The following is a 57,671-nucleotide window of genomic DNA, read 5'->3' as shown; positions in this document are numbered from 1 at the left end:
GAGCGATGCATCCCACGTCAAACTAGTCGCATTAAACAGCTGCGTCGTAGTCGCGTTGGTGTATTCACTGTGCTTTTCACCGGTGAGGAAATAACGCAACAGGTCTGGGATCATCAGAAACGTTGCTGCGCGGTCAAGCAATTCAGGGTTGTTTTCTTTTAATGCATACAGTTGGAAAATGGAATTGAATTGCAAAAACTGCAGCCCCGTTGAGGCATACAGCTTCTCCCGACCAACAATATCCATGACATGCCCCATGATGCCATCTGTGTGGTGGTCCCGATAGTGATACGGATTCCCCAACAGCTCACCATTCGCAGCTAGAAGTCCGAAATCTACGGCCCACGAATCAATCGCTAAGCTTTCGATATGCGTATAGCCGAGATGCTTTGTTTGTAAAATGCCTTGCTTCAACTCATGAAGCAACCGCAAAATGTCCCAATGAAGGTGGTTGCCCACCCTCACTGGATCATTCGAAAAGCGGTGAATTTCCTCGATCGTAATCCGGCCCGCTTCAGAATCAAGACGTCCGACGATCGCTCTGCCGCTGCTTGCTCCCAAATCAAAGGCTAGAACAGTCGAAGAGGTACTCACCAGCTTGCACCGCCTTTGCCGCGCGCGTTAATTTTCTCGTCGTAGCCGCTTTCCAAATAAGCTTTCATCGGATCTACTGGCACACCGATTTCTTCACGAACCACTTGAAGCAAAGGAGTTACATCAAATTCAAATGCTTTACGAACTGCATCCTCAGCACCAAGAACATCTTGATTCGCTTGCGCAGCTCTAACTTCTTCAAGATTAATCAGAAGGGCTTTTGCGTATTGCGTTTGTACATTCAGAACAGAACGAAGCATCGCAGGGATTTTACGCTCAATGTTATGACTTTGGTCGATCATATAAGAAATGTTGTCTGCAGCTTGACGAATTTGTGGATTCTTATCGTTCGCCGCATCAATGATTTGGTAGAAAATCAAGAACAATTCATAGGGATTCACAGAACCGACGATAAGATCATCATCCCCATATTTACGGGAGTTGAAATGGAACCCGCCTAGTTTATTCTCATCCAACAAGTACGTTACGATATGCTCGATGTTCGTTCCTTGCGGGTGATGCCCAGTGTCCACGAGCACTTCCGCTTGCGGACCCAATTTGTTCGCCAAATTGAATGCCATTCCCCAGTCTGCTAGATCTGTGTGATAGAACGCTGGCTCGTAGAACTTGTATTCAATCAACATACGCATACTTGGTGTCATCGCGTTATACATTTCTTTAAGTGACTCGTACATCCACGCTTTACGCGCTCTGATATCCACTTGACCTGGATAGTTGGAACCGTCAGCAAACCACAGGCTCAGCACATCGGAACCTACCGTTTTGGCGATATCCACGCACTCCAGCAAGTGATCCGTCGCTTTGCGACGAATTGCAGCGTTCGAGTTCGTTACACTTCCAAAGATATAATCATCTTCTTGGAAAAGGTTTGGGTTCACCGCCCCGATGGAAACGCCAAGATCAGACGCATGCTGCTTCAGCTTCGCGTAATCGTCTACCTTGTCCCACGGAATGTGGATGGCAACCGACGGGCAAACACCCGTCAGTTTATGAACTTGCGCAGCATCTTCGAATTTCTCGAATGGATTACGCGGTACGCCCGTTTGTTTGTATACTTTGAAGCGCGTTCCTGAATCCCCGTAGCCCCATGAAGGAGTTTCAACTTTAAGGGCCTTTAGTTTTGCTTTTACAGTTGCTAAATCAATGCCTCTCAGGGCTTGTTGCTCTTCGAACAGCGCATAGGCTTTATCGCTCATTGGTTTATTACCTCCTAGTGGGTGAATTAGCGCGTGAAGGCAGCTGGTACGCCACCATCAACTGTGATCATGCAACCTGTTGTTTTTGCTGACTTGGATGAAGCAAAGTACACGATCGCTTCTGCAACATCTTTCGGGAAAATGTTAACAAGCAGCGTCGTTCTTTTGCGGTAGTGCTCTTCGAGCTGATCCGGTTCAATTCCGTAAGCAGCAGCCCGCTCATTACGCCAGCCGGAGTTCCAAATCGCGGATCCTTGTAGAATCGCATCTGGCAATACGGAGTTCACGCGAATACCGAATTCGCCGCCTTCCGCTGCGATACAACGAGCCAAGTGAATCTCTGCCGCTTTTGCCGTGGAGTAAGCGGATGCATTTTTCCCTGCAAATACGGAGTTTTTGGAGCCAACGAATACCATGCTGCCGCCAATCGTTTGCTTTTTCATAATTTTAAACGCTTCTCTCGCTACAAGGAAATAACCTGTGCTGAGGACGTTCATGTTCAGGTTCCACTCTTTAAGGGATGTTTCGTCAAACGGACTGGAAGTTGCAAGACCTGCGTTATTCACGATAATATCGATTCCGCCGTAGCTTAGGATCGCATCGCGGAAAGCCGCTTCTACTTCTTCTTCTTTCGTTACGTCCATACGAACAGCAATCGCTCTGTTTTCGCCATATTGTTCGTTCAGTTCTGCTGCTAGCTTCTGAGCACCTTCAAGGTTCAGGTCAGCGAGCACAACATGTGCGCCATCTTTCAGGAATTGACGAGCTGTAACGCTTCCGATTCCGCCCGCGCCGCCAGTGATGAACGCAACTTGACGGGAGAATTCAGCTTCAGCAGGAGCCAGTGTTAATTTATAAAGCTCAAGTGGCCAGTACTCCACGTTGTAAGATTCGTTTTCGCTAAGGGATACGAACGTTCCAAGAGAAGTAGCACCTCTCATTACGGAGATTGCACGGTGGTACAGAGCGCCGCTTACTTGCGCCATGGCCCAGCTTTTACCTGTGTTGATCATCCCAATTCCAGGAATCAAGATAACACGCGGAGCTGCTTCATTGATCACGTCGCCTTCATTTTTGTTACGGTCAAAATAGGCTTTGTACTCTTCTTTATACGCTTCGATACCGGCTGTCAGTGCTTCGCTAAGGGATGCTGCGTCACCTGTTGTCGGGTTCCAATCGATATATAAAGGTTTCATTTTCGTATGAACAAGGTGATCTGGGCAAGCCGCTCCCACTTGGGATAAGACTGCTGCATCACGGCTATTTACAAATTGAATCACGTCATCTGCGCTGTCTGTTGTAAGGATCATTTTCTTCTCGTTGCTTACAGCACCGCGTACGATTGGTAGAACTTGCGCTAGAATCTCGTTACGAGCTTCTACGCTAAGTGTTTCATATTTGGATCCGCCATACAAATTAGCTTCGTTCACACGAGCTTCGATGAAGCTTTCCGCTTCATTAATGATGGCAAGTGTTTTGAGGTAGCTTTCTTCGGACGTTTCGCCCCAAGTAACTAGACCATGCTTCTCCATAAGAACAAGCTCAGCCTTCGGATTATTTCTAACACCATCAGCAATCATTTTGGAGAGTGTAAAACCAGGTCTTACATAAGGTACCCAAACGAAACGATCGCCATAAATTTCTTTCGCAAGCTCACGTCCATTGTGTGCGCAGCAGAGTGCGATAATCGCATCTGGATGCGTATGGTCAACGTTTTTATAAGGTAAAAAGGCATGTAAAAGTGTCTCAATGGAAGCACGCGGATGTTTACTGTCGATCATACAGTTCACAAGGTAAGCAACCATTTCTTCATCGGACATTTCGTCACGCTCGATCAATGGACGAATATCTTCCATGCGCAAACCTGTGAAATTCTTTGCTTTCATCGTTGCAAGGTCAGAACCGCTGCCTTTTACGTACATCACTTCGACATCGCGACCACGGAAATCCTTCTCAATCGTTTTGTATGAGGTGTTACCGCCGCCCCAGTTGGCAACTGCACGATCGGTTCCTAATAAATTGGAACGGTAAACAAGCTCCTCTACGCCTTTTGATACCGCATTCGCTTTCGATGAATCCCACAAATTCGCAACCATAAGTACCCTCCTAATTTTACATCGCATGAATTTTTGTTTGTTTTTGATGGTTTCATCTTACCACATCTTTGTTTGTTTTTGAATAGTTATTTTTATGTTTGTTTATCTGTGTAAGAGAAACAGTTTCCTCCATGTGCCGTATATAGAAGAAAGGTGATGATTGGGATGATTTTTATCAGCATTCTGTTTCGATTCGATTCAAAAAGGGACGCACATCAGATCAATTGACCTGACGAACGTCCCTTTTCCGTTATATATCATCATCGAAATGCCACTTATCTCCACCGCTGCTTGAATCCCCAGTCATATCATCCTGCATGTCCCCTGGATAATCACCTACATCATCCTCGGCAACATTTTGCAAGTCAAAGGCATTGATCGTCATGATCGGATACGCATGATGCGCCGCGATTTGTGCAGCCTGCAGTTTCATAAACTTCGGCGAGCCCTCTGTCTCTTCATCATAGACAAGCAGAATGCCATCAGAGTTTCGTAATAGGAACTTGTCCCTCTCTTTGAATTGCCACGGCCCCTCATACTTGGTCTTCGTTATACTATTCACGTAATTGGCGCGCTGCATAACGCTAGCGTAGCACCCTTTTTTATCGTCGCTCCACTTCTCTTCTTGCTCTAGAAATGGTGTGATCACCGCAAGCTTCAGATCGGGATGGGTTCGTTCTCTCAGATCAAGCACAGCTTCTGCCGCCCATAGCTCTACACCCCATTGACCACTAACTACAACCCATTCAAGTCCGTCATCCAACAAAGCGATGAGCCGCTTTTGAATCGCTTTTTTAATAATCGGTATACCAGGATGTTTCAATGAGAAAATGCCCAACTCATTCGCTTTATACCCTGTAATAAGCACACGTTTCAAACGAACTCACCTCCTTGTTGATCATCCTAACAGGTTAGCATAGTTGCATCTACTTAGGAAGAAGCACTTCCCCGCAATGGATGATATTGATTTGTTTTGATACCTAGCAATCTTGCAAATGGACGCTCATTTCGATGATCAACTAGCCTCTCGACCAAGCCAGTCCACTATGATTTGCATAACTTATATCATCTCTTCTCGAAAGGATGATAGAACATGGCAAAAATCAAACAAGGATCCGGCGGACCTGTACAATTCAGACATCGCATGGAGGGCTTGACGTCACTAGTGCTAAATCATAGACATTCCTTCGGTAATTTATCGGATATAGTCATTCCAGTGAACGGTAGACACCGTCATACGTTTCAGGGAATTACTACAACAGCCGATGGTCATCGTCATTCCTACACCGGACAAACAGGTCTCAACATCGGTGTCGGTTCGAACCATTTTCATCGCTTCCAAATTCTAACAAATGTCACCAATGGGCATCGCCATGTCATTTCCGGCAGAACTACGGGTGTCATTCGTATCGGTGTTGTGCTTGGGCACAAATTGATCATTGAGAGTATTGTTCGTCAGAAAGTATAGCAAGTTAGTACAATGCACAAGCCTTTGGTCGCGTAAAACCCAAAAAGACTACTATACATTCAGTAGTCTTTTTTGTACTTAAATAAACTTCAAGATTCCCTAATCACTTACCCATTAAAACCTCAACCAACCACGGATACGCCTGGCTCCCATTCACTTCATGAACACCATCATAGAGATGAACGCCCAAGCGATCTGGAACGCCCGAAATCGCATACACTTGTTCCAAATAGGAGACAGCCGTTTCCACGCCGTCAACTGGAAAAATCGGATCCTGTCTTCCGGATGCGACGAACAATGGTCGTGGAGCAAGTAATCCGATCAATTCAGGAAGCTCCGCAAAATCGAGCACACCAGGTACATAGTTATCGATACAATGTCGAATTCCCATGATGCTGCGCTTAAATGTATTGGTGAACGCACACAGGACCGTAGCCTGAATACGTTCATCTAATACAGCCGTATAAGCAGCAAGCAGTCCGCCTCCAGAGAATCCAAAACAACCGATACGGTTAATGTCTACATCCTTGCGTGACACAATGTAATCCAATGCTCGCATCGCTTCTTGTACACGTACAGCAGCTAACGAGACACCATATAACAAAAGATGTGAAGCGAGCGTCTGGCAAGACGAATTGCCGACTTGCCCATCCCGTTGATCTACTTCCAACCGCCGATCACCGAAGCCAAGGATTTCGGGAACGACGACCACGAAGCCGCGCCTAACCATTTCCAAGGCATAGTTTCCATGTAGATCCGGCTCTCCGCTATGCTCAGTCCCATCTGCGTTCAGACCTACGATCTGCCTGCTCCCATAACCATGCCCATGCAGGGCAAGGACTGCGGCAGACTTACCAGTAGCGCCTTTTGGCAGCAGCACATAGACGGGAACTCGAAAGCCCCAAAACGTGCCGATTTCGATTCGTTCGCGGAAATGATCCTGGAGCTCCACACGTTCAAGAAGAACAGGACGAAGTTCGTCCTGTCCCTCCATTGGCACAGCTAATGAGCTCACCAAACGCTTCTTCATTTGATCCTTCGTCAGTTCAGCCCATTCAGCATGCTGCTGCTCGCGTTTCAACTCGAAAGAACGATAGAGCTGTTCCATACTGTCGTCCGGACTCCACATTCGACATCCCTCCGTAGTAAGTTAAAATTTCACAAGCTTATTAACAGCAACGGGTTGACCCGTCCGTAGTGAGATATTTCCAGCAATGCCTGTCAGGATGGACATCGCTCCGTCCACGTGTGAAGCCGCGCGATTAAAACGGTCATCGGATGGCTTATCGAAGATATCTTGCAACAGCACAGGATCTCCGCCGCCGTGGCCGCCGACGCCTTCTTCGATTTCCACTTGATACGGCGCCGCGAACATTGGGAATACTTTGATCGATTTCTCCTTCAATGCGCCCTCATCCGCTTTTTCGCCGCCCGAATTTACGTAGGATTTCTCAACAACGCGCATTTCAATACGACCCTTGCTGCCATTGATATTCACATTGAAACCTTCCCAAGGCAAATACGCATTCAAGGAATAAGTAAGAATCGCTTTGTTTTTATATCGAACCATAACGCCCATCGTATCTTCAATGGAGATCCCGTCACCAAAAACGCTTTGATCACGTTGGTAGCCATCTTCATGCTCTGCATCCAAATACAGCCCTTTGAGATGCTCATTGCTATCCAAATGCAGGGCAAATGGATCTTCTTTGGCATACGCATTCCCTGTTGCACGTTGGTAGAACTTCGTTTCTCCGCGCTTCTCTGCATTCGCTTTTCCATAAAACATTAGATCTCCCATAGCGAAAACCGTCTCTGGCTGCGTTCCTAACCAGAAGTTGACGAGATCGAAATGGTGCGTTGACTTATGAACAAGCAAGCCGCCGCCATTACGTTTATCGCGGTGCCATCTACGGAAATAGTCCGCTCCATGCTCCGTATTTAACAACCATTCAAAATGTACCGAATGAACATCGCCAATCGTCCCATCCATAATTAACTCACGAATTTTCGTATTGTGCGGTGCATAACGGTAGTTAAACGTCACGCGAAGCTGACGCCCCGTCCGTTTAATGGCATCAAGGATTTCTTGGCATTTCTCTTCGTCAACCGTCATCGGCTTCTCTGAAATGACATCACAACCAAGCTCCATCGCTTTGATAATGTACGTATGATGTGTACGGTCTACCGTTGTAACAATGATCGCATCTGGCTTCTCTCGGCGGATCATTTCCTCGAATTGATCAGCTTTATAAGTAGGAACAGCATGATATTCATACTTCGAGGCAAGTAAATCATTCGTAAAATTCATGCGCGTTTGATTAATATCACAAATCGCAACTAACTCCGATGTATCTTGAAAGTCCTTCACCATGGAACCATAGAAGAATTCAGCTCGTCCTCCAGTACCTACAATCGCATAACGTGTTTTCATCTTGTACCATGCCCCTCTCGTTTTAGAACCATTTCATGTCTTATAGCAAGATTAATACAATATTTGTTGCGTTTCTAATCAAATATTACTTAATCACTTTATTTCCTTGCATATATTGCTGTAAAATGGAGGGAAGACTGCGAATCAGAGAGGTGTCCGCCTTGTTTCATTACGAGATTGAAAGACTGCGCAGGGAGCAATCCTACACCATGCCAGTGAATCATATTCATGCCCATTATGAAATTTATTATTTGATCAGCGGCAAGCGTTACTATTTCATCCAGGATCGCTCTTATTTGATGCAAGTGGGTGATCTCGTTTTTATCGATAAAAATAAACTTCATAAAACGCTAGACGCGAACGATCTTCCTCACGAACGCATCTTATTAAGTTTCAACGACAACTGGATAAGTACGATGGGCCAAGAAATTCACACGATCGCATTGGCTCCTTTTCGGCAAAAGCAGATTATCTTTTCGCTATCAGGTGCGAATCGGACACTCGTCGAAAACCTTCTTTTTAGCTTACTTCGCGAACAGCAGCAAGAGCAGAACGGCTGGGAGCTCAACAGTAAAGCGCTGCTAACCCAATTGCTTATCTGTTGCACGCGACTTATTGATCAGCTAAGCCCCTCTGAAGAGCACCCGCAGGCTCATAATCCCAAAATTTTCGAGATTGCTTCCTATATCAATGAACATTTCCACGAACGACTCAGCTTGGCGTCTATTTCGGAGAAATTCCATATAAGTCCCAGTTATTTCTGCCGTTCCTTCAAGGATACGACTGGTTTCTCCTTCATTGAATACTTGAACAACATCCGCATTCGTGAAGCACAGCGACTACTGAGAGAAACGAAGCTAAAGGTCATTCACATCGCTGAACAATCCGGGTTCGATAGTGTCGCCCATTTCGGGCGGGTTTTCAAACAGGTCACTTCTCAAACACCGTTGGAATGCCGGAAGATGATGCATCTGGGCTTGTAACCATTTTCCGATACTCTGTCGGCGTCATATGTTTGAGCGCTTTGAACGTCTTGATAAAATAACTCGGACTTTCAAAACCAACCTCACTGGCAACATCAATAATTAGGATCCTTGGATCTTCCAGACACTTCATCACTTTCTCGACTCTATAGAAGTTGAGGTATTCGACGGGTGTCTTTTTGACGATCGCTTTGAAAAATCGACAGAAATGACCTTCACTCATCCCAATCAAGGATGCGAGTTCTTGAATCAGAATTCGCTCTTTATAATGCTCATGCATAAAGTGGAGCACTGGCTTGATTCTCTCGATTTTGCTAGCCTGCGTGGAGTTTCGCGGCAGATCAGAGGAGTGCTCGCTATGCGGCAGCAGTTCGGCGAATATCGCCAGCAAATCCGCTTTTATTTTCAGCTCATAGCCCAGCGTTTTCCCCTCATATTGCTTGATAATGTCCATGAGCATCAAGAGAACTTGCTGTCCCCAGTCCGTCGAACGGAAAATACCCGGCAAGATCAGTCGTTGTTCGAGCCATGGCTGGATATATTTACTTTGGATGACATCGTAAGCGCTGCTGCTGAGCAGATGAGAGTCAAAGACGATTGCATGAAAATAGGCGGAATGTTCACTCGCTGGGTAGCAGGCATGCAGTTGCCCGCTCGGAATGAGCAATGCTTCACCTTGCGCAAGCTCTGTCATAGACGAGCCTATATAGAAGCTTGCGCTCCCTTCAGTCATATATATAAATTCAATTTCCTCATGCCAATGGTAGTTGAAGAAGACGTCATTTTCTTTCTCAACACGGTACACACTTAGCGGAAACATGAGATCACCATGAATTCGACCTTCATGTAAGGTTACCAGATTCATAGTTGCGACACTCCTTACATATCAAAATTGTTATATAACGATATCAGCATCCTGCAAGACAAATATACCATAAAGCGAATACAATTTTACTTAGTGATACAGGATTATATCAATATAGTTATACAAATAACTCATAAGGAGCTGACTGCATTGAAATTTAGTGATGGTCAATGGATGACCCGCAAGGAATACCAAATTATTAGTCCTGTTGAAGTACATGATACGTATACAACTGATCATTCTCTTACCCTATTCGGCCCACCCAAACCGATTATTGACCGTGCTGGCGAGTTAGACACTCCCCTTATTGAAGTGAAGTTGTCCTCCCCCATCAAGGATGTCATTCGCGTTCAAATTTTTCATCATAAAGGAAAAAAACAAGTTGGACCGTACTTTGCGATCAACTCAGACGAGGGGCTTGCCGTTCACATAGACGCAAATAAGTTAGAAGCAAGCTTGACCAGCGGCAACCTGCGGGCAAGCATTCGAAGAGACCAACCATGGCAGCTGCAATTTGATTATGAGGGGCGCAAGCTCACTTCCAGCGGTTTCAAAAGCATCGGCTACGTGATCTCAGATAGCGCAACCACTTACGTAAGAGACCAACTTGATCTAGGTGTAGGCGAGAACGTTTACGGACTTGGTGAGCGATTTACGTCATTTGTCAAAAATGGTCAAAGCGTTGATATCTGGAATCGTGATGGAGGAACCAACTCCGAACAATCTTATAAAAACATCCCTTTCTATGTAACAAATAAAGGGTATGGCGTATTCGTAAATCATCCTGAGAACGTTTCCTTTGAGGTTGCCTCCGAGAAAGTATCGAAGGTGCAATTTAGTGTGGAAGGTGAATACCTCGAGTATTTCCTGATTGGCGGAGCCAATTTGAAAGAAGTACTTGGCAATTACACAACTTTAACAGGAAAACCTGCACTGCCTCCAGCTTGGACATTCGGTCTCTGGCTGACGACTTCGTTCACAACGAATTACGACGAATCAACAGTCACCAGCTTCATTGATGGTATGGCGGAGCGTGAACTACCGCTGCACGTTTTCCACTTCGACTGCTTCTGGATGCGAGAATTCCATTGGTGCGATTTCGAATGGGATACAAGAATCTTCCCAGAGCCAGAGCAGATGCTGCAGCGGCTAAAGAGCAAAGGCTTGAAAATTTGTCTATGGATTAATCCGTATATCGCACAGCGTTCTCCGATGTTTGAAGAAGGAATGCAAGGCGGCTACCTACTGAAACGACCAAACGGCGATGTGTGGCAGTGGGATATGTGGCAGCCAGGGATGGGTATCGTTGACTTTACGAATCCTGCCGCGTGTGAGTGGTATGCTGGAAAGCTGAGGAAGCTAGTCGATATGGGAGTTGACTCCTTCAAGACAGACTTCGGCGAACGCATTCCGACCGACGTTATTTATCATGACGGTTCCGATCCCGTTAAAATGCATAATTACTATACGCAGTTGTATAACAAAGTCGTCTTTGACGTACTGGAAGAGAAGCTTGGCAAGGGAGAAGCTGCCTTGTTTGCCCGTTCCGCAACTGCTGGCGGACAGCAATTCCCCGTACACTGGGGTGGCGATTGTACGGCAACTTACGAATCCATGGCCGAAAGCTTGCGAGGCGGGCTGTCATTGGGGCTTTCTGGTTTCGGCTTCTGGAGCCATGATATCGGCGGCTTCGAAAGCACTTCTAGCGCAGACCTTTACAAGCGATGGGCCGCATTCGGTTTGTTATCCAGTCACAGTCGTCTGCATGGCAGCCGCTCGTACCGAGTTCCGTGGATGTACGACGACGAAGCCGTTGATGTATTGCGCTTTTTCACAAAACTCAAAAGCAGGTTGATGCCGTACATTTTCCAAACAGCCGTTGATGCCTCTCAGCTTGGATTGCCGCTTATGCGTGCTATGGTACTCGAATTCGGCAACGATCCGACTTGCGATAACCTAGATCGCCAATATATGATTGGAGAATCACTTCTCGTCGCCCCTATCTTTGACGAAACGGGCATTGTGTCTTATTACCTGCCTGCTGGAACTTGGACACATTTCTTAACGGGGGAGAAAGTCGAAGGCAATCGATGGTTCAAAGAGCATCATGATTACATGAGCATCCCGCTCCTCGTGCGTCCGAACACGCTATTAGCGGTCGGGACCGTAGACGAGAAGCCGGACTATGACTACACAGCAAATAGCGAATTTCATCTTTTTGAACTGGAAGACGGTCGTGTTGCCGTTTCACGCGTGTATCATCCAACAACGAAGGATGAGCTTACACTCACTGTTACGCGCAGCGGAAATGTCATTCAAGCAGCAGCATCTGGTGATGCAGCAGCGGGTGGCCATTCATGGAGCATCGTACTTAGAGGCGCATCCTCGACACCACTGGTGGAAAATGGCACGGTAGGATCGCATGAATTCGGTGTGCGAATCACCGCGGACAACGCAAGTTCAGCAGTCAGCATAACCCTCAAAAAATGACGTATACAGACTTCCCTCTCACTTCTTTTATCGTTGTGAGGGGGAAGTTTTATCCTTTTGAAACGACCCAAACAAGGAGAATGCCATCGCAATGGAACGTTTATTTCGCATGTTTAACGAGCGGCTTCGCAGCAAGCTGATCGTTGTTTTTTCGCTGATTGTCGTCTTGATTGTGATCCTGCTCTCCTATTTATCGTATCGGCAATCCTCCTTGATGAATGAGGAAAATTTCATTGACAGCAACCAGAAGATCATGGGGCTAGTCAATCAAAATCTAGATAATTACATCAGCAAAATTGATGAATTCTCCCTGTCTCCGCGGAAAGATGCTGTATTCATGGATGCTATTATTTCAAGCGAGTATTTGTCTCAATTTAATATCCAGAATGTGATGAAAAACATGTTTTACTCTCGCGAAGATATTGAAGAAATGACGATCTACACACCCATTAACCATACCCAGTACCGACTCTCTCGTTCAACCGTCAATTTGACGCAGGTAAGCGATTTCCAAACCGAGCAAGAAGCTTGGTATAAAGAGGCCGCGGAAACACCGAAATTCAGCAGTATGGAGCCTGCATCTCAGGCGCAGCATTTTCTCGTGTTTCACCGTATTTTGATCAATATTGCGGATAAAAGGCCGTTAGCAGTTATTTCCATTACACTGAATTATCGTGAATTGAATCGCATATTCGGTGATCTGTCGGACAAATCAGGCGAGGTGATCGGGCTATTTAACAACGTGAACCAGCCGTTTTTTATAAATAAAGAGGGAATCTCGAACTTTCAATGGAGAGATTTATTAACCTATGTGGATAAGCAGACGAACGAGTCAGGTTATACGGAGCAGCGCTTCGGACACGAGTCTTATCTGACCAATTACAATATTTCTTCACAAAATAAGTGGAAGCTTGTTAAATTAACCCCTATTGCCGAGTTGAATAAAGCCGCTGCGAATGCAAGATCGATCAATCTCGTTGTGGGCAGTGCGTTTGTTGTGTTCTTCATTATCGTTGTTATCTTCGTTTCCAATGCCATAACTCGCAGATTAAAAGATTTCTCTCGCAGAATTGAGCAGCTGGGAGAGGGGAATTTTGAACTCGATTATGAATTCAAAGGAAAGGACGAAATCGCCCACTTATCGCGGAAATTTAACCAAATGGTGGTCAGAATCAATGGTTTGATCGCCGAGCGCTATGAAATAAAGCTAAATGAACGCAATGCCCGGTTGAAAGCGCTCGAAGCGCAAATCAATCCCCATTTTCTCTATAACTCACTGCAAGCGATTTCGACAGAAGCCATTATTCATGAGGTTGATTCCATTCAACGGATGGTCGATGCCCTCGCATCCACCATGCGATATTGTATCAAGGATGGCGAAACCGTTAGCTTACAGCATGAGCTGGAACATATTCAGAACTATTTGATTTTACAAAAAGCTAGATTTGGGGACCGCCTGCAAGTAGCTATCGATATCCCTGAAGATACCCTGAATTTACTTATCCCAAAAATGACACTCCAGATTCTATTGGAAAATGCCATCGAGCATGCGCTTGAGCAAATGTCTGAAGCCATTTATATCGAAATCAGGGCTGATCTTCATGGTTCGTGGCTCCTCCTGAATGTCGCCGATGACGGACCTGGCATGACTGCTCAGCGGCTTGAACAAGTGACCAAAAGTATGAATGAAAATTATATGGAGCTTCAGGAGGAAATCGGATTGAAGAACTTGTATTCCCGCATTAAGCTCATGTTCGGCATGGATGCTTATATGCGCTTACGAAGCCAACCGAATCAAGGAACGGAGATTGAAATCGGGCTCCCTATCCATAAACGCCAGGAGGAATCGCATGTATACAGTGCTAATCATTGATGACGAAGAACCGGCAAGACGTGCGATTCACGCACTTGGATCATGGGAAGAGCACAGAATTACTTCCGTTGTGGAAGCGAAAGACGGCTTGGAAGGATTAAACCTCCTTACCTCCATCCAACCCGATTTGATTTTCGTAGACATGCGTATGCCCTTCATTGGCGGGGTTGAGTTTCTTCAAAAAGCGAAGTCGTTGTCCTCTGGCAAATGCATTGTGGTGAGCGGATATGAAGACTTTGCCTTTGCCCGTGGCGCGATTACGTCTGGTGCTTTGGATTATTTGTTAAAGCCAATTAAGAAACTAGATTTGAATACGGCGATTGCTGGTGCGATTGCACAAATTGATCAAGAACGTGCAGAGCGAAATAACCAGCTCTCCGAGGCCATTTTACAAAATATATCAATGCCCCTGGTGAAAGAGAAAATTTTCGCATCCATTATTGACCAAAATGGCAAATTCCACAAAATCAAGGAGCTCGAGCAGTTGATCGAAGCCAAGCCGAATGACCACTTTCAGGTGATGATCATGACGATTCTGAATTTGGATAGGGTTAGTCAAATGAAGTTTCGAGGGGACTCCCATGCTTGTAATTACGCGATTACGAATGCGCTTAGCGAGCTTTTATCGGCAGTAGGCCAGACTTTCAGCTTTAAAAGCAGCAAAGAAGAACAGGAGTTCATCATCGTGCTTTCTCCGGATGAGTCCATGTCCACGATTACGCTTAGCACGGCCCAGGAGGCCGTTCTTCGTTTGAAGGAAACCTTTGGAACAGAATGCATGGTCGCTATTGGCGAACGGGCAGATCGATTGGATCAGCTGGATACCTCCTACCAGACGGCTAAGCTTTACTTGCAGCAAGCGAATCTCCTTGCCCCTCAGACGGTCCATAGGAGTCCAATGACCAATTCCTCCAATCGCATCTCCATTGTAACGAAGAAGGATTTATTACATCATGCGCTGGATACAGGCAGCGTGGTGTATGTGAGCAATATCCTCAAGGAATACTTCGAAGAGATTAGACGAGTAGGCTATTTCAGCATCGAGATGATGCTCCAGTGCAATAAGGAATTCCACGTTATTGCCGAGCAGCTAGTTCCGGCTGGAAACGTATTGTCACCTGAACAAGCGTCTCATCTCGAGCGGTTTGGGCTTCTTTTTGACAACCAAATTATGAACTTCGATCGGTATATGGATGCGATTACGACGTATCTAGAGGAATGGTTCGTCCTCCTGCTGCAAAGCCATAAATCCACCGATAAGCTAGGGATTGAACACATTAAAGCCTATATTGATCATCATTATTTCGAAGACATTTCAATCGCCTTATTTACGGAAAAATACTTCATTTCCAAAGAGCATCTGCTCCGTTTGTTTAAACAAAAATATGGCTGCGGTATTTATGAATACACACTGCAAGTTCGTATGGACAAGGCTAAAAAGCTGCTTCAGGATCCGGAATTGAAAATCCAAACGGTAAGCGAAAAGATCGGATACAATGACACGAACTACTTTAGTAAAGCGTTTAAAAAGCATTTCGGTGTATCACCATTGGCATTCAGAAGGCAATCCACCTTTCGAGTTTAAGACGTTTATGACATTTTTTTACCCTTAGGAAGGCACCATTTTACGTATATCCTACCTTTGGAATTTAGTTTAATAGAGATAGGCAAGATGCTCACAAACAAAGGGAGGCAGCATTACATGTCAAAAAGATCCTTAACAATACTCGGAACGTCGGTACTTACCATGTCGTTGTTGGCTGGTTGTGCAAGCGACTCCAAGCCAGAAGCAACGAATGCAAGTTCGAAAGAAACGGCAAAGGGAACCGCAGCACCTGCAAGCACCAAGCCTGTGACGCTAAGCATCCTGCAATATGCGCCAGAAATGACAGATGCCATGCATCACTTAGCAGATGAGTACCATAAGCAAAATCCGAACGTAACCATTGATATCACAATCCATCAAGACGATTACCCGACCCTTCTGAAAACACGAATCAACTCCGGCGACATCCCAGATATCTTTATGTCCGGTGCTTATAACGACAATAAAACCTATAAAGACTACGCTTATGATTTATCCAAAGAAGATTTCATGAAAAATATCGCTGATTCAGCGAAAACTGGGGTTACTTTGGACGGCAAAGTCATCGGATATCCCTTGATTCTGCAATCTCACTCCTTTATTTATAACAAAAAGCTGTTTGCCGATGCAGGCATTACCGAGCTGCCGAAAACATACAGTCAATTGGAAGAAGCCGCGAAAAAGCTGCAAGCCAAAGGGATTATCCCCTTCTCCAACGGTTACAAGGAATGGTGGGTGCTAGAGCAAACCTTCACACAAGTCATGGCTTCTATGGGCGGTGACTATGCGGCAAGCTTCGCTGAAGTTTCGGCAGGTAAGAAGAAATTAAGCGACATTCCTTCTGTGAAAAACATTTTTGGTTTGCTGGATATTACCTTGAAATATGGTAATCCGAAGCCGCTTGAAACGGACTTCAATGCACAAGTAAACCTGTTCGCGCAAGGCAAAGCGGCTATGATGCACCAAGGAACTTGGGCGGAAGAATCCATTCGCAAAATCAACAAAGATCTGGACATCGGCTTCCTTGCTGGTCCTGTAGGCGACGATGGTTCCAAAGCTGGGCTTATGGTTGATTCCAATATTGTGTACCGTGTTAACAAAGACTCCAAAAATCTGAAAGAAGTGTTGAAGTTCTTCAATTGGCTGACCACTTCAGATTACGGTAAGAAATTCGTACCAGGTGAGACGAAACAAATTTCCACCATCAAAGATGCGCCATTCCCTGAAGCACAGTTGGCGAAATCCACATCTGAATTTGTAAAAAGCGGTGTTACCTACCCGTGGGTGAAAGGTTACTGGCCAGACGGTTATGAGCAAAAAGCCGGCGAAATTTTACAAAAGTATGTTGGCGGCGCAGCAACGAGCGATCAAGTGAAAGATGAATTAGATAAAATGTGGGCTAAATTAGCCAAAGCTGCTGAGTAAAGTATAATCAACTGTCGAGCCAGAAGGGAGTTCTCTTCTGGCTCGAGATTTAAGAATTCCTAAGTACCGGAGTGAAAATAATGAAAGCTATTCATAAAAGAGCCAGAAGCTACACGGAGTTTTTCGTATTTGTTTCCCCGGCAATGATTTTTATTATGCTTGCAGCCATCATCCCCTTCTGTATGTCACTTTATTACTCGTTGACCAAATGGAACGGCGTAGGTAAAAACATCAAATTTATCGGCTTTGATAATTTTGTTGAGCTTTTTACAACAGATACTGGCACCTTGCAATCCCTGTTGTTCACGCTGTTGTACGGAATCATGAATGTGATTTTGACGAATGTGATTGCGATAACACTTGCGGTTATCTTAACAAAAGGATTGAAATCGAAAGCTGTGCTTCGCGCCGCCTTTTTCATCCCGAACATTATCAGCTTGGTGATTATCGGTTTTATTTGGAAATTCATGTTCACACGGGTTTTCGACGCTTTGTATGTACTGACTCACTGGTCGATGTTTCAGTGGAGTTGGTTAGGTAATCAACATTTAGCTTTTATCTCCATTTTACTTGTTAGTGTCTGGCAGTCCGTTGGATTCTATATGATGATTTATATTACAGGCCTTCAATCTATTCCTTCGGAGTTGAATGAAGCAGCCTCCATTGATGGCGTGGTCGGTTTAAAGCGCTTTTTCACCATTACACTGCCCTTATTAATGCCTTCTTTAACTGTTGCGTTCTTTTTGACAATTGCGAACTCTCTCAAGGTGTTCGATATCATTTATACGTTAACCTTCGGCGGCCCTGGCGGCTCGACGACAAGTATCACCATGGACATTTACAACGAAGCCTTCGTCAATAATCGCTTCGGTTATGCAACTGCGAAATCACTGCTGTTCGTCGTTCTGATCCTGCTTATTACCATTCTGCAGGTCAAATTTTTCAAAAGTAAGGAAGTGGAAGCATGACCAAGCGCAGCCGTAGAAATTTGATACTATTGGAGATTGTCACCATTGCGCTAACGTGTGCGTTTCTCTACCCCCTCTTCCTGGTCGTCATCAATACCTTCAAGGACTATAAAGAAGTCGTCACCAATGTGGTCAGCTTGCCGCGCGCATTAAGCTTTGAGAATTACGTGCAAGTCTGGGATTTGATGAAATATCCAAAGCTGTTCTGGAACACCTTGTTTATAACAGGCATCAGCGTTATTGGGATTCTCCTCTTCGGTTCAATGGCAGGCTATAAATTATCCCGTACCAAGTCGAGACTTAGCGCATTCCTATTCTTCCTGGCCATATCACCTATGATGCTGCCGTTTCAATCGTTCATGATTACATTGACGAAGCTATCCAAGGAATTGCATCTCATTAACAGCTTGAGCGGCCTGAATGTGATTTACTGGGGACTCGGCTGTCCGCTCGCCATATTTATGTTCCACGGTTTCGTGAAACAAATCCCGATGGAGCTCGAAGAGTGCGCGGCGATAGATGGGTGCTCGTCGTACCGCATTTTTTATGGGATCGTATTTCCGATTATGGTACCCGTGATCAGCACGGTTGCCATCCTGAATGTGATGTGGATTTGGAACGACTTCTTGCTGCCGCTCATCATGCTAAACGGCAAAGAAGCCACGCTCCAGCTAGCGTCCTACAAATTCTTTGGCCAGTATAAAAGTGAGTGGAACTACGCGCTAACTGCGGTTGTGTTCACAACAACACCGCCGATTCTGTTCTTCTTGTTCATGCAGCGCTTTATCATCAAGGGTATGGTTGCTGGAGCTGTCAAAGGATAATTGCACACGATCGAACTCATCGTATCGTCAAAAGCTAAAAAGTCTGCCCAGCGGTATACATACCAGCTAAGGCAGACTTTTCTTCTAAGCATCGTTAGAACGCTAGCTTTCCATTGCCCTGAACGATCAATCAGCGGGTTGAGTACTGCACAGAAGAGGCGATTGAAGGGAGAGCGTTTTTTCTTTTTCAAGTATTGTCCCTTCATATCTTGCAATTTTATCATCCATGCGTTCTAACACTTTCTTCATCTCTTCCATTCTGGTTACGAGCTGCTTACGCTGCTCGATTAGGAGTTCTTTTCTGGCATCTATGGTTTCATCGCCCTGCTGAAATAACCCAACATACTCAATCAGAATCTCAATTGGAAGACCTACACCACGCATACATTTGATAAATTCAACCCACCTGCAGTCTTCTTCCGTATAATCCCTGATTCCGCTTTTATTGCGGTTCACTCGTGGAATAAGTCCGATCCGTTCATAATAGCGGAGTGTATCCTGTGATAAATCAAATTTCTCACTTGCTTCTGCTATCAACATGCCGTTTTCACCGCCTTATCTCCCAATAAGAAAGCCCATGATAATGAATAGGGCGTTCTTGTTGTTTCTTTTTATCAAACTGCACCAACTACCCGATGGGGAACATACATCTCTTCCAGCGATGCAATTTCTTCAGGAGTTAACGTAACTGAAAGAGCAGCTACCGCATCATCAAGATGAGATATTTTCGTAACACCGATAATCGGAGCTGTTACGGGTTCTTTCTGCAACAACCAGGCAAGTGCGATTTGCCCCCGGGGAACGCCACGTTTTTCTGCGATTGCTGAAAGTCGCTCTACAATCACTCTATCCTTGCTTGCAAATGCATCATATTTAGATTTCTGAGCTTGATCGGTTTCAGAACGATGCGTTGTTTCCGACCAATCACGCGCTAATCTTCCTGATGCCAGCGGGCTGTATGGGATCACGCCGATTTTTTGATCCTTACAAAGTGGCATCATCTCTCTCTCCTCTTCACGGTATATGAGGTTTAGATGATTTTGCATCGACACAAACCGGGTCCACCCATTTTTTTCAGCAACATGTAATGCCTTTAAGAATTGCCATGCGTACATCGCAGAAGCACCAATGTATCTTGCCTTCCCAGCCTTCACAACATCATGCAAGGCTTCCATCGTTTCTTCGATAGGCGTATTGTAATCCCAGCGATGGATTTGATATAGGTCTACATAATCAGTTCCCAATCTCTTAAGACTCTTATCCATTTCACTCATGATAGCCTTTCGGGAAAGACCAGCACCATTGGGACCTTGATGCATACGGAAATGAACTTTTGTCGCGAGGACAATCTCATCACGATTCGCATAATCCTTAAGCGCTCGTCCAACAATCTCCTCGCTGGTTCCGTCTGAATAGATATTCGCCGTATCAAAAAAATTGATACCAAGCTCCAGCGCTTTTTTTATAATAGGACGACTGTGCTCTTCATTAAGTACCCATGGATGAGTCCACCGCTCTGCTACACCAAAGCTCATACAGCCTAGACTAAGCCGCGATACGTCCAGGCCCGTATTTCCAAGTTTCACATATTCCATTTGATTGTTCCTCACTTCCAATAGATATTGTTTCCTTCCTATGTAGTCTACTCCTTGGAGTGAACTCCAAGTCAAGTGATCATGCTACGCAGTGAGTGGTTAACTTGTCAATCCACTTAATGACGCATCATTCACCAATTAGAAAGCCGCTTCCAGTAACTGAACACATATACTTTCTTATATGGTCAAAAAAACCTCCATGCAAGCTAACGCTCGCACGAAGGTTTCAACATTAAAATCCAAAATATTGCTTTGCATTGTTGTACGAAATGCCTTGAACTAACTGCTTCAATAGCTGCTCGTCGTTCGGGAACTCGCCCGCTTCGACCCATTCACCGAACAGATTACATAGAATCCGGCGGAAGTAATCATGACGCGTGTAGGATAAGAAGCTGCGCGAATCTGTCAGCATGCCCACAAAACTTCCTAGCAAACCGAAGTTACCTAGTGATTTCATTTGGGATACCATGCCATCCCGTGTATCATTGAACCACCATGCGGCGCCTAGTTGGATTTTGCCAGCGATGCCATCGCCTTGGAAGCTGCCCATTAAGGAAGCTAGAATTTCGTTATCCCGCGCATTCAACGAGTAGAGAATCGTGCGCGGCAATGAATTCGCTACAGCCAAGGAGGACAACAACCCTGTTAACGCACTTGCCACTGGACTGTCACCGATGGAGTCAAAACCTGTATCTGGTCCTAACGTTGCGAAAGCCTGTCCATTGTTATTTCTAGACGCGTTAATGTGGTATTGCATCGCCCAATCCAGCTTCTTATAGATACCGCCTAAGAATAATAGCGTGAACGCTTTGTATTTCTTTTCATCTTCTAAGCTAACTGACTGACCAGCAAGTCCTGCAGCGAAGATAGCGTCAACTTCTTCTTTCGTAGCTACTGCGAAAGGCACATAGTCCAGGGCGTGGTCAGATACCTTACATCCTACGGAGTCGAAGAATACTGCGCGGCTTTCTAGACCCGCTAGCAAGTCATCATATGTGCGGATAGGCGTGCCTACAGCTTTTTCGAGTTGATTAATCCATGGAAGGAACGTCGCACGATTGATTTCCAACGCCTTATCCGGACGGTACGATGGCAGCACCTGTGTTTCAAAACCTTCAATATCTTTAATTTTGATATGATATTCCAAGGAATCCACGGGATCGTCTGTCGTACAAATAACCGTTACTTTGGAGTTTGTGATGAGGTCTCTAGCACGCGATCCTCCTTCAGCTAGCTTCGCGTTCACTTTTTCCCAAATCGCTGGTGCATTCTGCTCATTAATAAGTTCGTATACGCCGAAATACGTTTGAAGCTCCATGTGGGACCAGTGATACAACGGATTCCCAATCGCCATCGGAAGCGTCGCTGCCCAAGCTACAAAGCGATCATAATCACTAGCTTCGCCAGTAACCTTGGACTCGTCTACGCCATTGGCACGCATCATCCGCCATTTGTAGTGGTCCCCATATAACCAAGCTTCGGTTAGGTTATTGAACTGTTTATTTTCATAGATTTCCTTAGGACTTAAATGGCAGTGATAGTCAATAATCGGCAGATCTTTGGCATATTCATGAAAAAGATGTACTGCGGTTTCATTCGTAAGTAAGAAATTCTCATCTAAAAACGTTTTCATAAAGCGATTTCCACCCTTCTCAAGCTGAATGATCTGCCTTCTATATTAGCAAAAGATCAGCTCGAAAATCTTGCGATTTCGTACTTTAATTTCATAAAATATGCATATATTGACCTCCTGATAGGCTCCTAGGGTTAAGGGAGCATTTTTCCTACATTTGAATTCGTTTCAATTTCTTCTGGGATTGCTTCTGCTGCACCAGGCACATGGCGTGCTTTGAAATTGATAAGGTCAGAAGATGAAATACTGATTTGGACCCGTCCAGGCAACGTGTGCGCTCGAATTAAGATAGGCTGATTATAATCGTTTCTAAAGCTAAAATCAGGCCCGCCCCAATTGACTGTTGCATCTCTTCCCTGCGGCACATAGGGCACCGATCGGCTATGGGAGTACCTTTCAATTATGGTGAGACCTGCGCGGTCTACAGCATTAAATAGGGTTGAGGATATTTGACAGATGCCTCCGCCTATCCCCTCTGAGAATTCGCCCCTTACAATAATTTTAGCTGGCATATACCCCCTGTTTGGCGTTCGAACCCCAACGACCCGATTAAAGGAAAACGTCTCATTCGGTTGCACAACATAATTGTTGATAGCCTGAGAAGCTAATTTGAGATTCGTAACACGGTGTTTATTGTTGGAATTAAAATAGGTAACATAATATCCTATAGGACGAACACGTATGCTTGCAAGCAATTCACTGTCTACTTTGGGATATATGGATTGCAGCGGAAGTTCCACCTTCATAGGGCCTTCTGCATAGAACTGTTCATAAAACTGATTGAGAAACGCACGACGATTCAACCTAACGCCTGCGACCTCCTTCACAAGTCCACCACTATCATTAATGCTCGCATTGATCGGCTTTCGGTAAATCGACTTGTCAATTTGCTCCGCAAGCCGGTTTAATTTCTGAGCATCCACCATCGGCACATCCAGGAGATGTATCGAGTAAGGCTCTCGCTGAATCTGAGCGATCCGCTCTCCATTCGGGTTTTCTAATAGTTGAAAAGGTATTTCTTTGGGATGGGCTAGCAACAACAAGCCCAATAGCCATTCATAGCGCATGAACGCAATTCACCTCCAGCCCATAGTGTAAACAAATGTAAAAATTCCATGCAATAACAACTAAGATACATTTTAATTTACAAATTTTTCGAACGGTAAAATTTATTTGACAGTAAGCGAACAGAGCGATAAACTTCAAGCAAGACGGAGTAAAAGGAGGATTTTTCTAATGACGTTTGAACAAAATCTTGAGAAATATGCGGAGCTGACGGTACGAGTAGCACTCAACATTCAAACCTGTCAATCGCTTTGGATTCATGCGCCAATTGGGCACCCTGATTTCGTGCGACTCATAACCCGCAAAGCGTATGAAACTGGCGCCAAGCATGTACATATTGAATGGCAGGATGAAATCTGTACACAAATCCGCTATACACACGCGCCTGAAGAAGCGTTCAATGAATATCCAACTTGGCGCGCGCAAGCGCTAACCGAGTTAGCCGAAATCAATGGCGCCTACTTATGGATCGATGCTGATAATCCGGAGTTGCTCAAGGATGTAGATCCTGCTCGTATCTCAGCGAATGCCAAAGCGGCGGGTCCTAAGCTAGTCAAATGGCGAGAATACATGTCCTCCTATAAAATGACGTGGTCCATCATCGCTGTTCCTTCGATTGCTTGGGCACAGAAGGTTTTCCCTGATCTCGAAGATCAGGCAGCTGTAAGCGCCTTATGGGATGCTATTTTTGAAGCTACTCGTGTAGATCAAGAGAATCCCGTGAAGACATGGCACGACCATAACGCGACACTCCGAAGCAAACGGGAACAATTGAATGCGAAGCAATTTCATAAAATTCATTACCGTGCTCCTGGCACTCAACTTACCGTTGAACTCCCGCCAAAACACATCTGGCGTGGGGGTTCCGCTACGAACGAAACAGGCGACTTCGATTTCAACCCGAACATCCCGACAGAGGAAGTGTTCATTTCTCCTAACCGTTTAGGAACGAACGGCACGGTTTGCAGCACCAAGCCATTAAGCTACCAAGGAAGTTTGATCGATAAATTCTCAATCACTTTCGAGCAAGGCCGCGTCACGCATTATACAGCTGAACAAGGCTTTGAATCCCTGCAAGCCATGATCGAGATGGATGAAGGCGCACATTTCTTGGGTGAAATCGCACTTGTGCCGCATGTCTCCCCGATTTCGAACACGAATTTAATCTTTTTCAACACGCTCTATGATGAAAATGCATCAAACCATCTGGCCCTCGGTCGAGCCTTCCCGACTTGCATTGAAGGCGGAACGAAGATGACCAAAGAAGATCAGCTGCAAGCTGGATTGAACGACAGCCTCATTCACGTCGATTTCATGATCGGCTCCGCGGAGATGGATATTGACGGTGAGCACGCAGATGGCACCATTGAACCGATTTTCCGCAAGGGGAATTGGGCATTCTAATATAGAAAGGCTCGGATTGTAGTTAATAAACTACGACCTGAGCCTTTTTCATTCAACCTACAATACACACGATAAACCCCGCAACCACTCCCCAGACCTCTCAGCATGAACGCCCGCTTTATCTTCATACACGAGTCGACCGCGACTCCAGGTTGAAAGCACTTTACATCCAAATTCTCTACCCACATAAGGACTGTGCTTATGCTTATACCATAAGTCGTCAGCTTTCAGTTCATACCCCTCTGTGAGAGAAACCATCACGAGATCTGCATCAGCACCTATCTGAATGACACCCTTATGAGGAAGAAGGCCAAACCTTTTGGCAGGTGCATAAGAAAGTAACTGGCTTAAATGATTCAGCGGAATCCCCCGCTTCAGATAACCTTCATCCAACATAAGGGCAAGTGTGCTCTGCGCACCTGAAATACCACCCCAAGCCTCGAAATAATTCGCTGATTCTTTCAGCCCACCAGGACAAGGTGAATGATCCGACGAAATCATGTCAATGTAGCCAAGTCGCAGCGCCTCCCACAGCTTTTCCTGCTCAGCCCTGCTTCGGAGTGGAGGAGCGCATTTTGCCGTAGGGCCTATCCATTCCAAATCCTCGTCCGACAATACTAAATAATGCGGGCACGTTTCCAGCGTGACATCCATCCCCCGCCGCTTAGCCTCAACAATCCGAATAACAGCTGCTTCTGAGCTAATATGCACAAAATGCAGCGGACACCCCGTTAGTTCTGCGTAAAACAGCGCGCGATTCACCGCCTCAAGCTCGGCGATAATAGGCCTCGAAGCGCTGTAATCACCCGCTGAAACCATGCCACTCGCTTGCTTCTCGCGCGCGATTCGCGAGACGATCGCTTCACTCTCCGCGTGAAGCGCCAGCACACGGTTCATCCGTGCAATGCGCTTCATCCCTTCCCACAAGGTGAGGTCATCGACTTCGCGAAAGGCCTCCTCACCCGGATCACCTGGCGCGGACATGAACGCTTTGAACCCGATGACGCCTGCTTCATTCAGCGCTTCCAAATCCTCCAAATGCCCGGGGACAAGTCCTCCCCACAGCCCATAATCTACCGAGGATTGTCCACGGGCGGCCTCCCGCTTCAGCTCCAATGCGGCGACCGTCACTGTCGGCGGCACCCCATTCAGCGGCATATCGAGATAGGCCGTGCAGCCTCCAGCAGCTAGAGCAGCTGATCCTGTAGCGAAGCCTTCCCAATCACCGAGACCTGGTTCATTCAAATGAACATGAATATCGATCACACCTGATATGATGAAGTTTCCCGAAGCATCCACCACCTGCTTTGCCTCCATAGGCAGGCGTTCTCCTAAATGTGTAATCTTACCATCCTTAATCCCTATATCCAGAAAACGGACGTCATCCAGTCCGACAACAGAACCGTTTCGAATCATCATATCGAGTCGTTCGCTCATTCGTTTCACCTCGTTTACACACGTATGAATAGCAGCAGGGCCGAAACACGTATGCCTCGGCCCTGCGTTTACAATGTCATTATTTCAATTCCACTTTAATGAGCGCAGGATCTACGGATTTTAACAAGCTTAAGTCATGGTAAGACTCGGCTTTTGGAATGGTTTTAATATTGCCAACGGCTTTCAAATATTCACCAACCGCAGCGCCATTACTACCGTTCACATACGTGTCATTCACTTCCATTGAATACACATTTCGACTCATGATTTGCGTTAACTCATCCACACTCAAGTGAAGCTCAGGTGCGAGGATTTTGATGGCGTCATCACGGTTACTATTGATGTATTTCGTTGCTTTTTCAAGTCCAGCCAAAATCGCTTTAATCGTATTCGGATTTTTCTTAATGTAATCATCGGAAACCTGCATGGTCGTATGTACGCTCATCCAGTTCACATCACCTTTTTTATCCGGCAAGTCACTCTTCGTTCCACTGAATAAGAACTTCCCGCCACCTTGAATCGCTTTGGTGATAAATGGCTCCCAGCAAGCTAGGGCATCAATATCGCCTTTTTGCAACGCAACGACGGCATCACTTGGTGCGATGTTCACATATTTAATTTTCGTCACATCTACGCCAAGCTCTTTCCCCATGTTATCAATGGCAATTTTCACGTCGGCGCCATTCGGGATCCCGATGGTTTTGCCTTCGAGGTCCTTAGCCGATTTCAGCACCAAATTCTTCGAACCAACCACAGCTTGCGTGCCTGCAATTTGGGCAAGTGGCGCTACAATTTTAACCGGTACATTGGAGGATTTCAAAATAATATCCATGAAGTTCGTTTGAATGGACAATGGTGCGCTTCCGCCTGCAACCATAGGTCCAATATCGGGTCCACTTTCGATGAGTTGAGAGGTTACGTTGAGTCCTGATTCTTTGAAGTAGCCAAGCTTATCCGCTATGATTTGTTGCGAAGAGATTTGTGCATCGCGTACACCGACTAAGGTCACGTCCTTCGTTTCGGGGACTGCAGCTGCAGGTGTTGCTGCCATGGTCGCAGCTGCGGCAGGTGCCGCAGTAGCTATTGCCGCCACGGATGCTGCTGGTGTTGTACTCGTTGATGCCTCTTTGGAACTACATGCTGTCACGACCATAGCTGCTGTTATCATAACCAAGAATGATTGCGCCCAAATCCGTTTGTTTTTCATGTGTTTCCCTCCACGTATCTCTCTATTTGTTTTGATTTCACCACTACCACTTCACTACAACTTCAACGCTGCTTCTCTACTGCATCTCTAATCCCGCCTTTACGCCAAGCGAGGACCCTCCTCTCCACCAATTTCACTAAGAAAGAAAACAAGCTGTATGATAAGCCAATTAAAATAATGGCCACAAACATGTTGGAAATTTTAAAATAATTCCTTGCATCCACAATGATATAACCCAGTCCTGACCTCGCCCCCATCATCTCGGAAACAATCAGCGCAGAGAATGACAATCCTAGGCTTACACGTGCGCCAACGATGAAGTTCGGGATAGCGGAGGGAATCATAACTCGGGTGAAAATTTGCCGTTCCGAAGCCCCAAGACTTAGTGCAGAGCGAATAAGCGTGGATGGGACAGATTTGAAGCCGTCAACGGTATACACAAGAACGGGAACGAATGTCGTCCAAGCGATAAGCAACACCTTAGGAAATTCCCCAATTCCAAACCAGATGATGAACAAGGGCAGAAGTGCTAAGGCAGGAATGGGACTAACGAGATTGAGGATCGGTGACATCCATCGTTCAAAGGTTCGAAATTTACTCATCAGAATGCCGAACACCACGGCGACTATACACCCGATGATGAAGCCCAATGCGATACGAATCGAGCTCGAAACTAAGCTTTCAACAATGATACCTGTCTTTGCCAAATCCCAGGCGTCCGATACAATCAAGGATGGTGGCGGTAAAAAGAGGGGATTAAACCAAATCATTTTCTCATTCAACTGTGAAAAAGCCTCCCATACGAGGAAAAACGTGATGAACGGCATGATATTCCATCGCACGAACCAGCTTTCCTTGTTAGCGATGCGTTTCTGAGGGGACTTAACAACCTTTGTCCCTGTTAACATTAATTCATTATCACTTACAACGGATACCAATGGATCACTCATCAGATCGCCTCCTCGATTTCATCTTCCATGAGAATTCGCTCGATGTTATGCAACGCTTCACTGAATCCTGGGGATTCAAATGTTCGCGGATGCTCAATTCGAATGGGGAAGGTTTCTGCAATCTCTCCATCCTTCATAACGACGACCCGATCAGCCAAATACACAGCCTCACTAATACTATGGGTGACAAAGAGTATCGTTGGCTTCAGCTTCGCGCAGATACGTCTAAGCTCCCTGCGCATCATGTCTCGTGTTAAAATATCCAGCGCCCCAAAGGGTTCATCCATCAATAGAATTTCAGGCGAACTGGCCAACGCTCTTGCGATACCAACCCGCTGTTTCATTCCACCGGATAGCTCAGCGGGATAATGATTTGCATAATTGTCTAACCCTACAAGCTGTAGAAATTCCATCCCTATTTCTTTTGCTTTCCCCTTCGACAAGCCCTGCACATCAGGTCCGAAGGAAATGTTCTCAAGTACTGTATACCATGGGAAAAGAGCATGATCCTGAAAAACCATTCCTCTGGATTTGGAAGGCCCTTTGATAGGCACGCCATCAACCGTGATCTCTCCCTCATCTGGAAGTAAATAACCAGCCACCATATTTAATAACGTAGACTTTCCACACCCGCTATGCCCCAATATGCATATAAATTCATGCGAAAATACCGTCAAATCCACCGATTTCAGAACCGTACGATCTCCGTAGCTTTTCCCTACCCCTTTAACCGTTAGCTGCATGCTCTCATCCCCTTCTTACACTCAACGTTTTCCACCAACCTTGTGTTGTATGCAATGTAAACGCGATTCACACACAAGATTGTATACAATTTATGATTTAAAAAAAGCTACCTTCTGACAGGAGCGTGGCTGCGCGATTTGAAAATATCTGAAAGGGATTGTGTTTTCGCTTCATGCTCTTCAAAATCCAAGGAAACCTCGATTTCTCTGAGATGTTCAACCATAAATCGTTCAGCAAGATCGACATTTCCCTCGCGAAGCGCTTTTAAAATTTGCCCATGATCATGGCAATAGCGATTTTTCTTCATTCCATAAAAGGCAATAATGACATACGTAAGCGACACTAATTCTTCCAAGTAGTGATAGTAGTAATAATTACCAGCCATCTCAGCAATTCGCAAATGGAAATCTCCAGATATGCGCAATGCGCCTAACAAATCGCCTTGATGATGAGCTTCGTGTTCGTCATCGAGCATCGTTTTGAGCTGGAGAAACTGTTCTCCTGTCAGCTTACTGCTCGCCTTACGGATTGCTGCCGCTTCAATCACTCGGCGCATTTCAAACACTTCCTTCGCCTCGTGAGCCGAGGGACAAGCAACGAACGTTCCCTTATAGGGAATGACCGTGACAAGCTTCTCACTCGCCATTCGACGCAATACATTGCGCACTGGGGTTCGGCTTACTCCGAAAGACTCGGCCAGCACTTCCTCCACGAGCTGCATATTGGGGCGAAGCTTTTGTTCAATGATCGCATCTTTAATAGCTGTGTACATCTCAAGTTCATTCGCTTGTAGCATAGGCACTATTCTCCAATCACCATGATGTGAAGTAAGATTTACCATGATCGTAAAGAATATTAGTTTTAGTGTCAATATATATAACATCATTTTAGTTGTATTTTAGGATAACAGACAAAAATTCTTAGCGAATTTGTTTTTAGTCATAAAATTAGGTGATAAATCGACGGAATCACATTATCAATGTTATGTTATATAACATTTAAGGTAGTAGCCCCATTTTGACCTCACATAAAAAGGAATTTACAAGCTGAACAAAGAAAATATAGCTTCATATAGTAAAGAAGGATGGTTACATGTAGATTGGGAATGTTAGTCAAAGGAGCGCAACCCGAGGATTTATTGTCTAGTCATCCAATAAAAAGGAGTTGATCCGATGAGTATCAAACCGAAAATCGCTGCAATCAGTGTCAACTTTGATCTTGGGGCAGGTCGCCGAGGTGCAAGTCATGGACCTAAGGCCATTTTTGAAGCAGGATTAATTCAAGAGCTGCAGCAATTAGATTATACCGTTGATCACGTTGCTGATCTTCGTCTCGTTAATGACACAGCAACTCCCTTAGATGCACAAGTGGAGTCACGCAATCTCAATTATTTTGCAGAGGTTATTGAGATTAATACCCAGCTCGCCGAGCAGGTTTCTCAGGTTGTCAGCCGAGGTGATTTCCCACTCATTATCGGTGGCGATCATAGCATTGCTATTGGCACGATAGCGGGATTATCTAGCCATTATTCAAACTTAGGGGTCATCTGGATTGATGCCCATTCTGACTTAAATTCACCGGATACAAGCCCATCTGGCAATATACATGGAATGTCGCTTGCTGTCAGCATGGGCATAGGGCATCCTTTACTAACAGATATAAGGGGGGTGAACCCGAAGGTGAAGCCGGAAAATATCGTACTCATCGGGGCTCGCTCACTGGACACGGGGGAGAAGAAACTGATTCGCTCGCTTGGTATTAAATGCTTTACCATGTATGATATTGACCGCAAAGGAATGGCACATGTGATGCAAGAAGCTATTGATTATATTAAAATAAAAACAGATGGCGTTCATCTCAGTTATGATGTTGATTCCGTAGATCCCATGGAAGCACCAGGAACCGGGACTGCCGTCAAAGGTGGACTTCAATTCCGTGAAGCTCATCTCGCCGTTGAAATGCTGCATGAAGCCGGTATCGTGACTTCTGCCGAATTTGTTGAGGTAAATCCGCTTCTGGATGACAGCAACAAAACCTCCCAGTTGGCAGTTAGCCTCATCAGCTCCTTGTTCGGTGAGCAAATATTATAAGCCGTTTGAATGATTACACAAATAACCCCCGCTCATTTACTGAGGCGGGGGTATTGTCATTTCTAATGTTTAGTCTGCTGGTCGAAGCAATCTGTCGCCTGCTATCCCAGGTGTGGTCATTTGAATCGGATTCAAAATTTCTTCAATCTCCTCTGGTGTAAGCAAACCTCTTTCCAGAATGAGCTCCTTCAGTGTATGTCCCGTACGAACCGCTTCTTTCACAAGCTGCGCGGCAACCTCATAACCAAGATGAGGGTTTAAGGCTGTGACGATGCCGAAGCTCTGCTCAACGTAATTCTTACAGCGCTCCCGATCGGCTTCCAAGCCCTCAATTGCGAAGCGTTCAAACACGCTGGCTGCGTTTCGTAATATTTTAAGTGATTGCAAGAGATTAAAGGCTAAGACAGGCCCCATTACGTTAAGCTCAAATTGACCCGCTTCACAGGCCAGACAAATCGTATGGTCATTTCCAATGACTTGGAACGCGACCTGATTCACGACTTCTGGCATCACTGGGTTTACTTTCCCTGGCATAATGGAAGAACCAGGCTGTCTTGGCGGCAGCTTCAGTTCACCTAACCCAGCGCGAGGTCCAGATGCCATCATACGGATATCATTGCATATTTTCGAGAGGTTGACGGCGCATACTTTTAAGGAAGCAGACAACTCTGTGTAGGCATCCATGTTTTGTGTCCCATCAACTAAGTGCTCCGAAATTTCGACTGGAATTCCTGCTGATCCTTTCAAATGAAACATCACACGTTCCACATATTCAGGTTTCGCATTAAGCCCAGTGCCTACAGCTGTGGCACCCATATTGACGATCAAAAGCCCCCGCATCGCTTGCTTGATTCGATTGATATCACGCATCAACACACGCGCGTAGGCGCCAAATTCTTGTCCCATACGGATAGGTACGGCATCTTGAAGATGTGTTCGGCCCATTTTAATCACATCATCAAACTCAATTTCCTTCCGCGCAAACGCACTTTGTAACGAGCTTAGTGCCTCTATTAATTGCTCGGATAAGCGATATGCGGCTATCTTAATCGCTGTTGGAATCACGTCATTTGTCGATTGTGACATGTTCACATGATTATTCGGGTTACAGTGGAAGTAACTGCCTTTCTCCTCACCTATCAGCTCTAAGGCCCGATTAGCCAGCACTTCGTTCATATTCATATTAATGGAGGTTCCTGCTCCGCCTTGAATGGAATCGACAATAAATTCTTCAATAAGCCGTCCACCGCTCACTTCTTCAGCCGCTTTTACTAAAGCTTCTCCTATTTTCTTAGGCAGCATGTGCGTATCCATATTCGCTTGTGCAGCTGCACGCTTCACTTCAGCCAATGCCGTAATAAGCTCTACATGAATGGTGACCCCCGTAATGGGGAAATTCTCAATTGCTCTCATCGTTTGAATGCCATAATAGGCATGAGACGGGACTTGCTTTTCACCTAAAAAGTCTTTCTCGATGCGATAAGTCATCCGACTACCATCCTTTTTCACTTCATATTTCGTTCCCAAAACTTCCATTGAATCCGGCTGGGGCAATGAGTCCTTTAACATGGTTATTTTTAGCTTAAAAGTGAGGGATATGCACGGTAAAGCTAAGAATGGACTCCTCACCTATTTTTAATTATATACTTAGGATGTCATTGTACGCTAATACTAGAATACAATGAAGTACACCTGAAGATTCTATGACCTAATTATGGGGAGGAAAAATATGCCTACGCAAAGCTCCAATATCATTGAACAAACCGAGAAATATGGTGCACGTAATTACAACCCGCTGCCTCTGGTTATTTCAAAGGCGGAAGGTGTTTGGGTTGAAGACCCTGAGGGTCATCGATATATGGACATGCTGAGTGCTTATTCCGCTCTGAATCAAGGGCATCGTCATCCGCATATTTTGAAGGCTCTGCATGAACAAGCGGAAAAGGTTACACTGACATCTAGAGCTTTTCATAGCGAAACACTTGGCTTATTTTATGAGAAATTAGCTCAATACACAGATAAACCCATGATTCTCCCAATGAATACGGGGGCCGAAGCTGTCGAGACGGCAGTGAAAGCCGTTCGTCGTTGGGGCTACGATGTGAAGGGGATTCCCGCTGAACAGGCAGAGATCATCGTGTGCGAAGGGAATTTCCATGGACGTACGGTGACGATCACATCTTTCTCCTCGTCGCCTGAATATCAGCGCGGATTCGGTCCATTCACACCTGGATTTCGCATCATCCCCTATGGGGATTTGGCTGCTCTGCGTGAGGCCATCGGGCCGAATACAGCTGGATTTATGGTCGAACCCATTCAAGGTGAAGCCGGGATCGTGATTCCGCCGGACGGCTACTTGCGTGCGAGCTATGAGCTATGTCAGGCGAATAACGTTGTGTTCATCGCGGACGAAATCCAGACCGGATTCGGCCGCACTGGCCGCCGCTTTGCTTGCGATTGGGAAGGCGTCACCCCAGATCTCTATGTCGTGGGCAAAGCCCTTGGCGGCGGTGTATTCCCGATCTCGGCGGTTGCCGGGGATCGAGAAGTGCTTGAGGTATTCGAGCCAGGCTCACACGGCTCGACATTCGGGGGGAACCCGCTCGGTTGCGCCGTCGGGATCGCCGCACTTGAGGTGTTGGAGAACGAACAGCTCGCAGAGCGTTCGGAAGAGCTTGGGGCTTATTTCCTAAAGAAGCTCAAGGAAATTCAATCTCCACTGATCAAAGAAATCCGCGGCCGCGGGTTGTTTATCGGGATTGATTTGACGGTAGCTGCTCGTCCATTCTGCGAAGCATTGATGGAAAAAGGCTTGCTGTGCAAGGAAACACATGATCATATCATTCGACTTGCTCCACCACTAATCATCACAAAAGATGAGCTCGACTGGGCTTGGCAGCACCTTCACGATGTTCTTTAGTAACATCTAACCCGTTTGGTGACTAATCTAGGAAGGTACAATTGGTTAATGAATGTAGATAGAAAACAGCCTTCCTTTAACAGTTTGATCTGTCGAGGAAGGCTGTTTTTTGATTAGGCTCGGATACTGAGCCTATATGTATGGGGCTTCGCTTCGTTGCTTTCCTTCAATCTTTAACAAACACAAGCTCCCCAAATTGCTGAGAAATATGAAAATTAACCTTGCCGGTAGGCGACCAAGCCCAATAATGCCGAATACCATCACGGTCATCGTCAATCCGGAATACATTCCAATGCCACACCGTTCCGTCCTGCGGCACCCCTGCGTCATCTAAATCAGCGAATGGGATCCGCACATCATATATGCGCCATCCATCAGGTCCATCTGTGACGGTTGCTTGAAATCCTTCCGCCATCCATGAGGTATCGACATCCTTATTGCCATCCAGTGAGTTTTGGATCAAGGCATCGAATAGCACGCCCCTCGGGCTCACCTCAAACTCATAATAGGTGGTACCTCCACCCTTAGTATCAATGAAAACCTCTACGACGTCTTCTTCAAAAAGGGGGTCATCACGCCGCGTCATCGTCGACACAACATGATCATCCTCACATTCGTATCGGATGAACAAGCTGTCCGCTGTCCAGCATGCTCGAAAGCGAGTTTCCAACCTTGGCGAGTCACCCGTTACAACCTCACGCAAATAACCAACTTGCGTTTTCTCCCAATTCTCATGACTAAATTCATCTATGTAACGACATTCATATTTCATTTGATTTGGAGCTCCCCCACTTCTTCCTTATTCAATTCTTATAAACTATATTAATATCATATTCCTTCGATAGGAAGCCTGAAATTTGGTCACGAGCCTCTGACTTCACATCTTTGAGCCACGATGCATCAAGACGCTCTATCGCTTCTATACGTAAATCTTCATATTTACTCTTCGCCTTCTCCGTTTCCTTCGCTCGATTGGAGGCATAAAGAAAAAGAGAAATACAGGCGAGTAACAAGCCGCATAACAGTTTATTCGAAATTAGTAAATCTAATATCACTAATGCGTTGCCGCCCGAACGCACAATCACTTGACGATATAACATATAAATGACAATAAGTAAGATGGCACCGGTCGTGATAGATAAGATAGGTTGTATCTGCTTTAGTTTGTCCCATTTGTGCTTTCTTTTTTGCAACTCTTTCAGCATAGCGTCTGTATCTTCACTCACATTAATATTAGGTCCAAACACAGCATCTCCCCCTCATTACCATGCTATGCTTGTCTACCGCTATTCTTTCCAAAAAAAAAGACCAAGAGCATCACTCTTCACGCCTCGCTGAAGATGCTCTCGATCCTGACCTATTATTTAGAAGAAATTTTTCAATAATTCCGATTAAAACCGTTTCTTTCCTACAAGAAACTTTTTGTTTCCTTTTTTAGCTGTTACAGGCACATGCTTGTAGCTGCGCACCATTTGTGTTTTACATAGCGGGCACGTTGGTAAAGCTTCCGTCACGAACTCTTTGCGAACCCAAGCTTTGCAATCCGTTCCTTTACATTTCCAAATCTCAATCTGTTCAACTTCTGGCTTCTGCTCTTCCGTTACAATACTCGTCGTTGTAGACATTTCAATTATGTGCTCCCTGCTTCGTAGATTAGACTACTTATTATTATACAGATCGCATCGAATATCAAGTCTTTCCCGTGTTCAAAAGTATTTACCAGTGGTAGAATAGAAAAAGCGATTGCAATTTAGACACAAAATACAAAGGCAGGATTATCGCATGACCAATCTACTACGTGAATGGAAGCTGCAACTCGAAGGCTACAGCCGAAATATTAAACTTTTTTTCTGGTTTAATTTTGTTTGGAACTTAGGAATTAGCATGTTTGGGCTTGTGTACAACCTCTATGTAAGAAGCTTGGGCTACGAGCAGACAATGGTTGGCAGCATCGTTGGGATGACGTCTTTGGCCGCGGCGATTATACTCATCCCGGCAGGCATCATGAACGACCGGTTCGGTCCCAAACGCGTTATTTCTTTCGGTCTCATTTTTACAATTGCTGCACTGACCGCCCGCTCCCTCATTGAATTGAATGAAGGTATGCTGATTTCTGCCTTCTTAGGGGGGATGGCTTTAGCTGTCGTATCGGCGACGATCCTACCCTTTATGGCCAATAATTCAACGCCTCAGCAGCGGGTTCATCTTTTCTCCCTCAATATGGCATTGGTTATGCTGGCGAACGTCATTGGGATTGCCATCGGAGGCGTGCTTTGTGATTTCTTTCAGTTCTTGATTGGTGTGGATGAAATCCATAGCTTAAGGTATACCTTATTAATTGGCGTGGCCATCGCTGCACTTGGTGTCATTCCCATGTCCCTCTTTGAAAAAAATGAACACGAGAAAGAAGAAGCACCGCACCGCGAAGCTTTGAATTGGAAAGCCACCTGGCGTGAGCATAAAACGTCTATCCAAGTCATTGGCCTATTCTGTTTACTCGGTTTACTCTCCTCACTCGGCGGCGGGATGATCGTTCCATATCTCAACGTGTATTTTGAGGATCGCTTTGAAGCTTCGAAATCCGCCATTGGGATCGTCGTTGCCTTAGGACAAGCAGCAACTGGGGTCGCTTTCCTAATCGGACCCGTGATTGCCAAGCGCTTTGGGGAAGTCAAATCAGTCGTGTATTTACAGCTTAGCTCCATTCCCTTTTTGCTTATAACCGCCTTCTCGGCTAACTTCTACTTATCTTCGGGCGGGTATTTATTCCGTCAAGCTCTAATGAACGCAGCAAATCCTTTTTACAATTCGATCAAAATGAGCTATGTGCATCGTTCGCTTCGCGGGCTTGCCTCAAGTTCAGGAGAGGCTGTTTTCAATCTCGGTTGGTTTATTGCCTCTCCAATTAGTACAGGCCTCGTATTCCGATACGGAAGTTATTTCGGTTATGCGTACGCTTTCTGCATCACGGCCGTCGTGTATTCTGTTATTTCGTTTTTATTTTATTTTTTCTTTGGCAAGCAGCGTTTCAAAACCCTTGAATAAACCCACATAAAAAAGCTCTTTTCCCTCGTTGACGTAGACGAAGGAAAGGAAATACAATAGAATGAGAGCGCATTCATGCTTACTTCTCAATGCTCAAATGAAAAGTTGAATGCCAAGGGGGCCTTGCCTATGCGGAAAAAACTCATTTTTAATGGACAAAGCATCGTCTTAACGTGGTTAATCTCATACATTGTCATCCTTTTATTACCTGTAGTGATAGGTCTATTATTATATATAGAGTCTAACCGCACATTAAAGGAAGAAATTCAGCAAGCCAATGATTCCCTGCTGAAGCAAGTACGAGAAGTGATGGACAACCAATTCAAAGCCATGGAACAGCTCAATTTTGAGATCACTTGGAATGTGAATGTGCAAGAGCTGCTGTATTCCAACAAATATGAAACGTATCCGAAAGATCTTCCTTATGATGCCTATCAAATCGCAAAGAGCTTTTCTTTGTACAAAAACTCCTATCCGTTGATCGACTCTTTTTATGTTTACTTAAATAAAGATCAGTCTGTCATTCTCCCAACGACCGTTCGTTCGAAAAACTTTGCCTACGAAACCTTACACAAAAGCGATGATTTCTCTTTCACTTCCTGGCAATCTATTATGACGCGCAGTAATTTCAAAGGTTTTATCCCCATGTATCGCATTGGTGACGATAATAGCCTTCTGAAAACAGTAGCTTATATAAGTACCTATCCCTTTGAACACGACCAGCCGCTCGCCACGAATGTCATCATGGTCGATCAATCGCGCATTCTAGGTGCCATTCAAAATATGGAAATCTTCAATAAAGGCCATGTCCTCATTCTTAATGAACAAAATCAAGTTCTGGCTTCCAGTTCCTCGAGCACGATGCCTGTGGATTTTCCCTATGCAAGCCTAGATCAAGCAACTAACTTCTATTTTAAAAGCAACGATGGCGAGAAATATGAAGTATTTAATATTCAATCGCCGCGTTCCAAACTCAAATACGTCTCGATCATGCCTAGCACGACTTATTGGCAAAAGGCGTCACATATCCGCAATCTGACCTATTTGAGTATGCTCATCAGCCTGCTAGGCGGAGGTTTGCTGACCTTTTTCTTCCTACGAAGAAATTACAACCCTGTTCGGCGTTTGGTTCACGCTTTTTCCAAGAAACAGACACTCGAATCCGGCAGAACCTACAATGAATTTCATTTCATCCAGGAAGCCGTGGATAGCACGTTAATTGAAATGGCTGATTTCAAAAGTAAAGTTGAGCAGCACCGACATATTGTACGATCTCATTTTGTAGAAAAGCTCTTAAAAGGGAAACTAGATGGCAAAATCCCTATCGCAGAGGCCTTAACGACGTTTGATATGGAGCTGGATCGGAAAGAGTTTGCGGTCATGCTTTTCGTTATCGATAAGAGCGAATCCTTTTTCGAACGTATCGTACATACACCCGAAGAAGAGAAATGGAAGCTGCTCCAATTTATCGTCAGTAACGTGGTAGAAGAATTAGTATCGCAGCAGCATCGTGGCTATGTGGCGGAAATTGATGATACACTTGCGTGTTTAGTTAATCTTTCCATGGAGGAAGGCCATAGCTCCAAAGATGAATTAGTTCGCATCGCAGATGCGGCGCAAACGTTCCTTGCTTCCACCTATGATATCCATTTAACAATTGCAATAAGCAGTGTATATGAACACATCCCATGTGTTCCACAGGCTTTCTTGGAAGCCTTAGATGCGATGACTTACAAGCTCGTCATGGGTGGGCACGAAATTCTAGCCTATAACGACCTCAAACCCAATATGCACTGCGATAATCCCTCTGGCTATTATTATCCGATGGGGGTGGAACAGCAGTTTCTGAATGCCTTGAAGTTCGGAGAGTTGTCCGATGCGCGTCAAATCCTCAGTGAAATTATCGCGAAAAACTTTAATGGTTCCGGCATATCAGTGTCACTTACCAAATGCTTGATGATGGGCTTAGTTACAACGATGATGAAAAGCCTTAATGATACAGGGGGAATGCAGGAAAGCTTCTTCATTCGCAATCCCAAGCAGCTTGATCGCCTCTTGAACGCTAAAACTGTCCAAGATATGGAGTTTCAGCTGGATGACATGCTTGCACAGGTTTGTGCCTATACCTCCGCCAAACGACAACATGCCAATTCATTAACAAAACAGAAGGCGCTGCAACAGCTCGTAGAGCAAGTGAACACCTATATTGAACACAATTATACCGATGTGAATTTGAATGTAACGATGATCGGCAGTCATTTTGATCGTAAAGCGACTTACCTTTCCAAGCTTTTCAAGGATTATGTGGGGGAAGGCTTGCTGGATCGGATCAACAAGGTTCGCATTGAGAAATCGAAACAGCTGCTCCAAGGGAAAGAGCAAACGGTCGGAGATGCCGCATACGGTGTCGGCTTCAATGATATTAACGCTTTTATCCGCGTGTTTAAGAAAGTCGAGGGAATTACACCAGGTAAATATAAAGAAATGCTTGAAAAATAAGGCATGGAGGGGCGGCGAATAGCTGCCCTTTTTGCTTCCTAAAAGCAAATTCCAACGGCTTAATTACACAATTTCACCCGAAATTGGCTTTTTTCATGAAAGGATTGGATATTTTGTAGAGTCTTTCGGTAATTATCGAGACGCCATTGGAGAAATTGAAGATACCATTCGTGTAAGCGTTACCATATAGTTAGGGTATAGCACAGGCAACCAAACAATGTAGACTTCCGAAGCCTGTTTTTCTGGTTCTAACGAAAAACACAGTAACGCTTTTGGTGCCAGTTTTTCTGGCGAAAAACTTTGAGGAGGTCAACGCATGAAAAGAAACAGTAAAAAAATGTTCACCATGTTGGTTACCACATCTTTAATGGGAAGCTTAGTTGTTGCCTGTTCGTCCAACTCTTCAACAACAAGTACAGCAAGTCCGGCAGCTTCATCAGGTACAACTACTAAGGCTTCTACAGCGCCAGCTGGAGCAGCTGTTACTTATCCGCTCAAATCGGACAAAACCTTAACCTACTGGGGAGAGCTTCCTGGTAACTTGACTGGGGTAAAAGCGACGCACGCAGATACACCATTCTTCCAAAATTGGCAAAAAGTATCCGGCGTTCCTTTGAAATTCACAGCTCCGCCGACCAACCAAACGACGCAAGCGCTTAACGTCTTGCTCGCAACTGGCGATCTGCCTGACATGATCGAATACAACTGGCAAGGCGAATTCCCAGGCGGACCTGAGAAAGCGATCAAAGACGGATATATTCTCAAATTAAATGATACGATTGATAAATTTGCACCGAATTTGAAGAAATATCTCAAAGAACATCCAGAGGTGGATAAGCAAGTAAAAACCGATAACGGCAGCTATTATGTATTCCCATTCATTCGTGGCGACGATTACCTGCGCGTCTACCAAGGTCCGATCGTACGTAAGGATTGGCTAGATGAGCTTGGTCTTCCTGTCCCTGAAACCATTGATGATTGGTATACAACGCTTAAAGCCTTCAAAGAGAAAAAAGGAGCAACCGCAGCCTTCTCCGTTGTCTCTGTTCCTAGACCTTTCAATGAATTAGGCAACGGCGCATTTGCAAGTGCTTTTGGTGTCACACGTGACTTCTTCATCGACGATAGCGGCGCCATTAAGTTCGGTCCTGCTGAGAAAGGCTACAAAGACTTCCTGGCTACCTTCCACAAATGGTATGCCGAAGGCTTGATCGATAAAAACTTTGCAACGGCAGACAGCAAAGCTATGGATGCGAACATGGCGTCCGGTGCTACAGGCGTAACTGTCGGTAACGCAGGCGGCGGTATCGGTAAATTCCAACCGCTCATTACGGCCAAAGATCCTAAAGGCGTTCTACTCGGAGCTCCTTATCCAGTTCTCAAAAAAGGCGACAAGGCCATGTACGGTCAGAAAGACCCTGCGAATGCGCCAGGTGGATCTGTAGCGATTACCGCTTCTTCCAAAAATATCGAAACAGCCGCAAAACTTCTTGACTATGGCTACTCCGATGAGGGGCGCATGTTCTTCAACTTCGGAACACCAGGCGTTTCTTATAACCTAGATAGCTCCGGTTATCCGAAATACACCGATTTGCTCATGAAAAATCCAGATAAATTGGCACCAGCCCAAGCTATGTCCTTGTATATTCGCGGTAACTACAATGGACCATTCGTTCAAGATAAACGTTACGTCGAGCAATACCTAGCTTTGCAATCCCAACGTGATGCTGTATCTACATGGGGAAAAACCGATGTAGATAAACACAAAATCCCACCAGTTACTGCAACACCAGAAGAAAGTACAGAACTTGCTAAAATCATGACAGATCTGAACACACTCGTTGATGAAATGACACTCAAAATTATCCTGGGAACTGAGCCTGTAGATAGCTTCGACAAATATTTAGAAAAATTCAATTCCGTTAAATTGAGCCGTGCGATCGAAATCAAAAAAGCGTCCTTAGATCGTTTTAACAAAAGATAATGAGTACCATGGGGGCGGGGAGCACTAGCTCCTCCCCCTATACATTCAATTTCCTCGGTGAAAGGAGAGATATGATGCGTAAAACAGCGGAGGCTAGCTTTCCCGTACGCTTCAAACGCGATTTTCTTTTAAATAAATATTTATATCTCATGATGGTTCCCGTCCTGGCTTACTACTTTATCTTCCACTATGCGCCGATGTATGGAGCCATTATTGCGTTCAAAGAATATACCCCGATCAAAGGGATCCTAGGCAGCCCATGGATCGGATTCCAGAACTTTCATGATTTCTTCACGAGCTATTATTTCTGGCGTATTCTTAAAAATACGGTTCTCATCTCGCTTTACACACTATGTTTTGAATTTCCTGCCCCGATTATATTGGCTATTCTGATTAATGAACTGGCGAATAAGAAGTTCCAACGTTTTGTGCAAACGGTCACTTACATGCCTTACTTCATCTCGCTAGTCGTCATCGCTGGTATGATTAAGGATTTTACGAATAATGGCGGCTTAGTGAATACGTTACTGACTTATTTTGGCGCGAATGATACAGCGATGCTGCAGAAGCCTGAGCTGTTCCGAACCATATATGTGTTATCCGAAATTTGGCAAAAAATTGGCTGGGAGTCTATTATTTATTTAGCTGCTCTCATGAGCATCGATCAGGAGCAATATGAAGCCGCGAAGATGGACGGTGCGACTCGAATCAAGTCCATTTGGCACATCACCTTGCCAGGTATACTACCTACCATTTCGATTATGTTCATTCTTCGGATGGGGAATTTGCTCAATGTAGGCTTTGAGAAAATTATTTTGCTGTACAACCCAAGCACCTACGATACCGCTGATGTCATCTCCTCCTTCGTTTACCGCAAAGGGTTACTCGAATTTGGTTGGAGCTATAGTGCCGCCGTTGGCCTATTCAATTCCGTTATTAATTTAGCGTTGCTCATAGCAGCCAACAAAATAAGTAAAAGAATTAGTGAAAATAGCTTATGGTAGTGAAGGAGGGACGAAGATGAGAACCAGCTATTCAGACCGCATATTTTACGCCGTTAACCATGTCTTATTGATTTTGTTAGTCATTGTCACGCTCTATCCGCTCATCTATGTCACTTTCGCTTCCATCAGCGACGGTGCACAACTGATCACACACAAAGGCTTTCTCTATCGCCCTCTGGGCTTCAGTTTGGAAGCTTACAAAAATGTATTTCATAATCCGTCGATCTTAAAAGGCTACCGAAACACCTTATTCATCCTTGTCTTCGGTGTTTCGACCAACTTAATTGTCACTGCCTTAGGCGCCTATGTGCTTTCCCGTAAAAATGTGATGTGGAACAAAGTGTTTATTTTTATCGTGATCCTCACCATGTTTTTCAGCGGTGGACTTGTCCCGATGTACCTTATCGTGAAAGGTGTCGGCTTAATCGACTCCCTGTGGGCAACGATATTACCTTTCGCCGTCAATACCTTCAACTTGATTATTATGCGGACAGCCTTTATGGCAGTTCCCGAAAGCCTAGAGGAATCAGCCAAGATGGACGGTGCCAACCATTTCGTCATCTTATTTAAAATCATTATCCCGCTTTCCATGCCGGTTATCGCGGTCATGATCTTGTATTATGCCGTTGAGAAATGGAACGGATGGTTCTGGGCTTCTATCTTCCTCAAGGATCGAGAACTGTATCCACTTCAGCTCACCCTTCGGGAAATTTTAATCGCGAACAACACGGATATGATGTCTTCCGGCGCTAATGCCGCCGATCAATTCCAGATCGGGGAAACGATCAAATATGCCACCATCATGGTTGCCTCTGTACCGATTCTGATCCTCTATCCTTTCGTTCAAAAATATTTCGTGAAGGGCGTCATGATTGGCGCTGTCAAAGGGTAACAACAAAACGTCGTCCACTCCATACTGGAGGGACGACGTTTTGTTAGTTGCGATTAGTTGCGATTAGTTGCGATCATTGATCGCTTTGATAATCTCCACGGGGATTTTCGGCTTGCGATCATAGGTCAGTAAGCCATTGATCTCTTGCTCAACATCCGTCAATTGTGTATAACAATAGCCTTGAACAACACCAGAGTTCAGGAGTGGACGAATGACAGCGCGCAGTTTTTGCTCATAGTCCTCGTCATTATCTGCCCCGGAGTAGCCCCAGCCTTCCCATTCACTCTTCTTATAGGCAATTCCGCCAAATTCGGTGATGAGGATCGGCTGATCCTGATAGGGGAAGCCTTCCACAACTAATCGTCGATTCCCCGGCATCGCATGAACCGCCTTTTCTTTGGAGCTGTATCGCTCACTCAGCACCTCTTCCCTCCACTCATAATCATGAATGGCGAATAGATCTGTTGTCACGAGCTCCCAACCATCATTCGAAATAACTGGCCGCATGGGATCCAGCGATTTGCTCAAATGATACATCGTAAGCGCATGCTGCTGTTGCAATTTATCGATTTGAATATTTGGAACGCCCCAGCTCTCATTGAGAGGTACCCAAGCAATAATCGACGGATGATTATAATCCCTCTCCATCGAGGCGATCCATTCTTTGGTAAATTGCCCGACATATTTATCCGAGTATTCATACGCATTCGCCGCTTCGCTCCATACGACGAGCCCCAGCACATCACACCAATATAGAAATCTTGGATCCTCAAGCTTCTGATGCTTCCGAGCGCCGTTAAAGCCCATCGCCTTGGTAAGCTCGATATCTTGTTTTATCGCATCGTCGCTCGGCGGCGTCAAATTCCCATCCGGGAAATAGCCTTGATCCAGCACCATTTTCAGAAAATATGGACGGTTATTCAGGCATAATTTGCCATCTTCAATCGAAACCTTTCGCATACCGAAGTAACTAGTCACGACATCCTCAACCTTGTTATCCGTCAGGAGTGTAAATGTAACATCATATAGGTTAGGGTTCTCCGGCGTCCACCAACCGCCAAGTCCATGATCATTGAAATCATTGAGACGGATCTTCCGTGTACCCGTCCCGCTTCGAATGCCATACACATCTTCCGAGACAAGCTCACCTTTGAAAGAAATATCAACCTTCAGCTGGTGCTTGGACGTTGAATGTGCGTCAATGCCCTCGATTTCGTAGCTGATTTCAATCTGCTTTGCATCGATATCCGGTGTCATTTTCACCTTATCTAAGTACGCGTTCGTTGAAACAGCCTCCATCCAAACCGTTTGCCAAATCCCAGTTGTTCTCGTATAGAAAATACTTGCGGAATCCGCTTTCCAATATTGCTTCCCTCTTGGCAGCGTAACATCTTGGCTAAAGTCAACAGCTTTGACCACGAGCTTATTAGTCCCATCTTGAAGGGCTTCCGTAATATCAGCGTGGAAAGGCGTATGACCACCTTCATGCGTTGCTACAAGTATCCCATTCACCCAAACCGATGCTTGATAATCCACTGCGCCAAAATGAAGCAGAATACGCTTATTCGCAAACGCCTGAGGAATCTCAAGCTCGCGGCGATACCAAACGACATCGTGAAATTCGTTAGAGCCAATGCCACTTAATTGACTTTGAAAAGCAAACGGCACCTGAATCGCCTGTGAGAAATCCTTTTCACCTGTATGCCACTTCTGTTTCGTCCCTACAGACGCATCATCGAATTCGAACTGCCACTCACCATTCAGACTGATCCAGCTATCTCGTACAAATTGCGGCCTCGGATATTCGGCTCTCGGTTGGTTGCTCATTGTGCAGGAAAACCTCCAATTAGATAATTTAAAAGTTAACTAAATAACGTAATAATTCCTGTTTTCATTATGCAACCCTCCCAATATAAAGTCAATATGCGTTATTTAATTAACTTTTAAGTTAACAAAAACAAAAATCCACCCCCACATAGATAACTCTACGTGAGGGCAGCCCCTTTAATCCTAGGATGACCTAGTCGATATAGCCGGCCATGCCATTTTTCATTAAGTATTCCATCTCAGCTTCTAGAATCGTATCCACCGCAAGCTCACTCAGCTTCACGTCGGATCGACTTAGAATATGATCAATCAAATCATCACTGTCGATATCTACAGCGCCTTTCGAGCCTTGTTCTGCTTTTGCGATATACGCTTTTTCATGTTTCAACACAAGCTCAATTTGCTTCGGATCGGCCTTCGTCTTACCGATGATGAATTGTAAAAGCTCCTGCTCATTGATTGGGGCAGTCATTTTTCTCACTCCTAGTATGGGTATATGGCCTATTGTACCATAAGTGGACACAAAGAGACCCACAGCAACGGGCTGCGGGTCTTAAGATATATATTTTAAAAGGGGGTCGTCTTTTATTATAAGCGATTAACATGAATGGCAGATGACTACTATATTTCTTTTATATTACAAATTTACTTGAATCACGTAGGGAACAATGAAAACTTCGTTATTCTGTTGAAATTGACCCCAAATTTTGTAGATCCCTTTTTTGGGGAACTGAATCGTGAATGCCGCGGTAGGGCCGGAAGTAACGACCGTATCCTTCGGATGAACATGCACGTATTCTTTGCCGTCTTCGCTAATGGCCACAACATGGCCTACGCTTCCCAAATACGGCTGCAAGTTCGTAATAGGCTCCTTCGAAGCCCCCTGTTTAAAGGTGAATATCATGTCAAGCGGCATGCCTGCCATGAGATGGTCGAAGGCTAGGGTGACTTCCTTGTCACCGACTTGTTTCGTTAAGCTTTTATCTGGTTGAAGCTTAACAGCCTTGGGGGCCTTCCCATTGATCGTTACCCAATGGGACTGTACGGTCTCCCCTAAGTCACTCGGCGTGTAATCGGCAATAAGCTGATAGTAGCCTCCTGCGGGAAACGATGTTTGAACATCGAAGCGCCCGCCTCCTGCGTAGGTGGGGTGCAAATGATCGAAGTATGACAAATCCTTACTGACCACGATGAGGTGCATCAGCTTCTCGTGCATGACATCAAATTTATCGATGGGCCGATTCCATTTATTCTGAACCAGAATGGTGATATTCGATAGCTCATTCGGTAAATAATTCGGTGAATCCACTGAGAAATGAGCAAGGGCATCATTCGTATGCTGATGTGTGACAGGGGACGTCATCGTCATGCCAGACATCCCCGTCATGCTTGAGTTATCGGACATATCAATCGTTGTCGTGGATGACGAACCGCATGCTGATACGAAGAAGACCAAGCAAATTAGGGGCAATAGCTTCACTTTCATTCGCTTTTGCTAGATGTAACCGGTGCTGCAAGTATACTTAATCCAAGTGAAGTTAGTGCGCAAAGGAAAATCGAGCCTCCCCACAACTCTGGCGCCCAGTCCAAGGTATGAAATAATTTCAAGTTAGCGAAATACATCCCCCAGATCAATACAGGAAGGACAAAGAACACTGCCTTGTAGCGCCAGTCTGTAACTTCCCTCTCTTTTATCCGACTAAATAACAGATCACCAATCACGCCGCTAATGAGCAAGATGATAATCGATCCGTAGTCTCTAAATCCATCCAGGACCGCCAGAAATATGGACTCAAACAGAAAGAAGAAAGTAACCGTACCGAACGGAAGTTTCCATCTCCGTAGCACAAACATCAATGGAATCACAAGAATCATCGTTGTAATCAGGAAATCCACTACGGCTCTTCCGATTGCGTCCTCTTCCCTCGCCATCCATAGGCTCTGGCGGAAGGACCAAGCATACATAAGAAAGAAGGCGAACACGGTAAATGTTAACCCAATAGACGTTAACGCAGGTAACAATTGGCGAAACGTCGGCGCAGCCCTCTTTTCAGCAGCGCTGATTGCACGATAGGGGCTTGTCAGAATCATTAACGCGCCCGCCAGCAAAAGGAGATGAGTCGGGCTTAGAAGGGCTTCGATATTTTTCTCAATGCCGAATACGGTATGCCAATACATATCACCGAGCCCGCCTACAAAGAAGAGGATTACGCCCGCTGCACCAAGCTTGTAGCCAACAGGGATCGCCGCGATCCAAGTGGAAGATTGGCTGTTGATTTTATTCGAGCGAATCATCATAAATATCCAAACCGCACAAGCCAAGTACCCCGAGTATAGAATCCCGTGCCACGGTGTAAAGAAAGTCTCGACAGCCCCATGGTTATGCGCGAAGCCATCAATAAACAGACCGATAATGAGCCACATCCCCATGATCATCGTGATCGAATGTTTGGACGTTGTGGTGGATACTTGCGTTGGACTTACCGTCAGTGGAATCGACAAAACCATCAGCTCCTTAAGAAATGGGTAGATGTAATTCTTCTGGGGTACTAAGACCGTCGTATATGGCCTGCTGACGCAAAACCAAATATAACTCGGCTTTCGTTGAATTATAATACGGCAATACGAACAACACGCCTATCCCTAAGGCTAATACACCAAGAAGATACCACCCGATAAAGGAGAGATCAAGCACAAATATCCGCCATTTGAATCCTCGAGTCATCTGATTGCTGAGTTGGACCGCTCGTTTCCTACCAATCGTAGGATTATCACCAAGAATATAAGGTACCATACTGTACGCATAAGTCTTCACAATCCCTGGGATGATGAATAATAAAAACCACAAGAAATTCAATAACGCACTCCAAAACATGGCGGCAACAACGCCTAAATATCTACCTTTCCCGAATGCATACAAGAGGTAATTCAAGTCAGCCTCACCCTGTGAAGCTTGTTTAAAATATTGAAGTGTATTCACCTTAAATGGAGCAAGTACAAAAATGTTGAAAGCTATCGCTACCAAGCCAGCCACAATCGCAACGATAATGAGAAAAATAAGAATGAAAAGACCGATTCCATCCGTTACATTCCCAAAATCTACTTTCCCGAAGCCCATATGCATATCCGACAAATTAATGGTTGAATTGGCATCCCATTTCCCAGAACAACTTGGAATTCCACCACTAATGAATGCAAGTAACAAGCTTACAAGAAATGCTTTCCAGTACGTTGTTCGCAGTACCTGTTTCGCTCTACTTTTCAAATCTTCACGCGACCAATGCACGTAATCCCTCCTTAGAAAATCCTATATACCATCCTATTTTAACTCAGACAGTCATAGAACAATACCTTTTTTTTCCAAAGTGAGCGGACTCACATATCACATAAGTAGGTTACTTTTCAGTAAATGAGTTGAATGTTTCATCCCTCATCATAGAAACATCTAATTAGGATATCTTGATCGTAATTTCCGAATCCCTTACCGAAAAGAGTTAAACCGCCACGTCCGCGTTTGGTATCCTCCGCGCTTATTCGGAATATCCAGTACTTCGGATCTACTCGCAGGTCATGGATGCTCACATCAGAAAGACGTTGACCATCGATATAAGAACCGTTTTCGGTAATACGAAGGACCTTCAGCAACCCGTATTGATTCACGTCCGAGTGCCACCACTCTGGCGTCAGCTTACCCCTCGTTTCACCATAATCACCAGGACTTGTCCATCTACCAAGCAACATCTCATTTAGAGAAAAACAGATATCAGAGGGCCAGTTTTCATTCACTTGAGGAGCCTCGGATCCAATTTCCATCGAAATTTCTATTTCCTTTAAAACTTGATCTTTTAACAAGTAATTGGGTACCTTATACTCAATAAATCCTCTCGCGAACCAAAGAATACCCGCGTTTACCCTTTCCGGATCCATGAAATAGGTAGGGTTATCATAGTGACCAATCATTTTCTCCGTTGTGGCAATTCCACATGTTGGCCACGCTTCATAATCCGTGTATTGGCCAATAGGCACTGACACTTCCTTAAAGCTATTCATTGATTTCCTTTCAGGAGACAGCTTTATCTGCAAATATTCCGTATTCACGAAGCAACATTTGTAGGTTCCACCGTTGACTCGCTTCATTTTACTACCTACAAGTCCCGCTTGTTCGAGCTTGTTGACATGACTACTTACAATCGCATTACTGAGATAGAGCTCTGCAGCGAGTTCCTTAATATGCATTTCCTTTATAAATAGTTTATCTATAATTTTAAGGCGAACTTCGCTCGCCAATGCTTCGTAAACCTGAAGCGATGCAGAATCCGTTTTTAGAAACATGGAATCGAACTCCTTAGAATAAGTAATTTAGTTAATCCTAAATTTTGCACTTGAACCATATAATCATTATCGTACATAATAAAGAGGAAATCAACAAAATCAGAATTCATAAATAAGCTAATTCTCAAGGAGGAATATACAAATGTCTTTACGTTCAACTATGCTCATTGACAAAGATTTCGTTAAAGCACAAATTGACCCTCGTCTATATGGATCCTTTATTGAACACTTAGGACGAGCTGTTTATGGCGGTATTTATGAGCCAGGTCACCCTACCGCAGATGCGAATGGTTTCCGACAAGATGCGATTGAAGCCATTCGCGCGTTGCAAGTTCCTATTATTCGTTATCCGGGAGGCAACTTTGTTTCCGGATATAATTGGGAAGATGGCGTCGGACCCAAGAAAGATCGTAAGCGACTTCTAGAGCTTGCTTGGTGGACAACAGAGACCAACGAGATCGGTACCAATGAATTCGCTGATTGGGCGAAGTTAGTTGGTTCCGAGGTCATGATGGCGGTTAATCTCGGGACACGCGGCATAGACGACGCAAGAAATCTTATCGAGTACTGCAATCATCCTTCTGGCTCCTACTGGAGTGATATGCGCATTTCACACGGTTATAAGGAACCTCACCGATTCAAAACCTGGTGCTTGGGCAACGAAATGGATGGGCCATGGCAGATCGGGACCAAAACAGCTGTCGAGTATGGTCGCCTCGCTAATGAAACCGCAAAAGTGATGCGCTGGGTAGATCCTTCCATTGAGTTGGTTGCTTGCGGAAGCTCATCAAGCGGGATGAGTACGTTTGCAGAATGGGAGGCAACTGTTCTCGATTTGACCTATGAGAATGTTGACTATTTGTCCTTGCATGCGTATTACAATAATAATAGCAACGATACCTCAAATTTCCTTGCTACATCACTTAATCTAGACCAGTTCATTAGCAGTGTCGCATCCATTTGTGATTATGTGAAAGCCAAAAAGCGCAGTAAGAAAAAGCTTATGCTCTCCTTAGATGAATGGAATGTATGGCACACAATTGGATCCAGTCGAGCGGAAGAGCGCTGGCAGATCGCACCTCCAGAATTCGAAGATGTGTATACACATGAGGATGCATTGGCCGTTGGCTGCTTCCTGATCACGCTACTGAAACATGCTGACCGTGTCAAAATGGCTTGCATGGCGCAATTGATTAACGTTATCGCGCCGATTACTACGGAAACAGGTGGTCCACTGTGGCTGCAAACGACGTATTACCCATTCCTCCATGCTTCTATTTATGGCAGAGGTACCGTACTTCATACTGTCAATTCTTCACCGAAATACGATTCCAAAGATTTTACGGATGTCCCTTATCTTGAATCTATATGCGTATACGACGAAGAGCAGGGTTATATTACGATCTTTGCCGTCAATCGACATCTTACCGAAACCATGGAATTGGAACTCGACATCCGCAGCTTTGGAGATGTTAGCTTGATCGAGCATATCGTGCTTGAACATGAAGATCTTAAAGCGGTTAATACAAAGACTAACCCAAATAATGTTACCCCGCATAGGAACGGTCAATCCTTCATTGACAGTGGTCGTGTCAAAAGTCATCTTGCCAAAGCATCTTGGAACGTCATCCGTTTACAAACCCAAAAAGGTTAACAAAACGTTGGTCACTTTTTCAGTATTATAGAGAAAGCTCAATTTGCCGCGCTCGATGAAGAGGACTGCCGGCCCCCGCCGGTTCAAGGCCGGCATGACAAGAAGAGCGCCGCCCGTCATTCGGGCGGCGCTCGCTTTCATTGGTCGGATTTAGCGTAAAAATACATTTTGAACTAGACCTTCTTTGTAACTAGTCTTGATAAATAGGTTTGATTGAATGCTCATCATATTCCCGACATCCGGAAATAGAAAAGAAGCTGAATCATTGATTACAGCTTCTTTCATTCTTGCGTCTTATCCGAAAGGAAAAGTTAAACATATTGCAGGCAATACTTCAGTCAATTTTCAATTCCATTATCCGGTAAACAGGTTTACTTCTAATTTCATTTAACGCAATAAACTATAGTATTGCCCAAGATAAATCAATGTATACATAGATACAAAACTTTTATATTGAGTCCCCTCAAGCTCGGCGAGACCTTTTCTTGATTACTGTGATATTCCATAATGAATTAGAAAACGGAGCCTGCAAACCTGCGGAAATTACAAAAGGCTTACATGAACCTGAAAATCCACTTGTAACTTCGGATAATATTCTTCTCTCCAGTTTTTTAATTCCTGATATGGAATCCGATTACGGAAATGTTGGCCAAACCCAAAAATATCTGCTTTGTTTTCTTGGGCTTTTTCAAACATCTTATTAAACTGCTTTTCGATCAATTTTTCGAGTTCTTCTTGGATCTGTTTATTCGTCACGCCTTCTTTTCTTTCCCTAACTTGTATTTTTAATTTCAAATCGCATGACACCAACGGTTCATCCTTTTTCATTGACGACTTGATGTGCAATGAGCTGTTTTTTACGATTATGTCGGCAGAGCCCAGGCTCATAATCTCGCCTATTGCTTTGCGGTGATGAAACAAATTCACCAATAGAGTTTCCTTCGGATTGATCCGCTCCACTATTTTCCCTTTTTTCAAAATAGCGGCACCCTCGAAGCGTAATACTGTATCTTTGCCGGAAGAGACGATCGGAACGCTTGTATCATTCGTATAGGAATACAAACCCCGATACAATTCCCAGATGCGCGTACTCGAAACCTCCGGTGCCCACTCCCCTTTATAAAAAAAGTCATTGATAGAGGTTGCATGAACACCCACTACTTTCTCAATATTCAACAACATTTTCTCAATATCATCATCTGTAATGGCAACCAACGCTTTGGACGGCAGTTGCTCCATCTCCATTGAAAGTCGAATAAGTTTACCAAATTCCTCTTCGTTCTTTGCCACGTTGTTTTGGATGACAAGTAATTGTACTTGTGAGTAATCAAGGGCATCATCAGAGTTTGTCCGCATTTGTCGGAGAATATTGGAAATAGAATTACCTTTTTCCGTTACAATTCTTGATTCTGTTTTGCCTCTTTTCGTAAAGGGAACATACAGTGTCACTCTGTATTCATCATTGTTTCCCTTGGCTATGCCAAGGAGCAAAGGAGGGGTACGCAGATTGATTTCTTTAATATCCCAACAACCGCAGAGCAAGGTTAAAGACGTAAGTACAATGAAAAGTTTGAATCGATTATTACTTTTCATAACCTGCCATCCTTCTTCGACTAGAGATGCCATAGATGAAAATGGTCAATGGAATGATTACGGTTAACAAAGCGTGAGCACCTGCATTCATCTCTATAATTTTTATAACCAAGTCCTGGTTTGGGACATATACGCCCATAAGAAATGCGATTAGAGAGAAAGCGATGATCCAATAAGATCGTTTGGTTCTTTGCCAATTGAATGTTTTCTGCATGAGTTGTCCGGCCTGCCATAGCGTAAGGGCATTCAAAAAGATCGTGAACGCAATTAATGAAATACCTATGAACATCGTTTGCCGGCTGAATATAAACCATCTCATGTCAACGGTATCCACCGCCTCTTCTAACTTATAACGAAGCGTGATAATCGTCTCTTGTCCAAATATGAAAAGCGGAACATATACAGCTACTAGTATGAAGAGCGTCACATAGGTCCATACCCCGAACAGGTGGCCGTATTTCATATTGTTTTCGGAAGGCACGAATCCTAAAAATAATAACGGTGAAAATCCCGTAAGATAATAGTAAAACTTTGTGCTCCATAAGAAACGGAGAGATGAAGGCCAAACTGGCGAAGCGTTGTGAAAATCAAAGTTTACCATCACAGTAAAAGTGTTTAACATGATCAATAAACTAGTGATGATGAAAACAATTACAGAAGCACGCAGCATCGTTTCTAAGCCTTTTATTGCTGCAAAAGCGGATATAAAAACAAAAAGGGCCAATACCGCCCAGTAAGGTGTTCGATTCAAAAAAATCGCAATGATTTCTTCGCTATGGGCGCGAAGAGCCAATCCAACCATCAATGTCAGAATGAATGCATAAGGGACAAGAATGATGAATGCAACCCACTTTCCCATTTGCCTAAATATATCGATAAGATCCTTTTTCGGAAAATAATCCAATCCTTTTTTGTAGATCAGCATAAAAACCATTTGCAGCAATCCTGCACAAAGAATCACTACCCAATGACCGCCTTCCGTCGACGAATATACAAGATTGGGATACAGCAAATAAACGAAGCCCCCGCTCGCGACACAAACCAATAATGCAAGTTGTACCCTATGGTTCACTTGGCATCCCCCTTTTCCGTTATCCGAAATGCCATATACGGAATATCGCATGTCTTTAAACTTGCCAGAATTATGCATACAAATAATAATCCGGTACATATACCCAGTATGCCGAAAACGGATGCCGCAATTAAAATAAAGTATTTTAGCGTACGAATGTACAACGCGTTTTGAACTCCAACGACTGTTGAACCTGAAATCAACATTGCGGTGATGACAATGACCAATAAACTACTGACTAATTTCGCTTCAACTACCCCTTGGCCAAGTATGACTCCTCCAACCATCGTAACGGTCGGTCCTACGGTTTTGGGGAGTCTGATAATCGCTTCAGTCACTAAATCAACTAATACGACCATAGCAAGGGTTTCGAATAAGGGGGTTAGCGGAATGCCTTCTCTGCTTTCTGCGACAAACAAGAGGAGGTCTATTTTTAATATTTCAGGATTGACTGACGTTATGGCAACATAAAAAGCAGGAAGGATGAGATTGCACAATATCCCCAATCCCCTGAGGGTTCGAATCATATAGGTGAAACTGACATGGAAATTGCGATCATTTGCTGTGGACAACATATCCCATAACAGATGCGGAAGAACAAAGGCGTAGGGAGTATTGTCCAAAAAGAGAACGACTCTGTTCCGTTTTAACGAATAGACGGCTTGCACCGGAAGTTCAGTTATGGAGAAATGATTGACAGGTACAAATTTGTGGGCACCAAAAAGATTATTCAGGTCATTTATCGTTTCAATATCTGAGTGAGCTTGTTTCAACTTCTGGTCTATTTTTTCAATAAGATCATCCGGAGCTTTTCCTTTAAGATAAAGCATGGAAATCCTTCGCTTTGGCAGCTCTCCGACTTGATATGAGCTATGGATCAGACGCTCAGTGCCCAGTCTCATTCGGATCAGCCCTATGTTAATATCAATATCCTCTCCAAAGGCGTCCAAAGGACCTTGAACAGGGCTTTCATTTTTGGGCTCATCAATGCTTCTCCTCAGATTTTGGGGGACGGGTTCCACAATGGCGTTACGTTGATCGTCTCCTGTTAAGATGACCAACTTGCCTTCTAGAACGGCCTTTATGATTTGTTTAGCATCCACATCAAGCTGATCACTGAGGTTCGTAAATAGTTCATCAACGGAATCAGACAATTGCGCCATTTGCCGAACGTATAAATTGGACTTGGAAAAATTGATGAGCGAATTAAATCCGATAAGAAAAAGTGCTGTATGATCAAATTGCTCTTCGTGAATGAAAAAATCATCATGCTCGGCGAACGTGGATTTCATTTCCTGAACGAAATTGCCCATGAATCCTGCCCCTTCAAGTAACGTGTAACCCTATTGTTTCCAGCAAGTGGAATGACTATGCACGGTCAAACCGTTTGTCCACTCACAGCGTTATCGTAATAATAGGACGGTGAGCCAGTATTAAAAAAGGGCAGCTGCATGAAGCAAACTGCCCTTTTTTTTCATTTGCATTCGAATGTTAAGCTGTTCCATTCCCTAATAATTGCCTAATAGACAAAATTGCATAATCAAAATACTCCTCCGGTGATTTACTGCTGTTCTGCTTCCAATCAACTGCAGCTGCGTAAATCATCCAACTTAGCATGGTTGCGACAATTCTTAGCTTTTCGTTATCTTCACCCTGATCCTTTTTTAACAGTAATTGATAAATAATATGTTCAAGTTCTTTTTTTATTATGGCTTCTACATTCACACTCATATCATCATAACTCCGCTGACAGCGTTCAGATAAACTCAAGTGAAATTTAGTTATGGATAAAAATACACTTTTAAGCATTTCTTCATTAAACTCTTCATTATTTGAAATTTCCTGAAGAACATTCGCCATTAATTCTTCTTTAACCACTTTTTCGAGCAAATCATATTTATCAACGAAATGGTGATAAAAGGTTGCCCGATTAATCATAGCTAGTGATGTAATATCACTGATTTTGATACTGTTGAAACTCTTTTTCATCAAAAGTTGTAAAAAGGAATCAATAATGAATTTCCTTGTTCGAATCATACGCAGGTCTTTATTGCCCTCCATCAAAGATACCTCCATTCCAGAAAAAAATTTTTAGACAGTTTAGATAAAATGTGACTTATGCAACAATATTAAGATTATGTTGGTTGAGTGGCTGTGAAGTAATGTCTATAATCTAATTTATACAACAACTGTTCCATATGCAACAGGAGTTAGATTTATGATGTAGGAGGGATTAATTTACAAATCCCATTTGGGAAGAAGTCTCTGATGGCGGACGTTTGTTAGGAATACGCTAGAAAAAATCAGACAAGCATTTCAGATTTTTAAGCTGAAATTTTGGGATCACCTGCTGTAATAGACTAAACATGAGGGAAACACGAAAGGATGATATTTATGGATTTTGTAATTTTAATTGGAAGAATATTATTTTCAATTATTTTTATATCTGCAGGATTTAATCATATAAAAGGTTTTACTCACACAGTAGAGATGGCGAAGAAAACCAAAGCTCCTTTTCCCCAATTGTCAGCTGCTGCTATGAGTCTCTTTGCATTTGTTGGCGGTTTAAGTGTTGCACTTGGCTTTTATTCAAAAATCGGTGCAATTCTTCTTATTATTTTTCTAATACCGACAACTTTTATCATCCACCGTTTTTGGGGATTGCCAGATGATCAAAAGCAAATTCAGACAGTTCATTTTTTTAAGAACCTTTCTCTTATGGGTGCATCATTAATGATTTTCTATTTCGGTTCTGGTCCTTTAAGCTTGAGTTAAATCGGAGTTACTCAAACAATACCCGAAACATAAAGAAGTAATCAAAAAGCTAGCCTTTGAACTGATTCCAGTCTAAAGGATTGCATAATACAACACGTCGATGTGACGTGTTTTTTATTTTTGGCATTTGTTGTAGAATGACATTATTACATAGACCTTTTTGGGAATAGCTATCCGATTGGAGCAAAATAATGATCTATCAAAATTTAGAAGAATGCTTAGTTGATTTAGAAAAGAACGGACATTTGGTTCGCATTCATGAAGAAGTTGATCCTGAGCTTGAAATGGCAGCCATTCATATGAAAGTTCATGAAGCCGGTGGCCGGGCCTTATTATTCGAGAATGTTAAAGGTTCGAAGTTTCGGGCGGTATCCAACCTTTTCGGTACAGTAGAGCGCAGCAAGTATATATTTCGAGATACTTGGGAAGGCGTGAAAAACGTAATCTCTTTGCGAAGCGATCCCATGAAGGCAATGAAAAGCCCACTTAAACATATCGGTACGGGACTTGCTGCCTGGAAAGCACTGCCGATCAAAATAACCGGTGGTCTGCCGGCTGCTTTTGAGGAAATCAGCATTGCTGACCTCCCACTCATCAAGCACTGGCCAGAGGATGGCGGTGCATTCGTCACCCTGCCTCAAGTGTATTCGGAAGATCCGGAGAAACCAGGAATTATGAATTCCAATCTGGGGATGTATCGGATTCAACTGAGCGGGAACGAGTATGAATTAAATAAAGAGATCGGCTTGCATTATCAGATTCATCGCGGTATCGGAGTCCACCAGGCAAAGGCAACTAAGCAAGGAGCCCCTTTAAAAGTAAGCTGTTTTATTGGCGGGCCGCCGGCGCACACGTTGTCAGCGGTTATGCCCTTGCCGGAAGGCATGAGTGAGATTACCTTTGCGGGATTGCTCTCAGGGCGCCGCTTCCGCTACAGCTATATTGATGGCTATTGTATTAGTCATGATGCTGATTTTGTTATCACAGGAGAAATATATCCTGGCGAGACCAAGCCGGAGGGCCCTTTCGGCGATCATTTGGGCTACTACAGCCTTACGCATCCTTTTCCTCTCATGAGAGTCCACAAAGTATATGCCAAGAAGAATGCGATCTTTCCATTTACTGTC

At 44.5% G+C, this 57,671-nt stretch carries 49 protein-coding genes (2 of these 49 running past the window's edge); 19 read left to right on the top strand and 30 right to left on the bottom strand.

Annotated features, from left to right (window positions below; genetic code table 11):
• From rhaB to AC58P7_RS00675, 4 genes are all read right to left on the bottom strand, one after another.
• A protein-coding gene (rhaB, locus tag AC58P7_RS00690) for a rhamnulokinase (protein WP_497339935.1) crosses the window boundary here: on the bottom strand, positions 1-597 show its beginning. 906 nt of this gene lie to the left of the window's left edge; only the first 597 of its 1,503 coding nucleotides appear in the window; it begins with the start codon at positions 595-597; its stop codon lies beyond the left edge, outside the window.
• Positions 591-1,811: an L-rhamnose isomerase gene (gene rhaI / locus AC58P7_RS00685; RefSeq protein ID WP_497339454.1), complete on the bottom strand. Its 1,221-nt coding sequence runs from the start codon at positions 1,809-1,811 to the stop codon at positions 591-593. Before rhaI ends, rhaB begins: the two co-directional genes overlap by 7 nt.
• 26 nt (positions 1,812-1,837) lie before the next feature.
• The gene (locus AC58P7_RS00680; protein WP_497339453.1) at positions 1,838-3,907 is read right to left on the bottom strand and encodes a bifunctional aldolase/short-chain dehydrogenase; all 2,070 of its coding nucleotides are present in this window, start codon (positions 3,905-3,907) and stop codon (positions 1,838-1,840) included.
• A 250-nt stretch (positions 3,908-4,157) separates the two neighbouring features.
• Positions 4,158-4,784, bottom strand: coding sequence for an SLOG family protein (locus AC58P7_RS00675; protein ID WP_497339452.1), 627 nt, complete (start codon positions 4,782-4,784; stop codon positions 4,158-4,160).
• 216 nt (positions 4,785-5,000) lie between these two features.
• Here AC58P7_RS00675 and AC58P7_RS00670 point away from each other — a divergent pair, with 216 nt between their 5' ends.
• Positions 5,001-5,375, top strand: coding sequence for a YmaF family protein (locus AC58P7_RS00670; RefSeq protein WP_497339451.1), 375 nt, complete (start codon positions 5,001-5,003; stop codon positions 5,373-5,375).
• 103 nt (positions 5,376-5,478) lie between these two features.
• On the opposite strand, the gene AC58P7_RS00665 is transcribed toward AC58P7_RS00670, so the two are convergent.
• Both AC58P7_RS00665 and AC58P7_RS00660 read right to left on the bottom strand, forming a co-directional pair.
• Entirely contained in the window at positions 5,479-6,504 is a 1,026-nt protein-coding gene (locus tag AC58P7_RS00665; RefSeq protein ID WP_497339450.1) for a dienelactone hydrolase family protein, read from the bottom strand.
• A gap of 21 nt (positions 6,505-6,525) precedes the next feature.
• Positions 6,526-7,809, bottom strand: coding sequence for a Gfo/Idh/MocA family oxidoreductase (locus tag AC58P7_RS00660; protein WP_497339449.1), 1,284 nt, complete (start codon positions 7,807-7,809; stop codon positions 6,526-6,528).
• A 152-nt stretch (positions 7,810-7,961) separates the two neighbouring features.
• Here AC58P7_RS00660 and AC58P7_RS00655 point away from each other — a divergent pair, with 152 nt between their 5' ends.
• Complete coding sequence (locus AC58P7_RS00655) at positions 7,962-8,792, top strand: AraC family transcriptional regulator (protein WP_497339448.1); 831 nt, start codon at positions 7,962-7,964, stop codon at positions 8,790-8,792.
• On the opposite strand, the gene AC58P7_RS00650 is transcribed toward AC58P7_RS00655, so the two are convergent.
• Positions 8,740-9,657, bottom strand: a complete 918-nt coding sequence (locus AC58P7_RS00650) for an AraC family transcriptional regulator (RefSeq protein WP_497339447.1) — start codon at positions 9,655-9,657, stop codon at positions 8,740-8,742. The two genes, AC58P7_RS00655 and AC58P7_RS00650, sit on opposite strands and share 53 nt — an antisense overlap.
• A gap of 150 nt (positions 9,658-9,807) precedes the next feature.
• Between AC58P7_RS00650 and yicI the strand changes: the two genes are divergently transcribed.
• The 6 genes from yicI (at position 9,808) to AC58P7_RS00620 (ending at position 18,822) form a co-directional block, all read left to right on the top strand.
• Positions 9,808-12,147: an alpha-xylosidase gene (yicI, locus tag AC58P7_RS00645; protein WP_497339446.1), complete on the top strand. Its 2,340-nt coding sequence runs from the start codon at positions 9,808-9,810 to the stop codon at positions 12,145-12,147.
• Between the two features lie 91 nt (positions 12,148-12,238).
• Positions 12,239-14,020 carry a sensor histidine kinase gene (locus tag AC58P7_RS00640; protein ID WP_497339445.1) on the top strand — a complete coding sequence of 594 codons (1,782 nt, stop codon included), beginning with the start codon at positions 12,239-12,241 and terminating at the stop codon, positions 14,018-14,020.
• Complete coding sequence (locus AC58P7_RS00635) at positions 13,998-15,605, top strand: helix-turn-helix domain-containing protein (protein ID WP_497339444.1); 1,608 nt, start codon at positions 13,998-14,000, stop codon at positions 15,603-15,605. The genes AC58P7_RS00640 and AC58P7_RS00635 overlap by 23 nt, the downstream gene beginning before the upstream one ends.
• A 117-nt stretch (positions 15,606-15,722) precedes the next feature.
• Positions 15,723-17,030 carry an ABC transporter substrate-binding protein gene (locus AC58P7_RS00630; protein ID WP_497339443.1) on the top strand — a complete coding sequence of 436 codons (1,308 nt, stop codon included), beginning with the start codon at positions 15,723-15,725 and terminating at the stop codon, positions 17,028-17,030.
• Between the two features lie 80 nt (positions 17,031-17,110).
• Positions 17,111-17,998: a carbohydrate ABC transporter permease gene (locus AC58P7_RS00625; protein ID WP_497339442.1), complete on the top strand. Its 888-nt coding sequence runs from the start codon at positions 17,111-17,113 to the stop codon at positions 17,996-17,998.
• Positions 17,995-18,822, top strand: coding sequence for a carbohydrate ABC transporter permease (locus tag AC58P7_RS00620; protein WP_497339441.1), 828 nt, complete (start codon positions 17,995-17,997; stop codon positions 18,820-18,822). The genes AC58P7_RS00625 and AC58P7_RS00620 overlap by 4 nt, the downstream gene beginning before the upstream one ends.
• Before the next feature lie 126 nt (positions 18,823-18,948).
• Here the strand turns inward: AC58P7_RS00620 and AC58P7_RS00615 are convergent, their stop codons facing one another.
• The 4 genes from AC58P7_RS00615 to AC58P7_RS00600 form a co-directional block, all read right to left on the bottom strand.
• Positions 18,949-19,362, bottom strand: coding sequence for a MerR family transcriptional regulator (locus AC58P7_RS00615; RefSeq protein WP_497339440.1), 414 nt, complete (start codon positions 19,360-19,362; stop codon positions 18,949-18,951).
• A gap of 74 nt (positions 19,363-19,436) precedes the next feature.
• On the bottom strand, positions 19,437-20,417 hold the full coding sequence (locus AC58P7_RS00610; RefSeq protein WP_497339439.1) for an aldo/keto reductase: 981 nt from the start codon (positions 20,415-20,417) through the stop codon (positions 19,437-19,439).
• Between the two features lie 232 nt (positions 20,418-20,649).
• Positions 20,650-22,050 (bottom strand): glucuronate isomerase, encoded by a 1,401-nt coding sequence (gene uxaC, locus AC58P7_RS00605; protein WP_497339438.1) that lies wholly within the window; start codon positions 22,048-22,050, stop codon positions 20,650-20,652.
• Between the two features lie 134 nt (positions 22,051-22,184).
• Positions 22,185-23,117 (bottom strand): VanW family protein, encoded by a 933-nt coding sequence (locus AC58P7_RS00600; protein WP_497339437.1) that lies wholly within the window; start codon positions 23,115-23,117, stop codon positions 22,185-22,187.
• A gap of 169 nt (positions 23,118-23,286) precedes the next feature.
• On the opposite strand from AC58P7_RS00600, the gene AC58P7_RS00595 reads away from it, so the two are divergent.
• Positions 23,287-24,519, top strand: coding sequence for an aminopeptidase (locus AC58P7_RS00595; RefSeq protein WP_497339436.1), 1,233 nt, complete (start codon positions 23,287-23,289; stop codon positions 24,517-24,519).
• A 57-nt stretch (positions 24,520-24,576) separates the two neighbouring features.
• On the opposite strand, the gene AC58P7_RS00590 is transcribed toward AC58P7_RS00595, so the two are convergent.
• From AC58P7_RS00590 to AC58P7_RS00570, 5 genes are all read right to left on the bottom strand, one after another.
• Entirely contained in the window at positions 24,577-25,956 is a 1,380-nt protein-coding gene (locus AC58P7_RS00590) for an allantoinase (protein ID WP_497339435.1), read from the bottom strand.
• 79 nt (positions 25,957-26,035) lie between these two features.
• A complete protein-coding gene (locus AC58P7_RS00585) occupies positions 26,036-27,163 on the bottom strand; it encodes an ABC transporter substrate-binding protein (RefSeq protein ID WP_497339434.1) in 1,128 nt (375 codons plus the stop codon).
• Between the two features lie 62 nt (positions 27,164-27,225).
• Positions 27,226-28,113 carry an ABC transporter permease gene (locus AC58P7_RS00580; RefSeq protein ID WP_497339433.1) on the bottom strand — a complete coding sequence of 296 codons (888 nt, stop codon included), beginning with the start codon at positions 28,111-28,113 and terminating at the stop codon, positions 27,226-27,228.
• Entirely contained in the window at positions 28,113-28,856 is a 744-nt protein-coding gene (locus AC58P7_RS00575) for an ABC transporter ATP-binding protein (protein WP_497339432.1), read from the bottom strand. The genes AC58P7_RS00580 and AC58P7_RS00575 overlap by 1 nt, the downstream gene beginning before the upstream one ends.
• Positions 28,857-28,963: 107 nt before the next feature.
• Entirely contained in the window at positions 28,964-29,653 is a 690-nt protein-coding gene (locus AC58P7_RS00570; RefSeq protein WP_497339431.1) for a GntR family transcriptional regulator, read from the bottom strand.
• Positions 29,654-30,029: 376 nt separating this feature from the next.
• Here AC58P7_RS00570 and rocF point away from each other — a divergent pair, with 376 nt between their 5' ends.
• The gene (rocF, locus tag AC58P7_RS00565) at positions 30,030-30,947 is read left to right on the top strand and encodes an arginase (protein ID WP_497339430.1); all 918 of its coding nucleotides are present in this window, start codon (positions 30,030-30,032) and stop codon (positions 30,945-30,947) included.
• A gap of 69 nt (positions 30,948-31,016) precedes the next feature.
• Here rocF and AC58P7_RS00560 read toward each other — a convergent pair whose 3' ends face one another.
• Positions 31,017-32,483, bottom strand: a complete 1,467-nt coding sequence (locus AC58P7_RS00560; protein ID WP_497339429.1) for an aspartate ammonia-lyase — start codon at positions 32,481-32,483, stop codon at positions 31,017-31,019.
• Between the two features lie 193 nt (positions 32,484-32,676).
• Here AC58P7_RS00560 and AC58P7_RS00555 point away from each other — a divergent pair, with 193 nt between their 5' ends.
• Entirely contained in the window at positions 32,677-33,867 is a 1,191-nt protein-coding gene (locus tag AC58P7_RS00555; RefSeq protein ID WP_497339428.1) for an ornithine--oxo-acid transaminase, read from the top strand.
• 166 nt (positions 33,868-34,033) lie between these two features.
• Here the strand turns inward: AC58P7_RS00555 and AC58P7_RS00550 are convergent, their stop codons facing one another.
• The 3 genes from AC58P7_RS00550 to AC58P7_RS00540 form a co-directional block, all read right to left on the bottom strand.
• Complete coding sequence (locus AC58P7_RS00550) at positions 34,034-34,639, bottom strand: carbohydrate-binding family 9-like protein (protein ID WP_497339427.1); 606 nt, start codon at positions 34,637-34,639, stop codon at positions 34,034-34,036.
• A gap of 31 nt (positions 34,640-34,670) precedes the next feature.
• Positions 34,671-35,114, bottom strand: a complete 444-nt coding sequence (locus AC58P7_RS00545; RefSeq protein WP_497339426.1) for a DUF2663 family protein — start codon at positions 35,112-35,114, stop codon at positions 34,671-34,673.
• 144 nt (positions 35,115-35,258) lie between these two features.
• Positions 35,259-35,492: a cold-inducible protein YdjO-related protein gene (locus tag AC58P7_RS00540; protein ID WP_051553263.1), complete on the bottom strand. Its 234-nt coding sequence runs from the start codon at positions 35,490-35,492 to the stop codon at positions 35,259-35,261.
• 157 nt (positions 35,493-35,649) lie between these two features.
• Here AC58P7_RS00540 and AC58P7_RS00535 point away from each other — a divergent pair, with 157 nt between their 5' ends.
• The 5 genes from AC58P7_RS00535 to AC58P7_RS00515 all read left to right on the top strand — a co-directional run bounded on the left by AC58P7_RS00535 (position 35,650) and on the right by AC58P7_RS00515 (position 43,291).
• Positions 35,650-36,912, top strand: a complete 1,263-nt coding sequence (locus AC58P7_RS00535; protein ID WP_497339425.1) for an MFS transporter — start codon at positions 35,650-35,652, stop codon at positions 36,910-36,912.
• A gap of 129 nt (positions 36,913-37,041) precedes the next feature.
• The gene (locus tag AC58P7_RS00530) at positions 37,042-39,411 is read left to right on the top strand and encodes a helix-turn-helix domain-containing protein (protein WP_497339424.1); all 2,370 of its coding nucleotides are present in this window, start codon (positions 37,042-37,044) and stop codon (positions 39,409-39,411) included.
• Positions 39,412-39,727: 316 nt separating this feature from the next.
• Complete coding sequence (locus AC58P7_RS00525; RefSeq protein WP_497339423.1) at positions 39,728-41,395, top strand: type 2 periplasmic-binding domain-containing protein; 1,668 nt, start codon at positions 39,728-39,730, stop codon at positions 41,393-41,395.
• A gap of 74 nt (positions 41,396-41,469) precedes the next feature.
• On the top strand, positions 41,470-42,399 hold the full coding sequence (locus AC58P7_RS00520; RefSeq protein ID WP_497339422.1) for an ABC transporter permease: 930 nt from the start codon (positions 41,470-41,472) through the stop codon (positions 42,397-42,399).
• A 16-nt stretch (positions 42,400-42,415) separates the two neighbouring features.
• Complete coding sequence (locus tag AC58P7_RS00515; RefSeq protein WP_497339421.1) at positions 42,416-43,291, top strand: carbohydrate ABC transporter permease; 876 nt, start codon at positions 42,416-42,418, stop codon at positions 43,289-43,291.
• A gap of 63 nt (positions 43,292-43,354) precedes the next feature.
• Here AC58P7_RS00515 and AC58P7_RS00510 read toward each other — a convergent pair whose 3' ends face one another.
• The 6 genes from AC58P7_RS00510 to AC58P7_RS00485 all read right to left on the bottom strand — a co-directional run bounded on the left by AC58P7_RS00510 (position 43,355) and on the right by AC58P7_RS00485 (position 49,450).
• A complete protein-coding gene (locus AC58P7_RS00510; RefSeq protein ID WP_497339420.1) occupies positions 43,355-45,118 on the bottom strand; it encodes a glycoside hydrolase family 2 protein in 1,764 nt (587 codons plus the stop codon).
• 193 nt (positions 45,119-45,311) lie between these two features.
• Positions 45,312-45,590 (bottom strand): hypothetical protein, encoded by a 279-nt coding sequence (locus AC58P7_RS00505; RefSeq protein WP_497339419.1) that lies wholly within the window; start codon positions 45,588-45,590, stop codon positions 45,312-45,314.
• Between the two features lie 165 nt (positions 45,591-45,755).
• On the bottom strand, positions 45,756-46,604 hold the full coding sequence (locus AC58P7_RS00500; protein WP_497339418.1) for a DUF8832 domain-containing protein: 849 nt from the start codon (positions 46,602-46,604) through the stop codon (positions 45,756-45,758).
• Positions 46,601-47,620 carry a hypothetical protein gene (locus tag AC58P7_RS00495; RefSeq protein WP_497339417.1) on the bottom strand — a complete coding sequence of 340 codons (1,020 nt, stop codon included), beginning with the start codon at positions 47,618-47,620 and terminating at the stop codon, positions 46,601-46,603. The genes AC58P7_RS00500 and AC58P7_RS00495 overlap by 4 nt, the downstream gene beginning before the upstream one ends.
• Before the next feature lie 13 nt (positions 47,621-47,633).
• A complete protein-coding gene (locus tag AC58P7_RS00490; protein WP_497339416.1) occupies positions 47,634-48,404 on the bottom strand; it encodes a DUF975 family protein in 771 nt (256 codons plus the stop codon).
• A gap of 137 nt (positions 48,405-48,541) precedes the next feature.
• Positions 48,542-49,450 carry an ArsR/SmtB family transcription factor gene (locus tag AC58P7_RS00485; RefSeq protein WP_497339415.1) on the bottom strand — a complete coding sequence of 303 codons (909 nt, stop codon included), beginning with the start codon at positions 49,448-49,450 and terminating at the stop codon, positions 48,542-48,544.
• A gap of 142 nt (positions 49,451-49,592) precedes the next feature.
• On the opposite strand from AC58P7_RS00485, the gene arfA reads away from it, so the two are divergent.
• On the top strand, positions 49,593-51,104 hold the full coding sequence (arfA, locus tag AC58P7_RS00480; protein ID WP_497339414.1) for an arabinosylfuranosidase ArfA: 1,512 nt from the start codon (positions 49,593-49,595) through the stop codon (positions 51,102-51,104).
• A 543-nt stretch (positions 51,105-51,647) separates the two neighbouring features.
• Here the strand turns inward: arfA and AC58P7_RS00475 are convergent.
• The 4 genes from AC58P7_RS00475 to AC58P7_RS00460 all read right to left on the bottom strand — a co-directional run bounded on the left by AC58P7_RS00475 (position 51,648) and on the right by AC58P7_RS00460 (position 55,830).
• Positions 51,648-52,697, bottom strand: a complete 1,050-nt coding sequence (locus AC58P7_RS00475) for a Ger(x)C family spore germination protein (protein ID WP_497339413.1) — start codon at positions 52,695-52,697, stop codon at positions 51,648-51,650.
• Entirely contained in the window at positions 52,687-53,769 is a 1,083-nt protein-coding gene (locus tag AC58P7_RS00470) for a GerAB/ArcD/ProY family transporter (protein WP_497339412.1), read from the bottom strand. The genes AC58P7_RS00475 and AC58P7_RS00470 overlap by 11 nt, the downstream gene beginning before the upstream one ends.
• Positions 53,766-55,082 carry a spore germination protein gene (locus AC58P7_RS00465; protein WP_497339411.1) on the bottom strand — a complete coding sequence of 439 codons (1,317 nt, stop codon included), beginning with the start codon at positions 55,080-55,082 and terminating at the stop codon, positions 53,766-53,768. The genes AC58P7_RS00470 and AC58P7_RS00465 overlap by 4 nt, the downstream gene beginning before the upstream one ends.
• Before the next feature lie 178 nt (positions 55,083-55,260).
• Positions 55,261-55,830 carry a TetR/AcrR family transcriptional regulator gene (locus AC58P7_RS00460; protein WP_497339410.1) on the bottom strand — a complete coding sequence of 190 codons (570 nt, stop codon included), beginning with the start codon at positions 55,828-55,830 and terminating at the stop codon, positions 55,261-55,263.
• A gap of 333 nt (positions 55,831-56,163) precedes the next feature.
• Here AC58P7_RS00460 and AC58P7_RS00455 point away from each other — a divergent pair, with 333 nt between their 5' ends.
• Both AC58P7_RS00455 and AC58P7_RS00450 read left to right on the top strand, forming a co-directional pair.
• Positions 56,164-56,544 carry a DoxX family protein gene (locus AC58P7_RS00455; RefSeq protein WP_497339409.1) on the top strand — a complete coding sequence of 127 codons (381 nt, stop codon included), beginning with the start codon at positions 56,164-56,166 and terminating at the stop codon, positions 56,542-56,544.
• A gap of 191 nt (positions 56,545-56,735) precedes the next feature.
• Positions 56,736-57,671, top strand: the 5' portion of a protein-coding gene (locus AC58P7_RS00450) for a UbiD family decarboxylase (RefSeq protein WP_497339408.1). 900 nt of this gene lie beyond the right edge of the window; 936 of the gene's 1,836 nt are visible here — the first part of the coding sequence; the start codon lies at positions 56,736-56,738; the stop codon falls past the right edge of the window.

This window comes from Paenibacillus sp. J22FR5 (genome assembly GCF_059691975.1).
This window is presented reverse-complemented; position numbering and strand designations above follow the sequence as displayed.

What these genes read in the sequence shown, in the direction of transcription:
- AC58P7_RS00550 (WP_497339427.1), bottom strand. Translation starts at nt 34,639, where the DNA reads ATGAAATATGAATGTCGTTACATAGATGAATTTAGTCATGAGAATTGG.
- AC58P7_RS00570 (WP_497339431.1), bottom strand. Translation starts at nt 29,653, where the DNA reads ATGCTACAAGCGAATGAACTTGAGATGTACACAGCTATTAAAGATGCG.
- AC58P7_RS00485 (WP_497339415.1), bottom strand. Translation starts at nt 49,450, where the DNA reads ATGTTTCTAAAAACGGATTCTGCATCGCTTCAGGTTTACGAAGCATTG.
- AC58P7_RS00500 (WP_497339418.1), bottom strand. Translation starts at nt 46,604, where the DNA reads ATGAAAGTGAAGCTATTGCCCCTAATTTGCTTGGTCTTCTTCGTATCA.
- AC58P7_RS00680 (WP_497339453.1), bottom strand. Translation starts at nt 3,907, where the DNA reads ATGGTTGCGAATTTGTGGGATTCATCGAAAGCGAATGCGGTATCAAAA.
- AC58P7_RS00590 (WP_497339435.1), bottom strand. Translation starts at nt 25,956, where the DNA reads ATGAGCGAACGACTCGATATGATGATTCGAAACGGTTCTGTTGTCGGA.
- AC58P7_RS00670 (WP_497339451.1), top strand. Translation starts at nt 5,001, where the DNA reads ATGGCAAAAATCAAACAAGGATCCGGCGGACCTGTACAATTCAGACAT.
- AC58P7_RS00455 (WP_497339409.1), top strand. Translation starts at nt 56,164, where the DNA reads ATGGATTTTGTAATTTTAATTGGAAGAATATTATTTTCAATTATTTTT.
- AC58P7_RS00610 (WP_497339439.1), bottom strand. Translation starts at nt 20,417, where the DNA reads ATGGAATATGTGAAACTTGGAAATACGGGCCTGGACGTATCGCGGCTT.
- AC58P7_RS00595 (WP_497339436.1), top strand. Translation starts at nt 23,287, where the DNA reads ATGACGTTTGAACAAAATCTTGAGAAATATGCGGAGCTGACGGTACGA.
- AC58P7_RS00465 (WP_497339411.1), bottom strand. Translation starts at nt 55,082, where the DNA reads ATGGGCAATTTCGTTCAGGAAATGAAATCCACGTTCGCCGAGCATGAT.
- rhaI (WP_497339454.1), bottom strand. Translation starts at nt 1,811, where the DNA reads ATGAGCGATAAAGCCTATGCGCTGTTCGAAGAGCAACAAGCCCTGAGA.
- AC58P7_RS00600 (WP_497339437.1), bottom strand. Translation starts at nt 23,117, where the DNA reads ATGCGCTATGAATGGCTATTGGGCTTGTTGTTGCTAGCCCATCCCAAA.
- AC58P7_RS00555 (WP_497339428.1), top strand. Translation starts at nt 32,677, where the DNA reads ATGCCTACGCAAAGCTCCAATATCATTGAACAAACCGAGAAATATGGT.
- AC58P7_RS00540 (WP_051553263.1), bottom strand. Translation starts at nt 35,492, where the DNA reads ATGTCTACAACGACGAGTATTGTAACGGAAGAGCAGAAGCCAGAAGTT.
- AC58P7_RS00575 (WP_497339432.1), bottom strand. Translation starts at nt 28,856, where the DNA reads ATGCAGCTAACGGTTAAAGGGGTAGGGAAAAGCTACGGAGATCGTACG.
- AC58P7_RS00660 (WP_497339449.1), bottom strand. Translation starts at nt 7,809, where the DNA reads ATGAAAACACGTTATGCGATTGTAGGTACTGGAGGACGAGCTGAATTC.
- AC58P7_RS00620 (WP_497339441.1), top strand. Translation starts at nt 17,995, where the DNA reads ATGACCAAGCGCAGCCGTAGAAATTTGATACTATTGGAGATTGTCACC.
- AC58P7_RS00665 (WP_497339450.1), bottom strand. Translation starts at nt 6,504, where the DNA reads ATGTGGAGTCCGGACGACAGTATGGAACAGCTCTATCGTTCTTTCGAG.
- AC58P7_RS00520 (WP_497339422.1), top strand. Translation starts at nt 41,470, where the DNA reads ATGCGTAAAACAGCGGAGGCTAGCTTTCCCGTACGCTTCAAACGCGAT.
- AC58P7_RS00530 (WP_497339424.1), top strand. Translation starts at nt 37,042, where the DNA reads ATGCGGAAAAAACTCATTTTTAATGGACAAAGCATCGTCTTAACGTGG.
- AC58P7_RS00510 (WP_497339420.1), bottom strand. Translation starts at nt 45,118, where the DNA reads ATGAGCAACCAACCGAGAGCCGAATATCCGAGGCCGCAATTTGTACGA.
- AC58P7_RS00640 (WP_497339445.1), top strand. Translation starts at nt 12,239, where the DNA reads ATGGAACGTTTATTTCGCATGTTTAACGAGCGGCTTCGCAGCAAGCTG.
- AC58P7_RS00615 (WP_497339440.1), bottom strand. Translation starts at nt 19,362, where the DNA reads ATGTTGATAGCAGAAGCAAGTGAGAAATTTGATTTATCACAGGATACA.
- uxaC (WP_497339438.1), bottom strand. Translation starts at nt 22,050, where the DNA reads ATGAAAACGTTTTTAGATGAGAATTTCTTACTTACGAATGAAACCGCA.
- AC58P7_RS00515 (WP_497339421.1), top strand. Translation starts at nt 42,416, where the DNA reads ATGAGAACCAGCTATTCAGACCGCATATTTTACGCCGTTAACCATGTC.
- AC58P7_RS00580 (WP_497339433.1), bottom strand. Translation starts at nt 28,113, where the DNA reads ATGAGTGATCCATTGGTATCCGTTGTAAGTGATAATGAATTAATGTTA.
- AC58P7_RS00460 (WP_497339410.1), bottom strand. Translation starts at nt 55,830, where the DNA reads ATGGAGGGCAATAAAGACCTGCGTATGATTCGAACAAGGAAATTCATT.
- AC58P7_RS00525 (WP_497339423.1), top strand. Translation starts at nt 39,728, where the DNA reads ATGAAAAGAAACAGTAAAAAAATGTTCACCATGTTGGTTACCACATCT.
- AC58P7_RS00560 (WP_497339429.1), bottom strand. Translation starts at nt 32,483, where the DNA reads ATGGAAGTTTTGGGAACGAAATATGAAGTGAAAAAGGATGGTAGTCGG.
- AC58P7_RS00475 (WP_497339413.1), bottom strand. Translation starts at nt 52,697, where the DNA reads ATGAAAAGTAATAATCGATTCAAACTTTTCATTGTACTTACGTCTTTA.
- AC58P7_RS00625 (WP_497339442.1), top strand. Translation starts at nt 17,111, where the DNA reads ATGAAAGCTATTCATAAAAGAGCCAGAAGCTACACGGAGTTTTTCGTA.
- AC58P7_RS00635 (WP_497339444.1), top strand. Translation starts at nt 13,998, where the DNA reads ATGTATACAGTGCTAATCATTGATGACGAAGAACCGGCAAGACGTGCG.
- rocF (WP_497339430.1), top strand. Translation starts at nt 30,030, where the DNA reads ATGAGTATCAAACCGAAAATCGCTGCAATCAGTGTCAACTTTGATCTT.
- arfA (WP_497339414.1), top strand. Translation starts at nt 49,593, where the DNA reads ATGTCTTTACGTTCAACTATGCTCATTGACAAAGATTTCGTTAAAGCA.
- AC58P7_RS00585 (WP_497339434.1), bottom strand. Translation starts at nt 27,163, where the DNA reads ATGAAAAACAAACGGATTTGGGCGCAATCATTCTTGGTTATGATAACA.
- AC58P7_RS00505 (WP_497339419.1), bottom strand. Translation starts at nt 45,590, where the DNA reads ATGACTGCCCCAATCAATGAGCAGGAGCTTTTACAATTCATCATCGGT.
- AC58P7_RS00630 (WP_497339443.1), top strand. Translation starts at nt 15,723, where the DNA reads ATGTCAAAAAGATCCTTAACAATACTCGGAACGTCGGTACTTACCATG.
- AC58P7_RS00535 (WP_497339425.1), top strand. Translation starts at nt 35,650, where the DNA reads ATGACCAATCTACTACGTGAATGGAAGCTGCAACTCGAAGGCTACAGC.
- AC58P7_RS00650 (WP_497339447.1), bottom strand. Translation starts at nt 9,657, where the DNA reads ATGAATCTGGTAACCTTACATGAAGGTCGAATTCATGGTGATCTCATG.